At 61.3% G+C, this 55,513-nt stretch carries 53 protein-coding genes (1 of these 53 cut by a window edge); 30 read left to right on the top strand and 23 right to left on the bottom strand.

Going from position 1 to position 55,513, the window contains the following annotated elements:
* The 7 genes from rpsM to bfr all read left to right on the top strand — a co-directional run.
* On the top strand, nucleotides 1–320 hold the 3' portion of the coding sequence (gene rpsM / locus CAF90_RS27590) for a 30S ribosomal protein S13 (RefSeq protein WP_009045849.1). 37 nt of this gene lie to the left of the window's left edge; 320 of the gene's 357 nt are visible here — the last part of the coding sequence; the start codon falls outside the window, past its left edge; it ends in the stop codon at nucleotides 318–320.
* Between the two features lie 30 nt (nucleotides 321–350).
* The gene (gene rpsK / locus CAF90_RS27585) at nucleotides 351–740 is read left to right on the top strand and encodes a 30S ribosomal protein S11 (RefSeq protein WP_002555466.1); all 390 of its coding nucleotides are present in this window, start codon (nucleotides 351–353) and stop codon (nucleotides 738–740) included.
* 18 nt (nucleotides 741–758) lie between these two features.
* Nucleotides 759–1,379 (top strand): 30S ribosomal protein S4, encoded by a 621-nt coding sequence (rpsD, locus tag CAF90_RS27580; RefSeq protein ID WP_003176404.1) that lies wholly within the window; start codon nucleotides 759–761, stop codon nucleotides 1,377–1,379.
* Between the two features lie 22 nt (nucleotides 1,380–1,401).
* The gene (gene rpoA / locus CAF90_RS27575) at nucleotides 1,402–2,403 is read left to right on the top strand and encodes a DNA-directed RNA polymerase subunit alpha (RefSeq protein ID WP_003186012.1); all 1,002 of its coding nucleotides are present in this window, start codon (nucleotides 1,402–1,404) and stop codon (nucleotides 2,401–2,403) included.
* Nucleotides 2,404–2,445: 42 nt separating this feature from the next.
* Nucleotides 2,446–2,832, top strand: a complete 387-nt coding sequence (rplQ, locus tag CAF90_RS27570) for a 50S ribosomal protein L17 (protein ID WP_007955635.1) — start codon at nucleotides 2,446–2,448, stop codon at nucleotides 2,830–2,832.
* A gap of 238 nt (nucleotides 2,833–3,070) precedes the next feature.
* A complete protein-coding gene (locus CAF90_RS27565; RefSeq protein ID WP_085609138.1) occupies nucleotides 3,071–4,525 on the top strand; it encodes a catalase in 1,455 nt (484 codons plus the stop codon).
* A gap of 149 nt (nucleotides 4,526–4,674) precedes the next feature.
* Nucleotides 4,675–5,142 (top strand): bacterioferritin, encoded by a 468-nt coding sequence (gene bfr, locus CAF90_RS27560; RefSeq protein WP_007955633.1) that lies wholly within the window; start codon nucleotides 4,675–4,677, stop codon nucleotides 5,140–5,142.
* Between the two features lie 65 nt (nucleotides 5,143–5,207).
* Here bfr and uvrA read toward each other — a convergent pair whose 3' ends face one another.
* Complete coding sequence (uvrA, locus tag CAF90_RS27555; protein WP_085609137.1) at nucleotides 5,208–8,042, bottom strand: excinuclease ABC subunit UvrA; 2,835 nt, start codon at nucleotides 8,040–8,042, stop codon at nucleotides 5,208–5,210.
* 191 nt (nucleotides 8,043–8,233) lie between these two features.
* Here uvrA and CAF90_RS27550 point away from each other — a divergent pair, with 191 nt between their 5' ends.
* Entirely contained in the window at nucleotides 8,234–9,631 is a 1,398-nt protein-coding gene (locus tag CAF90_RS27550) for an MFS transporter (protein ID WP_085609136.1), read from the top strand.
* Between the two features lie 9 nt (nucleotides 9,632–9,640).
* A complete protein-coding gene (locus CAF90_RS27545; RefSeq protein ID WP_003228709.1) occupies nucleotides 9,641–10,159 on the top strand; it encodes a single-stranded DNA-binding protein in 519 nt (172 codons plus the stop codon).
* A 77-nt stretch (nucleotides 10,160–10,236) separates the two neighbouring features.
* Here CAF90_RS27545 and CAF90_RS27540 read toward each other — a convergent pair whose 3' ends face one another.
* From CAF90_RS27540 to CAF90_RS27510, 7 genes are all read right to left on the bottom strand, one after another.
* A complete protein-coding gene (locus CAF90_RS27540; protein WP_085609135.1) occupies nucleotides 10,237–11,394 on the bottom strand; it encodes a glutathionylspermidine synthase family protein in 1,158 nt (385 codons plus the stop codon).
* Between the two features lie 2 nt (nucleotides 11,395–11,396).
* Nucleotides 11,397–12,089 carry a DUF1190 domain-containing protein gene (locus CAF90_RS27535; RefSeq protein WP_085609134.1) on the bottom strand — a complete coding sequence of 231 codons (693 nt, stop codon included), beginning with the start codon at nucleotides 12,087–12,089 and terminating at the stop codon, nucleotides 11,397–11,399.
* Nucleotides 12,090–12,106: 17 nt separating this feature from the next.
* Complete coding sequence (locus tag CAF90_RS27530; RefSeq protein WP_007955627.1) at nucleotides 12,107–12,532, bottom strand: DUF350 domain-containing protein; 426 nt, start codon at nucleotides 12,530–12,532, stop codon at nucleotides 12,107–12,109.
* A 13-nt stretch (nucleotides 12,533–12,545) separates the two neighbouring features.
* A complete protein-coding gene (locus CAF90_RS27525; protein ID WP_085609133.1) occupies nucleotides 12,546–13,196 on the bottom strand; it encodes a DUF2491 family protein in 651 nt (216 codons plus the stop codon).
* Between the two features lie 123 nt (nucleotides 13,197–13,319).
* Entirely contained in the window at nucleotides 13,320–14,018 is a 699-nt protein-coding gene (locus CAF90_RS27520) for a PspA/IM30 family protein (protein ID WP_085609132.1), read from the bottom strand.
* 17 nt (nucleotides 14,019–14,035) lie between these two features.
* Nucleotides 14,036–14,704, bottom strand: coding sequence for a YjfI family protein (locus tag CAF90_RS27515; RefSeq protein WP_085609131.1), 669 nt, complete (start codon nucleotides 14,702–14,704; stop codon nucleotides 14,036–14,038).
* Nucleotides 14,705–14,857: 153 nt separating this feature from the next.
* The gene (locus CAF90_RS27510; RefSeq protein ID WP_085609130.1) at nucleotides 14,858–15,412 is read right to left on the bottom strand and encodes a cysteine hydrolase family protein; all 555 of its coding nucleotides are present in this window, start codon (nucleotides 15,410–15,412) and stop codon (nucleotides 14,858–14,860) included.
* Between the two features lie 101 nt (nucleotides 15,413–15,513).
* Between CAF90_RS27510 and CAF90_RS27505 the strand changes: the two genes are divergently transcribed.
* The 5 genes from CAF90_RS27505 to CAF90_RS27485 all read left to right on the top strand — a co-directional run bounded on the left by CAF90_RS27505 (nucleotide 15,514) and on the right by CAF90_RS27485 (nucleotide 23,646).
* Nucleotides 15,514–16,509, top strand: coding sequence for a GlxA family transcriptional regulator (locus tag CAF90_RS27505; protein ID WP_085609129.1), 996 nt, complete (start codon nucleotides 15,514–15,516; stop codon nucleotides 16,507–16,509).
* A 68-nt stretch (nucleotides 16,510–16,577) separates the two neighbouring features.
* Complete coding sequence (locus CAF90_RS27500; RefSeq protein WP_170929429.1) at nucleotides 16,578–19,970, top strand: NACHT domain-containing protein; 3,393 nt, start codon at nucleotides 16,578–16,580, stop codon at nucleotides 19,968–19,970.
* Between the two features lie 111 nt (nucleotides 19,971–20,081).
* Nucleotides 20,082–21,614, top strand: a complete 1,533-nt coding sequence (locus tag CAF90_RS27495; RefSeq protein ID WP_085609127.1) for a hypothetical protein — start codon at nucleotides 20,082–20,084, stop codon at nucleotides 21,612–21,614.
* A 174-nt stretch (nucleotides 21,615–21,788) separates the two neighbouring features.
* Complete coding sequence (locus tag CAF90_RS27490; RefSeq protein WP_085609126.1) at nucleotides 21,789–22,898, top strand: DUF3182 family protein; 1,110 nt, start codon at nucleotides 21,789–21,791, stop codon at nucleotides 22,896–22,898.
* Entirely contained in the window at nucleotides 22,888–23,646 is a 759-nt protein-coding gene (locus CAF90_RS27485; protein ID WP_007955615.1) for a S9 family peptidase, read from the top strand. Before CAF90_RS27490 ends, CAF90_RS27485 begins: the two co-directional genes overlap by 11 nt.
* Here the strand turns inward: CAF90_RS27485 and CAF90_RS27480 are convergent.
* The 5 genes from CAF90_RS27480 to CAF90_RS27460 form a co-directional block, all read right to left on the bottom strand.
* A complete protein-coding gene (locus CAF90_RS27480; RefSeq protein WP_085609125.1) occupies nucleotides 23,634–24,635 on the bottom strand; it encodes a lysylphosphatidylglycerol synthase domain-containing protein in 1,002 nt (333 codons plus the stop codon). The genes CAF90_RS27485 and CAF90_RS27480 overlap by 13 nt on opposite strands.
* Complete coding sequence (gene clsB / locus CAF90_RS27475; RefSeq protein WP_085609124.1) at nucleotides 24,632–25,918, bottom strand: cardiolipin synthase ClsB; 1,287 nt, start codon at nucleotides 25,916–25,918, stop codon at nucleotides 24,632–24,634. The genes CAF90_RS27480 and clsB overlap by 4 nt, the downstream gene beginning before the upstream one ends.
* Nucleotides 25,915–26,712 carry an endonuclease/exonuclease/phosphatase family protein gene (locus CAF90_RS27470; RefSeq protein ID WP_085609123.1) on the bottom strand — a complete coding sequence of 266 codons (798 nt, stop codon included), beginning with the start codon at nucleotides 26,710–26,712 and terminating at the stop codon, nucleotides 25,915–25,917. The genes clsB and CAF90_RS27470 overlap by 4 nt, the downstream gene beginning before the upstream one ends.
* On the bottom strand, nucleotides 26,709–27,635 hold the full coding sequence (locus CAF90_RS27465; protein ID WP_085609122.1) for a DUF72 domain-containing protein: 927 nt from the start codon (nucleotides 27,633–27,635) through the stop codon (nucleotides 26,709–26,711). The genes CAF90_RS27470 and CAF90_RS27465 overlap by 4 nt, the downstream gene beginning before the upstream one ends.
* A 103-nt stretch (nucleotides 27,636–27,738) precedes the next feature.
* Nucleotides 27,739–28,950 (bottom strand): MFS transporter, encoded by a 1,212-nt coding sequence (locus tag CAF90_RS27460; RefSeq protein ID WP_085609121.1) that lies wholly within the window; start codon nucleotides 28,948–28,950, stop codon nucleotides 27,739–27,741.
* Between the two features lie 337 nt (nucleotides 28,951–29,287).
* On the opposite strand from CAF90_RS27460, the gene CAF90_RS27455 reads away from it, so the two are divergent.
* Entirely contained in the window at nucleotides 29,288–31,393 is a 2,106-nt protein-coding gene (locus CAF90_RS27455; protein ID WP_085609120.1) for a mechanosensitive ion channel family protein, read from the top strand.
* A gap of 151 nt (nucleotides 31,394–31,544) precedes the next feature.
* On the opposite strand, the gene CAF90_RS27450 is transcribed toward CAF90_RS27455, so the two are convergent.
* Nucleotides 31,545–35,840, bottom strand: coding sequence for a DEAD/DEAH box helicase (locus CAF90_RS27450; RefSeq protein ID WP_085609119.1), 4,296 nt, complete (start codon nucleotides 35,838–35,840; stop codon nucleotides 31,545–31,547).
* A 178-nt stretch (nucleotides 35,841–36,018) separates the two neighbouring features.
* Between CAF90_RS27450 and CAF90_RS27445 the strand changes: the two genes are divergently transcribed.
* Together CAF90_RS27445 and CAF90_RS27440 are read left to right on the top strand one after the other, a co-directional pair.
* Nucleotides 36,019–36,903 carry a sugar nucleotide-binding protein gene (locus tag CAF90_RS27445; RefSeq protein ID WP_045121788.1) on the top strand — a complete coding sequence of 295 codons (885 nt, stop codon included), beginning with the start codon at nucleotides 36,019–36,021 and terminating at the stop codon, nucleotides 36,901–36,903.
* Nucleotides 36,896–37,825, top strand: coding sequence for an NAD-dependent epimerase/dehydratase family protein (locus tag CAF90_RS27440; protein WP_085609118.1), 930 nt, complete (start codon nucleotides 36,896–36,898; stop codon nucleotides 37,823–37,825). The genes CAF90_RS27445 and CAF90_RS27440 overlap by 8 nt, the downstream gene beginning before the upstream one ends.
* 189 nt (nucleotides 37,826–38,014) lie before the next feature.
* Here the strand turns inward: CAF90_RS27440 and CAF90_RS27435 are convergent, their stop codons facing one another.
* The 5 genes from CAF90_RS27435 to CAF90_RS27415 form a co-directional block, all read right to left on the bottom strand.
* Nucleotides 38,015–38,713, bottom strand: a complete 699-nt coding sequence (locus CAF90_RS27435) for an OmpW family protein (RefSeq protein WP_007955593.1) — start codon at nucleotides 38,711–38,713, stop codon at nucleotides 38,015–38,017.
* A 222-nt stretch (nucleotides 38,714–38,935) separates the two neighbouring features.
* A complete protein-coding gene (locus tag CAF90_RS27430) occupies nucleotides 38,936–39,454 on the bottom strand; it encodes a DUF3299 domain-containing protein (protein ID WP_064384123.1) in 519 nt (172 codons plus the stop codon).
* Between the two features lie 11 nt (nucleotides 39,455–39,465).
* Nucleotides 39,466–40,731 carry an ABC transporter permease gene (locus CAF90_RS27425; RefSeq protein WP_074691637.1) on the bottom strand — a complete coding sequence of 422 codons (1,266 nt, stop codon included), beginning with the start codon at nucleotides 40,729–40,731 and terminating at the stop codon, nucleotides 39,466–39,468.
* A gap of 1 nt (nucleotide 40,732) precedes the next feature.
* Nucleotides 40,733–41,443 (bottom strand): ABC transporter ATP-binding protein, encoded by a 711-nt coding sequence (locus CAF90_RS27420; RefSeq protein ID WP_007955587.1) that lies wholly within the window; start codon nucleotides 41,441–41,443, stop codon nucleotides 40,733–40,735.
* Between the two features lie 14 nt (nucleotides 41,444–41,457).
* Nucleotides 41,458–42,051, bottom strand: coding sequence for a DUF2796 domain-containing protein (locus CAF90_RS27415; protein ID WP_085609117.1), 594 nt, complete (start codon nucleotides 42,049–42,051; stop codon nucleotides 41,458–41,460).
* Between the two features lie 135 nt (nucleotides 42,052–42,186).
* Between CAF90_RS27415 and CAF90_RS27410 the strand changes: the two genes are divergently transcribed.
* Nucleotides 42,187–42,549 (top strand): hypothetical protein, encoded by a 363-nt coding sequence (locus CAF90_RS27410; protein ID WP_085609116.1) that lies wholly within the window; start codon nucleotides 42,187–42,189, stop codon nucleotides 42,547–42,549.
* A 4-nt stretch (nucleotides 42,550–42,553) separates the two neighbouring features.
* Here CAF90_RS27410 and trxA read toward each other — a convergent pair whose 3' ends face one another.
* Genes trxA through CAF90_RS27395 form a run of 3 tightly spaced genes read right to left on the bottom strand, consistent with a single transcriptional unit; the run spans nucleotide 42,554 to nucleotide 44,583 of the window.
* The gene (gene trxA, locus CAF90_RS27405) at nucleotides 42,554–43,426 is read right to left on the bottom strand and encodes a thioredoxin (protein ID WP_007955581.1); all 873 of its coding nucleotides are present in this window, start codon (nucleotides 43,424–43,426) and stop codon (nucleotides 42,554–42,556) included.
* 39 nt (nucleotides 43,427–43,465) lie between these two features.
* Nucleotides 43,466–44,122 (bottom strand): methyltransferase, encoded by a 657-nt coding sequence (locus CAF90_RS27400; protein WP_085609115.1) that lies wholly within the window; start codon nucleotides 44,120–44,122, stop codon nucleotides 43,466–43,468.
* The gene (locus tag CAF90_RS27395; RefSeq protein ID WP_085609144.1) at nucleotides 44,119–44,583 is read right to left on the bottom strand and encodes a YbaY family lipoprotein; all 465 of its coding nucleotides are present in this window, start codon (nucleotides 44,581–44,583) and stop codon (nucleotides 44,119–44,121) included. Before CAF90_RS27395 ends, CAF90_RS27400 begins: the two co-directional genes overlap by 4 nt.
* Before the next feature lie 128 nt (nucleotides 44,584–44,711).
* On the opposite strand from CAF90_RS27395, the gene nrdR reads away from it, so the two are divergent.
* From nrdR to CAF90_RS27335, 12 genes are all read left to right on the top strand, one after another.
* Entirely contained in the window at nucleotides 44,712–45,176 is a 465-nt protein-coding gene (gene nrdR / locus CAF90_RS27390) for a transcriptional regulator NrdR (protein ID WP_003228656.1), read from the top strand.
* Nucleotides 45,173–46,306 carry a bifunctional diaminohydroxyphosphoribosylaminopyrimidine deaminase/5-amino-6-(5-phosphoribosylamino)uracil reductase RibD gene (ribD, locus tag CAF90_RS27385; RefSeq protein ID WP_085609114.1) on the top strand — a complete coding sequence of 378 codons (1,134 nt, stop codon included), beginning with the start codon at nucleotides 45,173–45,175 and terminating at the stop codon, nucleotides 46,304–46,306. The genes nrdR and ribD overlap by 4 nt, the downstream gene beginning before the upstream one ends.
* Before the next feature lie 47 nt (nucleotides 46,307–46,353).
* Nucleotides 46,354–47,031 carry a riboflavin synthase gene (locus CAF90_RS27380; protein ID WP_085609113.1) on the top strand — a complete coding sequence of 226 codons (678 nt, stop codon included), beginning with the start codon at nucleotides 46,354–46,356 and terminating at the stop codon, nucleotides 47,029–47,031.
* A gap of 16 nt (nucleotides 47,032–47,047) precedes the next feature.
* Entirely contained in the window at nucleotides 47,048–48,139 is a 1,092-nt protein-coding gene (gene ribBA / locus CAF90_RS27375; protein ID WP_065259547.1) for a bifunctional 3,4-dihydroxy-2-butanone-4-phosphate synthase/GTP cyclohydrolase II, read from the top strand.
* Between the two features lie 91 nt (nucleotides 48,140–48,230).
* Nucleotides 48,231–48,707 (top strand): 6,7-dimethyl-8-ribityllumazine synthase, encoded by a 477-nt coding sequence (ribE, locus tag CAF90_RS27370; RefSeq protein ID WP_003228649.1) that lies wholly within the window; start codon nucleotides 48,231–48,233, stop codon nucleotides 48,705–48,707.
* Nucleotides 48,704–49,204 (top strand): transcription antitermination factor NusB, encoded by a 501-nt coding sequence (gene nusB, locus CAF90_RS27365; RefSeq protein WP_007955566.1) that lies wholly within the window; start codon nucleotides 48,704–48,706, stop codon nucleotides 49,202–49,204. The genes ribE and nusB overlap by 4 nt, the downstream gene beginning before the upstream one ends.
* 27 nt (nucleotides 49,205–49,231) lie before the next feature.
* On the top strand, nucleotides 49,232–50,197 hold the full coding sequence (gene thiL, locus CAF90_RS27360) for a thiamine-phosphate kinase (protein WP_085609112.1): 966 nt from the start codon (nucleotides 49,232–49,234) through the stop codon (nucleotides 50,195–50,197).
* Nucleotides 50,194–50,697, top strand: a complete 504-nt coding sequence (locus tag CAF90_RS27355; RefSeq protein WP_007910933.1) for a phosphatidylglycerophosphatase A — start codon at nucleotides 50,194–50,196, stop codon at nucleotides 50,695–50,697. Before thiL ends, CAF90_RS27355 begins: the two co-directional genes overlap by 4 nt.
* Nucleotides 50,698–50,725: 28 nt before the next feature.
* Complete coding sequence (locus tag CAF90_RS27350; RefSeq protein ID WP_085609111.1) at nucleotides 50,726–51,451, top strand: ABC transporter substrate-binding protein; 726 nt, start codon at nucleotides 50,726–50,728, stop codon at nucleotides 51,449–51,451.
* A 133-nt stretch (nucleotides 51,452–51,584) separates the two neighbouring features.
* The gene (ribA, locus tag CAF90_RS27345; protein WP_007955551.1) at nucleotides 51,585–52,202 is read left to right on the top strand and encodes a GTP cyclohydrolase II; all 618 of its coding nucleotides are present in this window, start codon (nucleotides 51,585–51,587) and stop codon (nucleotides 52,200–52,202) included.
* The gene (locus CAF90_RS27340) at nucleotides 52,199–52,618 is read left to right on the top strand and encodes an MFS transporter (protein ID WP_085609110.1); all 420 of its coding nucleotides are present in this window, start codon (nucleotides 52,199–52,201) and stop codon (nucleotides 52,616–52,618) included. The genes ribA and CAF90_RS27340 overlap by 4 nt, the downstream gene beginning before the upstream one ends.
* On the top strand, nucleotides 52,618–53,418 hold the full coding sequence (locus CAF90_RS27335; RefSeq protein WP_085609109.1) for a cobalamin-binding protein: 801 nt from the start codon (nucleotides 52,618–52,620) through the stop codon (nucleotides 53,416–53,418). The genes CAF90_RS27340 and CAF90_RS27335 overlap by 1 nt, the downstream gene beginning before the upstream one ends.
* Here CAF90_RS27335 and CAF90_RS27330 read toward each other — a convergent pair.
* Nucleotides 53,415–55,298, bottom strand: a complete 1,884-nt coding sequence (locus tag CAF90_RS27330) for a TonB-dependent receptor domain-containing protein (RefSeq protein ID WP_085609108.1) — start codon at nucleotides 55,296–55,298, stop codon at nucleotides 53,415–53,417. The two genes, CAF90_RS27335 and CAF90_RS27330, sit on opposite strands and share 4 nt — an antisense overlap.
* Between the last annotated feature and the right edge of the window lie 215 nt (nucleotides 55,299–55,513).

The following is a 55,513-nucleotide window of genomic DNA, read 5'->3' as shown; positions in this document are numbered from 1 at the left end:
AGCATACTGTTATCTCGCTGACCTACATCTATGGTGTTGGTCGCACTACTGCACAGAAGATCTGTGCAGAGACTGGGGTAAACCCAGCCGCAAAGATCAAGGATCTGAGCGACGAGCAGATTGAACAGCTGCGTGGCGAAGTGGCGAAGTTCACCACTGAAGGTGACCTGCGTCGCGAAATCAACATGAAAATCAAGCGCTTGATGGACCTCGGTTGCTATCGCGGTCTGCGTCATCGTCGTGGTCTGCCAGTACGCGGTCAGCGTACCAAGACCAACGCGCGTACCCGTAAAGGTCCGCGTAAGCCGATCCGCAAGTAATCGCCCCAGCGAATCGACAGGAATTTAATCATGGCAAAACCTGCTGCTCGTCCTCGTAAAAAAGTTAAAAAGACAGTGGTTGATGGCATCGCCCACATCCATGCTTCTTTTAACAACACCATCGTGACCATCACCGACCGTCAAGGTAACGCTCTTTCCTGGGCTACCTCCGGTGGTTCGGGTTTCCGCGGTTCCCGCAAGTCCACCCCGTTCGCTGCTCAAGTAGCTGCTGAGCGTGCTGGTCAAGCTGCGCTGGAATACGGCCTGAAAAACCTCGACGTGAACGTCAAGGGTCCAGGTCCAGGTCGTGAATCCGCAGTCCGCGCTTTGAACGGCTGTGGCTACAAGATCGCCAGCATCACCGACGTGACGCCAATCCCGCACAACGGGTGCCGTCCGCCGAAGAAGCGCCGCGTGTAATCCAGGAGATTGTAAAGAATGGCTCGTTACATTGGTCCAAAATGCAAACTCGCTCGTCGCGAAGGCACCGATCTCTTCCTGAAGAGCGGCGTGCGCGCGATCGAATCGAAGTGCAACATTGAAGCAGCACCTGGTATCCACGGCCAACGCCGCGGTCGCCAGTCCGACTACGGCACCCAACTGCGTGAAAAGCAGAAGGTCCGTCGTATCTACGGCGTTCTCGAGCGTCAGTTCAGCGGCTACTACAAAGAAGCTGCTGGCAAGAAAGGTGCAACCGGTGAAAACCTGCTGCAACTGCTCGAATGCCGTCTGGACAACGTTGTATACCGTATGGGCTTTGGTTCGACTCGTGCCGAATCCCGTCAGCTGGTATCGCACAAGTCGATCAGCGTTAACGGTCAGACCGTAAACGTTCCGTCCTACCAGGTTCGTGCTGGTGACGTGGTTGCTGTTCGCGAGAAAGCAAAAAACCAACTTCGCATTGTCCAAGCTCTCGATCTGTGTGCCCAACGTGGCCGCGTAGAATGGGTAGAAGTAGACACTGAGAAGAAGTCGGGCGTTTTCAAGAACGTTCCTGCTCGCAGTGATCTGTCCGCCGACATCAACGAAAGCCTGATTGTCGAGCTCTACTCCAAGTAAGGGCTAGAAAATAGGTGCATCCATGCAGATTTCGGTAAATGAGTTCCTGACACCCCGCCACATTGATGTGCAGGTTGTCAGTCCAACCCGCGCCAAGATCACTCTCGAGCCTCTCGAGCGTGGTTTTGGCCACACCCTGGGCAACGCGCTGCGCCGCATCCTGTTGTCCTCAATGCCCGGCTGCGCAGTAGTCGAGGCCGAGATTGACGGTGTGCTCCACGAGTACAGCGCCATCGAAGGTGTACAGGAAGACGTAATTGAAATCCTGTTGAACCTTAAAGGTCTGGCCATCAAGCTGCACGGTCGTGACGAAGTTACGCTGACCTTGTCGAAGAAGGGTTCGGGGGTGGTTACCGCTGCCGATATTCAGCTGGATCATGATGTCGAGATCGTTAATCCCGATCACGTAATCGCTAACCTGGCGTCTAACGGCGCCCTGAACATGAAGCTCACCGTAGCTCGTGGTCGTGGTTATGAACCAGCAGACTCGCGTCAGAGCGATGAAGACGAAAGCCGCAGCATCGGTCGCTTGCAGCTTGACTCTTCGTTCAGCCCGGTTCGCCGTATCGCATACGTGGTGGAAAACGCCCGTGTCGAACAGCGTACCAACCTGGACAAGCTGGTTATTGATCTGGAAACCAACGGTACTCTGGATCCTGAAGAGGCTATCCGCCGCGCTGCAACCATTCTGCAACAGCAGTTGGCTGCGTTCGTCGACCTCAAAGGTGACAGTGAGCCAGTGGTTGTCGAGCAGGAAGACGAGATCGATCCGATCCTGCTTCGCCCGGTTGACGATCTGGAACTGACTGTACGTTCGGCTAACTGCCTTAAGGCGGAAAACATCTACTACATCGGCGACCTGATTCAGCGTACCGAAGTAGAGCTGTTGAAGACTCCGAACCTGGGCAAGAAATCCTTGACTGAAATCAAGGACGTTCTGGCCTCCCGCGGTCTGTCCCTCGGCATGCGCCTCGACAACTGGCCGCCTGCAAGTCTTAAGAAGGACGACAAGGCGACTGCCTGATCGTCGTAATCACCGAACGTAGTGTTTGGTAAGGAATGAACCATGCGTCATCGTAAAAGTGGGCGTCACCTGAGCCGCACCAGCTCGCACCGCAAGGCCATGTTCCAGAACATGGCGGTGTCGCTGTTCGAGCACGAGCTGATCAAAACTACTCTGCCAAAAGCCAAAGAACTGCGCCGCGTTGCCGAGCCGCTGATCACTCTGGCCAAGACAGACAGCGTTGCTAACCGTCGTCTGGCTTTCGACCGTACTCGTTCGAAAGCTATCGTTGGTAAGCTCTTCAACGACCTGGGCAAGCGTTACGCTACCCGTGAGGGTGGCTACCTGCGCATCCTCAAGTGCGGTTTCCGCGCTGGCGACAACGCGCCTATGGCGTACGTCGAACTGGTTGATCGTGCTGTCGGCGGTGAAGCTGTATCCGCTGAGTAAGACATCAGTCTGAAACAAGGAACCGGGCCTAGTGCCCGGTTTTTTGTGCCTGTAAGAAATGCGCGGTTCGTACAAGCTTCTACCCTGTTTGGGTCTGCACTATGTGCGGGGATTTGGTGTTAGTTTTTCTCTATTGATGACCATAAGTTAATGAATTTGTGGCTGTCATATTGATGATCGATACTCCCCAACAAGCCGATTAGCCGGCAGTTCAAGACCGATAGAGGATGAAGATCGCATGAGCCAGAACAAGACGCTTACGACCGCCAGTGGCGCACCTGTCGCTGATAACCAGAACTCTCGCTCCGCCGGCCCTCGTGGTCCGTTGCTGCTCGATGATTTCCACCTGATCGAGAAGCTTGCTCACTTCAACCGGGAAAACATTCCCGAGCGTCGTGTACACGCCAAGGGTTCGGGCGCATATGGCACTTTCACGGTCACTCGCGACATTACGCAGTACACCAGCGCCAAGCTGTTCTCTGCTGTCGGCAAACAGACGCCGACCTTCCTGCGTTTTTCAACGGTCGGTGGTGAGCGTGGCTCGGCCGACACCGAGCGCGATCCGCGTGGCTTCGCCCTCAAGTTCTACACCGAAGAAGGCAACTGGGACATCGTCGGCAACAACACGCCGGTGTTCTTCATTCGCGATCCGCTGAAATTTCCTGACTTTATCCACACCCAGAAACGCCTGCCGCAGAGCAACCTGAAAAGTGCGCAGATGATGTGGGACTTCTGGTCGCATTCGCCTGAAGCGCTGCACCAGGTCACCATTCTGTTTTCTGATCGGGGTATCCCGGACGGCTATCGCCACATGCACGGTTTTGGCAGCCACACCTACAGCCTGATCAGCGCTCAAGGCGAGCGTCACTGGGTGAAGTGGCACTACAAGACCAAGCAAGGGATCAAGAACCTCGCGCCGGCAGACGCGGCACGTCTGGCGGGCACAGATCCCGATTACGCCCAGCGTGATCTGTTCGAAGCCATCGAGCGTGGTGACTTCCCGAAATGGAGCGTGTGCATCCAGATCATGACCGAGGCCCAGGCTGCTGCTCACTACGAGAACCCGTTCGACGTGACCAAAACCTGGTCGCAGAAGGAGTTCCCGCTGATTGAAGTGGGTGAGCTGGAACTGAACCGTAATCCGCTCAACTATTTTGCGGAAGTCGAGCAAGCTGCGTTCGGTCCAAGCAACATGGTGCCTGGCGTAGGTCTGTCACCGGATCGCATGCTGCAAGGTCGTGTCTTCGCATACGCCGATGCCCACCGCTACCGTGTAGGCACCAACAACCAACAGCTGCCAGTGAATGCTCCGCGCAGCCCGGTGAATACTTACCAGCGTGATGGTTCGATGGCTTTTGGCAGCAATGGTGGTGCAGCGCCTAACTACGAGCCGAACAGCTACGTAGAGTCGCCGAAACAAGCGCCACATTATGCCGAGCCTGCGCTGGCCCTGAGCGGCGCGGCTGATCGCTACGATCACCGCGAAGACACCGACTACTACAGCCACGCCGGTGCGCTGTTCCGCTTGATGAGCGACGAACAGAAAGCGTTGTTGGTCAGCAACATTGCCGGCGCGATGGCGGGTGTGTCGAGTGATGTCGTCGACCGTCAGTTGCAGCATTTCCACAAGGCCGACCCAGCGTACGGAGAAGCAATCGCAAAGCTGCTCAACGTACAGCTTAACGAAGTCTAAACGAGAAGCAGAACCGCCCTCATTAGGGCGGTTTTTGCGTTATTTAGGCTGCTTTTCTCAGAATATCTTCGCTTTTATTGCGTGAAGTGAGTGACCTTCCAGTCAGGTTGGTTCAAACTACAGACTTTCAAGCAGGGAGATGTAGGGCGATGCAAGGCCACCCAGACGTTATCGATTACCTCAACACGTTGCTGACCGGCGAACTGGCCGCGCGTGACCAATATTTCGTTCACTCGCGGATGTATGAGGACTGGGGATTCACCAAGCTCTACGAACGAATCAACCACGAGATGGAAGAAGAGGCCGGTCACGCCGATGCGCTGATGCGCCGGATTCTGATGCTCGAAGGCACTCCGCGCATGCGCCCGGATGACCTGGATGTTGGTACCACGGTTGAGACCATGCTCGAAGCGGATCTGCGCCTTGAGTACAAGGTTCGTGCTGCACTGTGCAAAGGCATCGAGCTGTGTGAAAAGAATGGCGACTATGTAAGCCGCGATATCCTCAAGCTTCAGTTGCATGACACCGAAGAAGATCACACCTACTGGCTTGAAAAGCAGCTGGGCCTGATCAAACTGATCGGTATCCAGAACTACCTGCAGTCCCACGCGTCCTGATTGCAGCCGATACAAAAAAGCCCCTGTCACTGACGAAGTGACAGGGGCTTTTTCATGCCCGGCGATCAGGCCCGATCGCGGATCAACAGCGGCTTGAGGTAATGCCCGGTGTGAGACTGTTTCATCTCGGCCACTTCCTCCGGCGTACCGGTGGCGATGATCTGGCCACCTTTCGAACCACCCTCGGGGCCGAGATCCACCAGCCAGTCGGCCGTCTTGATCACGTCGAGGTTGTGCTCGATCACCACCACGGTGTTGCCGTGGTCGCGCAGGCGATGCAGTACGTCGAGGAGTTGCTGAATATCCGCGAAGTGCAGACCGGTGGTCGGCTCGTCGAGGATGTACAGGGTCTTGCCGGTGTCGCGCTTGGACAGCTCGCGGGACAACTTGACCCGCTGTGCTTCACCACCAGACAGCGTCGTGGCCGACTGCCCGAGCTTGATGTACGACAGGCCCACGTCCATCAGCGTTTGCAGCTTGCGCGCCAGCGCCGGCACCGCGTCGAAGAACACCCGCGCTTCCTCGATGGTCATTTCGAGGGTTTCGTGGATGCTCTTGCCCTTGTATTTGATCTCCAGGGTTTCGCGGTTGTAGCGCTTGCTCTTGCACACATCGCACGGAACGTAGATGTCCGGCAGGAAGTGCATTTCCACCTTGATCAGACCGTCGCCCTGGCAGGCTTCGCAACGACCACCCTTGACGTTGAACGAGAAACGCCCCGGGCCGTAACCACGGGAGCGGGACTCGGGAACCCCGGCAAACAGTTCGCGGATCGGCGTGAACAGCCCGGTATAGGTCGCCGGGTTGGAGCGTGGCGTACGGCCGATCGGGCTCTGGTCGATATCGACGACCTTGTCCAGATGTTCCAGGCCTTTGATGCTGTCGTGGGCTGCGGCTTCCAGGGTGGTCGCGCCATTGAGTGCCGTTGCGCTCAGCGGGAACAGCGTGTTGTTGATCAGCGTCGATTTGCCGGAACCGGAAACACCCGTCACGCAAGTCAGCAGGCCGATCGGGATTTCCAGGTCGACGTTGCGCAGGTTGTTGCCCCGCGCACCCTTGAGCGACAGCACCTGCTTCTTGTTGCGCGGTGTGCGCTTGGCCGGCACTTCAATCTTCACCCGGCCCGACAGGTACTTACCGGTCAGCGAATCTGGATGCGCCATGACTTCGTCCGGCGTGCCTTCGGCGACGATCTGTCCGCCATGAACGCCGGCGCCCGGGCCGATATCCACTACATAGTCGGCCAGACGGATCGCGTCTTCGTCGTGCTCGACCACAATCACCGTGTTGCCGATGTCGCGCAGGTGTTTGAGGGTGCCGAGCAGGCGATCGTTGTCGCGCTGGTGCAGACCAATGGACGGTTCATCAAGGATATAGAGAACACCCACCAGGCCCGCGCCGATCTGGCTGGCCAGACGAATCCGCTGTGCCTCGCCGCCAGATAGCGTGTCGGCACTACGATCCAGCGACAGATAGTCGAGACCGACATTGACCAGGAATTGCAGGCGCTCGCGGATTTCCTTGAGAATCTTGTCGGCGATCTCGCCACGGCGCCCGGTCATCTTCAGCGCGCCGAAGTAATCGCAGGCGTCGCCGATCGGCAGGTTGGTCACCGCCGGCAGGGTTTTCTCGCCGACCCACACGTGCCGCGCTTCGCGACGCAGGCGGGTGCCACGGCAATCCGGGCACGACTGGGTGCTGAGGAACTTCGCCAGTTCTTCGCGCACGCTCGCCGATTCGGTTTCGCGGTAGCGGCGCTCGAGATTCGGCACGATGCCTTCGAACGGGTGCGAGCGTTTGACGATGTCGCCCCGGTCGTTGAGGTATTTGAAATCGACGTTCTGCGAGCCGCTGCCGTGCAGGATGTACTTCTGCTGATCAGCCGGCAATTCGTTGAACGGCTGCTCAAGACTGAAGCCGTAGTGCGCGGCCAGTGAGCCGAGCATCTGGAAGTAATAGACGTTGCGCCGGTCCCAGCCGCGTATCGCACCTTCGGCCAGGGTCAGTTCACCGTTGACCAGTCGCTTGATGTCGAAAAACTGCTTCACTCCCAGACCGTCGCAGGTCGGGCAGGCGCCGGCCGGGTTGTTGAAGGAAAACAGCTTGGGTTCCAGCTCGCTGATCGCGTGGCCGCAGATCGGGCAGGCGAAGCGCGCGGAGAAGATCATCTCTTCGCCCGGCTCGTCGTCCATCGGCGCCACCAGCGCGATGCCGTCCGCCAGCTTCAGCGCGGTCTCGAAGGATTCCGCCAGACGCTGCTGCAGGTCGGCGCGAACCTTGAAACGGTCGACCACGACTTCGATCGTGTGCTTCTTCTGTTTATCCAGTTTCGGCAGTTCGTCCAGCTCGCAGAGCCGGCCGTTGACCCGGGCCCGGACGAAGCCCTGGGCGCGCAGTTCTTCGAACACCGACAGGTGCTCGCCCTTGCGCTCGCGAATCACCGGCGCCAGCAGCATCAGCTTGCTGCCTTCCGGCTGGGCCAACACCAGGTCGACCATCTGGCTGACGGTCTGGGCTTCCAGCGGAATGTCGTGATCCGGGCAGCGCGGCGTACCGACGCGCGCATAGAGCAGACGCAGGTAGTCGTAGATTTCGGTGATGGTGCCGACCGTGGAGCGCGGGTTGTGCGAGGTCGACTTCTGTTCGATGGAGATCGCCGGCGACAGGCCTTCGATGGTGTCGACGTCGGGTTTTTCCATCATCGACAGGAACTGCCGGGCATAGGCCGACAGGGATTCGACATAGCGGCGCTGACCTTCGGCGTACAGCGTGTCGAAGGCCAGGGACGACTTGCCGGATCCGGACAGGCCGGTGATGACGATCAGTTTGTCCCGTGGCAGGGTCAGGTCGATGTTCTTCAGGTTGTGGGTGCGGGCCCCACGAATCAGGATCTTGTCCAAAATGGCCTCGCTCGGCGGGCGTCGAAAACACAGGAGTATACGGCCAAATACTGGATGGATGCACACTATCAAGTGAAGGGTTTTTTGCCTTACATGAAGAGAGTTTCATCTGTACGCGTCAAAGCGTCGCGATATACCCCGTCTCTCGATGGGACTGGTAGAATCGCCGCCGGTTCACACGAGGTTTTTCCATGCACGATCCCCACAGCGAACGCATGAGTGGCAGCGAGACCCGCGCGGCGAGCGGTCTGGCCCTGGTGTTCGCCTTCCGTATGCTTGGCATGTTCATGGTGTTGCCGGTACTGGCGACCTACGGCATGGATCTGGCGGGAGCGACCCCGGCCCTGATCGGGCTGGCGATCGGCGCTTACGGCCTGACCCAGGCGATTTTCCAGATTCCGTTCGGGATCATTTCCGACCGCATCGGCCGGCGTCCGGTGATTTACCTTGGGCTGATCGTCTTTGCCCTCGGCAGCGTGCTGGCGGCCCAGGCCGATTCGATCTGGGGCGTGATTGCCGGGCGGATCCTGCAGGGCGCCGGCGCTATTTCTGCGGCGGTCATGGCCTTGCTCTCCGACCTGACCCGCGAACAGCACCGCACCAAAGCCATGGCCATGATCGGCATGACCATCGGCCTGTCGTTTGCCGTGGCGATGGTGGTCGGCCCGCTGCTGACCCGTGCATTCGGCTTGTCCGGCCTGTTCCTCGCCACCGGTGGCATGGCGCTGATCGGTATCGTGATCGTGATGTTCATGGTGCCGAAATCCACCGGGCCGCTGAGCCACCGCGAGTCCGGCGTTGCACGTCAGGCGTTGATGCCGACGCTCAAGCACCCGGATCTGCTGCGGCTGGACCTGGGCATTTTTGTGTTACATGCGATGTTGATGTCGAGCTTCGTCGCTCTGCCCCTGGCGCTGGTCGAAAAGGCCGGTCTGCCCAAGGAACAGCACTGGTGGGTCTACCTCACCGCGCTGCTGATTTCTTTCTTCGCCATGATCCCGTTCATTATCTATGGCGAGAAGAAACGTAAAATGAAACGAGTTTTGCTCGGCGCCGTGATGACGCTGATGCTCACTGAGCTATTCTTCTGGCAGTTCGGTGACAGCCTGCGGGCTCTGGTGATCGGGACGGTGGTGTTCTTCACCGCGTTCAATCTGCTGGAAGCTTCGCTGCCGTCGCTGATCAGCAAGGTTTCACCGGCAGGTGGCAAGGGCACGGCCATGGGCGTGTACTCCACCAGTCAGTTCCTCGGTTCGGCACTCGGCGGTATTCTCGGCGGCTGGATGTTCCAGCATGGCGGTCTGTCGGTTGTGTTCCTCGGATGTGCCGGGCTGGCTGCACTTTGGCTGGCCTTTGCTGTTACCATGCGCGAACCTCCCTACGTGACGAGCCTGCGCCTGCCGCTGTCGCCCGAAGCGATCCGCGAAGCGGGTCTGGTCGAGCGTCTCAAGGCCCTCGTAGGGGTAACTGATGCAGTGATAGTCGCTGATGAAGCGGCGATCTACATCAAACTGGACACCGAATTAATGGATCGCACCACTCTCGAACGCCTGGTGAACAACCCGGCGCAGACTGCGTGCGAAGCCTAGGAGAACGTTATGGCCCGTGGGGTTAACAAAGTCATTCTGGTCGGTACTTGCGGCCAGGATCCCGAAGTACGCTACCTGCCCAACGGTAACGCCGTGACCAACCTGAGTCTGGCGACCAGCGAGCAGTGGACCGATAAGCAGACCGGTCAGAAGGTCGAGAAGACCGAGTGGCACCGCGTATCGATGTTCGGCAAGGTTGCCGAAATCGCCGGCGAATACCTGCGCAAGGGTTCGCAGGTTTACATCGAAGGCAAGCTGCAGACCCGTGAATGGGAAAAAGACGGTATCAAGCGTTACACCACCGAGATCGTGGTCGACATGCAAGGCACCATGCAACTGCTCGGCGGCCGTCCACAACAGGGCGACCAACAAGGCGGTGGCAACAACTATCAGCAGCAGGCGCCACGCCAACAGGCTCCGCGTCCGCAGCAGTCGGCACCTCAGCAGCGTTCGGCTCCGGCTCCGCAGCAGGCCGCACCGCAACCGGCTCCGGATTTCGACAGCTTCGATGACGATATTCCGTTCTGATTCGCTGCTGTATCCGCGCTAAATAAAAAAGGCCCGTCGCTTAACACGACGGGCCTTTTTCATGCGCGCAGGTTTTTTCAGTCAAGAATCAGATGCGGCAGAAACCGGCTCGAATCCTTGGTAATCAGACTATTGTCTTCCCGCACACCAATCCCCGCCGCCTGATCACCGATTACCCACGAACCGATCAACGTGTAGCTGTCGTCGAACTTCGGCAAAGGGGCAAACTCCTGCAGGATGAAGGGCGCATCGGTGTAGGGCCCATCCTCTTTGACGATCAGACCTTCGGCGGTCTGCAATTCGATGTTGGCGCCTTCCCGGGAGAAGTACGGTTTGCGTACCCAACCCTTGGGCACCGCGCTGCCCGGGTTCGGGTCGAGGTGCGCGGCGAGCAGATTCGGGTGGCCCTTGTGAAACTCCCATAGCAGGGGCAGGGCGCCCTTGTTGGAGAGAATGGATTTCCACGCCGGTTCGAAAAACTGGGTGTCGCACTCGGCAATCGCCGCGCCGAACGGCTCGTGGAAGATGAATTCCCAGGCGTGCAGTTTGAACAGGTGCGGGATCCAGCGGTCTTCGAGATCCACGAAACGACCGTCAGCGCTCAGGCCGATGTCTTCGATGTCGATGTGCCGCGATTCGATGCCGACCTTTTCTGCGATCAGCCGCAGGTAATCCGTGGTGCCCTTGTCTTCGACCGAGTCTTTCATCGAGGCGAAGTAAAACGGCCGCGTGAGTTTCAGTTGGGCGAAGGCTTCGTGCAGCCGGGTGTCGATGCTGTTGAACTGGTCGGCATGGCGCGGCAGCAGCCCGCGCTCGATGCACTGCTCCAGCCAGCCCCACTGGAACGCCGCCGCTTCATAAAGGCTGGTGGGCGTGTCGTAGTTGAGTTCGAGCAGTTTCGCCGGGCCGTTGCCGCTGTAGGAGAAATCCATACGCCCGTACAGATGCGGATGACCTTCCAGCCAGGACGTTCGGATCATGTCGTAGTACGGCGACGGGATGCTCAGGCGATCCAGCAGTTCTTCGCTGTGCACGACGCGGTCGACCAGGTCCATGCACATCTCATGCAGCTCGGTGGTCGGATCTTCCAGGTCGTTTTCGATCTGCGCGAGCGTGAACTGGTAGTAGGCGCGCTCGTCCCAGTACGGCTCGTCGTCGATGGTGTGAAACAGAAAACCGAGGCTTTCGGCGGTCTGTTTCCAGTCGTGGCGCTCGGCGCAGTGGATCTTCTTCATGGTCAGCTGCTCGAACGGCCCCAGCCGCCCCAACCGCTGCGTGCGCTGGACTGGCTGCCGAAACCGCCACGGGAGGTGGAGGAGGCGACGTTGACCGGTTTGCGGTAATCGCTGTCGTAGTCCCGCTGACTGCGGCTTGGTGCCGACTCGATCCGACGGTTCAGCGTCGAGGTGTCGTAGGTCTGGCGGGTATTGCGCTCGCGATAAACCGGCCGCGAGTCGCTCGCGCGGTTGTTGCTCATGGCATTGCCGATCAGCCATCCGGTGAGCCAGCCGTTGCCTGCACCGCTGGACGAGTGCGAAGTGCTGGTCTGATTGCTCTGTACGGCAGCCGCATCGCCGGCAGGCATCTGCGCATTGGCGATCGCATCGAGGTTCTGCGCCGGCTCACCGTCCTGCGGCACCTTGAAGCCACCGAGTTTCGGCACGAAACGGCCGGCGGAATTTTTCTGACACCAGTCAGCGGCAAAGTCCGCGTCGCAGGCAGCCTTGTCGTCGTAGGCCGGGGAGATCCGCCGGTGTTCGGCCAGGGCCGCGACGTACGCGTTCGAGCAGACATCCGGTGCCAGTTCGGCGTCGACGCATTGTTCGACGCTCTGGAAGTTGCGTTGCTGTTCCTGGGCGGCCACTTCACCGGAAATCGCCAGGGCCACCGAAGCGGCCAGCGACAGTTGAACGTACTTGCTTCGTTTCATCTCAGGCTTCCTGCCGATCAGTAGGACGGGGTCATGCACGCGGCGTTCAGCATGCCGACGCTGATCGCCACCGCCGCCACATAGATGCCCGCAGCGATTTCACCGTTGGCGATGCGCTGGGACGTGCCCTTGAGCACCAGCCCGGTGGCCAGGAAGGCCAACAATTGCACCACCGCTGCGATCACCGCCCAGAGGACGAAGTCGAGGACGTTGATCGAATGGGCGATCACGTTGCTCGCCGGAATCGCGAAACCGATGATTGCGCCGGACAGGGCAATGGCGGCGGCGACGTTGCCGGAACGGATCAGCTCGAATTCCTTGTGTGGCGTGACGCGGGTGTAGACGAACTGAAACAGCATGAACAGCAGCACGGCGCCGATCAGGTAGGCAACGAAACCGACCAGCGCGGCTTTGTTCAGGGAAATGGACAACGCTTCCAGCATGGAAAACTTCCTTTTAAATGGTGCTCAAATCGGTGGTGTACAGCGAGATGCCCAGCGACGTGCTCAGGCTGACAGTGCCTTCCTCGTCCTGTTCGACGGAGAACAGCAAGAGCTCGCGGCGATCGGTCAGGCCGGTCTCGCGGGCGTAGAGCATCGAGTGATGGTTGATGGTGTAGGACTCGTCCGGGTTGATCACCTGTTCGGTGAGCGGCACCAGTTCGGTCTGGCCGCGTTCGGTGCCCCATTCACGGGTGTATTCGACACCTTCGTGGCGATAGGTCGGCAGGCCGATCTGACTGTTCGGGCCGGCCAGGCGCTGCAGTTCGGCGTCACTGTTGACCGTCACGTAGCTGACGTAATTGAACAGCGTCACCGACTCGATCTGGTCGTCGCCCGTGACATGGATCTGTACCCAGAATTCTTCGTCGTTCAGGTAGTAGCGATGCAGTTTGTTCGACTGACCGAGGTCGATCCAGCCGGCGCTCCAGATGGCCTGGGCGTCGGGAACTCGCACCGAGGTGCTGCCGTCGAGCAACAGGCCGAGGGTCGTGTCGAAGCGGATCGCCTTGCCCTGCGCCAGTCCGAGCGGGCCGCCGGCAGACCCGGACGCCGGCGCGGCCGACTGCCAGTTGCTGGTGCCGAGCAAATCTTTGAACCATCCCATGGGTACATTCCTTGAAGCGGGTGGAGATATTCGTTGGCAAAACGCCGCTAGTGTACCGGCCTCGTGACAAACGAGCAGGCAAAAAAGAAGGGCACCCGGTGCCCTTCTTTTTTCTCGCCGCCGTTACTGGACGGACTTCTGCTTCAGACGCTCAAGGATAGCGTTGGCGCTGCCTTCGTTCGGCGTGATGCCGGCTTCGCGCAGCTTGCGATCCAGGTCGTTGCCGGTCGACGCATCGGCCAGCTCGTCGGCAGCACTCAGCTCGGCAGCGCGTTGCTGCTGCTTGGCTTGCAGACGGTTCAGAGTGCCGACAGCGGTTTCCAGCTTGCCGTTGGCGCCGCCGCTGGCGATCGAGGCGCTGACCTGAGCCTTCTGCACGCTTTCACGGGCCTTGGCCATGTCCACTTGCTGGCGCAGGCTCTTGATTCGCGCTTCGGCCTTGTTGATGTCCTTGCGCATGTTGTCGGCGTAGGTGCCGAACTCGTCGCTCTGCTTCTTCTCGACGCCCAGGTCGTTGGTCAGGGTCGAGATCGCTTCGGCCACTTCCAGCGCCAGGTCTTCACGGCCGGCGTTCAGGGCGGAAACGGCCTTGGCTTCCAGGTCCCTGATCTTGGCTTCGTACTCGCTCACGCGGTCGGCGGAGAGTTTGTGCTTGGCCATGATGGTGACCAGTTCGCGACGGGCGTTGGACAGCGCGCTGTCGGCGTCACGGATTTCCTGATCGAGGATGCGCAGGGCCTGTTGGTCGGCGATCGCTTCGCCGACTTCGTTGGCGCCGCCGCGCAGCGCGGTGAACAACTTGCTCCAGATGGACTGAGTCATTGGATATTCCCTGTTGATTACTTGAAGAAGTGTTCGAAGGCTTCGCTGGCGCGCTGCACGTTGTCGACCAGGGTTTTCACCTCGGTGACCACGTTGGTCAGGCTCGAGTCGGCACTCAGTGCACCGAACATGCTGTAGACGGTCTGGCCGTTGGGCATGGTCTCGATGCCGATCGACGACAGCGGGAACATTTCCCGGCTGCGCAGTACGGCGTCGTTGAACGCGCGCACGTCGGTGATCGAATCGATGTCCACCAGCACGGTGTCGACGATGATCTGCTGACCGGCGAGGGCGATGTGAATCGGCAGACCGCCGAATTCGTTCATTTCCAGCTTGAGGCTGGGTTCGGAGCTCTGGATCAGAGACAGCGTGATCTCTTGCGAAGCCACCTCGTCCAGCGCCTTGAAAGCGTTGTAGAGGCTATCGATGTTCCAGTTGTTGCCTGCGCTCATGTAATTCTCCGACATGAATGAGCCAGCCAGAATCGGTTGGCGTAGCTGTTGCTCCATTTGCTTGAGCAAGCTTCGGTTTTCCGGAAGCACCCAAGTTTCGTGTTTCACATAACCGGCGGCAGCCAGGCCCGCGCGCATCTGCTTCATATAGAAGCTCGACGGTTTTTTTGCGGACGGTGTCGAGCGCACTCCCTTTGGGCTCTCTGACTTAGTGGCAGGGGAGCGGCTTTTCATGGCGATGACTCCGTTATGAACATCTCACGCGTGAGCAACACTACAACCAATTCAAAGTGCCATCAATGGCTCACGCGTGAGATTTTTATGACACGCGAAAAAACGCCCGCAGCGAGGCGGGCGCAGATTTTTCTGGTTGTATCAGAGCAGGGCTTAGCGGCTGGCAGCGAGGAACTCGTCGGTGGACACCACGCTGGCGTAGGCAAACCCCAGCGCCGACATGAATGCCGCATGCACGTGGGCGGCCGGCACGGTCAGGCCGTTGAATTCCAGGTCACGGCTGGCGCAGGCATCGTGAATCACCGTGACGCTGTAGCCCAGATCTGCCGCCGCACGGGTGATGCCGTCGACGCACATGTGGCTCATGCTGCCGACCACCACCAGCTCCTTGATGCCCTGTTCGTCGAGGATCGATTGCAGCTCGGTTTCGCGGAACGAGTTGACGAAATGCTTGAGCACCACCGGCTCGTCGGCGCGGTTGAGCACTTTCGGATGCAGCTTGGCGCCCTCGGAGCCCGGAGTAAAAAACGGCGCTTCGGGCGAGGTGAATTCGTGGCGGATGTGCACCACCGAATCACCGGCCTCGCGGAACGCCGCGATCAGCCGGGCGGCGTTGTCGGCGGCGGCGTCGGCACCGGCCAGCGGCCACTTGCCTTGGGGGAAGTAGTCGTTCTGGATATCGACTACGATGAGCGCTTGCTTGGCCATGGGTGTGTCCTCGAAGTGAACGTTGGGTGTGGGCTCAGTATTGGCGCCGACCACGTTTTCGAGGATTGGCCGCACCGACAATACACAGGGGAAAACTGACAATGGACGCGAAACCGGCAGTCGTCGAACTGGGTGTGCTGATCTATCCCGGCGCGCAGCTGGCGGCGGTGCATGGGTTGACCGACCTGTTCGCGGTGGCCAACCGGGTCGCTGCCGAGCACCAGAGTGCGCAGTTGCCGCGCTTGCGGGTCAGCCATTGGCAGGTCGAGGGCGATCAATCGCCGGTGCGGGTCCACGACAGCGACCCTGGCGCCGAAGCGGGTCTGGTGGCGGTCGTGATTCCGCCGTCCATTGGCGGTTTTTCGGCAGCCCAGGTGCCCACCGGGCTGATTCACTGGCTGCGCGAGCAACACGCCCGCGGCGCCACCCTCGGCGGGGTGTGCGTCGGTTCTCTGCTGCTGGCCGAAAGCGGTCTGCTCGACGGTCGCAGCGCCACCACGCACTGGACGTCAGCCAAGGCGTTCGCGGAGCGATATCCACACATTAAACTCAAAGCCGACACACCGATTGTCGATGACGGCGACCTGATCACCACGGCCGGTTTGATGGCCTGGTCGGAGCTGGGGCTACGGCTGGTCGATCGTCTGCTCGGGCCGAGCATCGCCAGCGCGACCGCGCGATTCCTGGTGGTGGAACACAGCGACAGCGCCAGTGCCTGCGGCAGCAATTTCGCCCCGATCCTCAATCATGGCGACCGGGCGATTCTCAAGGTTCAGCACTGGCTGCAAGGCAACGGCGCGACCGATGTCTCGCTGACGGCGATGGCCGAACGCGCGGGCCTCGAAGAACGTACTTTCCTGCGCCGTTTCCGCGCGGCGACCGGCCTGAAACCCACCGAATACTGTCAGCACCTGCGGGTCGGCAAGGCCCGGGAAATGCTCGAGTTCACCAACGGCACCATCGACCATATTGCGTGGACGGTGGGCTATCAGGATCCGGGAGCGTTTCGCGCGACTTTCAAGAAAATCACCGGGCTGGCGCCGAGTGATTATCGGTCGCGGTTTGGTAGCATGTCGCCATCATCGGGGCGGTCTTAAGCTGAGTCGACCTCCAGACTTTGGCCCGCGGCAGATTTCGCTTTCAGGCAATGACTAAAAGGATGTTCATGAGCAATACAAAAGGCGGCACCAATGCTCGAGGTTCTGCAGGTGGAGCAGCAAGTACCGGCGGAGCAGTCTATGCAGGTTCTGTCGGGGCGTGGTGCGCGGTGCAGCTTTTGCTTGGAAAGAGTATCTCGCTGCCCTGGAAGTTGAGCACGGTACACAACATCAAGTCATTGGCTTGCGAGAGCTCGACGCACGTCGATGATCTGGTGCTGCAGTTACTTCCACACGGTACGGTTTACATTCAGATCAAGCATGGTCTGGTGCTCGGGGCAGAGTTCAACAAGGCGCTGGCCCAGTTGGTGCGACAGTTCTGGAGTAGCGGTTTCTCCTGCAAAACTGACAGGCTGGTGATTGCCACCGATATGACCGCTTCGAGTACGGTGCGCGTGGCGGTCAGGAGCCTGTTGCGAAGTTGTCATGACTTGGCAAAAGACACATCGCTTGACGTGTTACTGACCAGCGATGCCAAAAAGGCTGCATTTGACCGGCTCAAGGAGCGATTCGAGGTTGAATCTCTGAGCTTGAAAAAAAGTGCCCGTCAGGTTGAGAAAAAGTTTCGCGATTTCTTGAGCTGCGCTCATGTCACCATTCTGGAGACGATGGACGGGCAGGACGAAAATTATGCGATAGAGCGGCTGCATCAGGTTTTGCTCAAGCCTGAGCAGGCCCGACAGGCGTGGACGACGCTAAATGCGAGTTGCCTCAAAGTCGCGACACTCAGAAGCTCTGTGGATCTGGCAGGGTTGTGGGACATTTTGAGGCGAGAAGGGATCGAGGTTTCTTCACGTCGCTTGAGCCTTGAGGGCTTGCAGGTCCAGCTTCAAGATGTGGTCAAGGCCATGACGCAAGCACGGATCGGTCAGCTGCTGAGCAGTGGGAGGATTGATCCTGAACTCTATGTGACCCGACGGGTGCTGGACGGCTACCTGTTGAAGTTCATCGGTTCACCGAATTCCCTGATGGTACTCAGTGGCGGCTCGGGAAAAGGCAAGACCAGTTGGTGCGCCAATATTGCTGCCACCCCGCAGGGTCGCCCTGTCTTGTTGGTCGCAGCAGAAAGTCTCCATGACAATGATGCTGGCCTCGTTGTCAGTCTTTGTCGTTTGATCAGTGAACACATCGGCGTGGATGAAGGGTACTCACTGAGCTCTTCGGAGATTTCCTACTGGCTGCAGCACACTCCGCTGTTGGTGCTGATCGATGGCCTTGATCGGGCTCCGGCATTCTCTCGTCATTTGAATCAGTGGATGGACCTGACTCTGGCTCAAATGACGAAAACGCAGTTGAAACTGGTCCTGACCGGCCGGCCGGAGACGATAGGGCGACTCCACGCAAATCTGGAGTTCTCCTCACTTGTATTTACGCCGCACTATGGCGCTCCCCTTATTCAGCTCGACGATTTCACAGACGACGAAGCCGGGTTGGCAGCAGCGCGTCTGGGAGATCCATCATTGGCTCGTTATCGACATCCGAGCATGATGTGGTTCAGTGCTCAAATTCAGGCCGAAGCGGGATTTGCACTCAGGCCAGGACAGATCGTCGATCGATTCATCGAACACCGAAAACGTCAGGTGATTTCCGACCACGAAATTCTCAGTGAGCAATTGGCAGAGTTCATTGAATGTGTGTCCAAAGCCCTTGCCCGTTCTGAGCAGGGTTTGTTGGCCTTCAGTGGCTTGTCCGGCATGCCTGGATTCAATCTGGCGGCCTATGAAGCGCTCAGGCGTGGCAACTTCATTATCGAAGCCCAGGGGCAGCTTCGCGTTGAGCCTGACGAAGTGTCCGAACGACTTCACGGCCGGTGCCTGGATGTGGCGCAGACGATTAGTGATCTGCCTTGTCTCAACGCCTTTCCGCTGAAGATGGGGGCATTGCGTTCCGCATTGACCGATCTGGCAGTGAGTGATGCCGATCAGGCAGTCGTGCAGTTACAGCGGCTGATCCAGAGTGTGCAGGAGGGCCCGATGGACATTGCTCGCAGTCTTGCGTGCTCGGTGTTCGAAGCACTGCCTGACTGGACTTCACTGGAGCCATTGGCAGCCACGATGGGACGAAATTGCCAGGAGCGAAATATCTTTCTGATATTTGAACCGAACGAGTCGTTGCTGAAACTGCTGACCTCCGATCGATGGTCGGAGGAGCAGCGCATCAGGCTGCTCTGGGAACTGGCCAAAGGCGAGTCTGGTTACGACTGGCGGGAAAAACACTGGCTGGGACACCGATTGCAACCAGGTTTCAGCGTGACGCCCTGGCGTCAAGCCATGTTGCAGGTACTTGAGGAATCTCAAGGCAACAGCTGGACATTTCTGATTGAACGATTCGGTTTGACCCACGCCTTGCAGGACACCTCTGAATCCGTAATGGGTGATGTGGCAAGGGCGTTGTTTTACCTGTCGGCGAAAAAACGGATGTGGTCGGCCTTGCAAGCGCTGGCAGTGAACGACAGCGAATATACCCGTCAGATGCTGAGACTGTTGGCTCGCGATTTCCCGGATCAGGTGGCCGTCCTGATACAAACGATTCTCGAATCGCGCGTATTTGGTTTGTCGGCGCTCATTTCACTGGCGAGAGGCATGGAAACCGCTGAGGGCGAACCCGTCAGCGCCGTAATCCAAGCCATGCGATTGCTCATTGACCATGAACATAACGCGACACTGCGCGATATCTGCCTGCATGCTCTGGCCCGGGGAGGTGATCAGGAGGCCGCACGGGAACTGATCGAGTCGCCAGGTTTGCATAGCGCCAATGTCAGTGTGTGCCTTGCATTTTTCAAAGAAGATTTCGCATTGCTCGCCCAGCGAATCGTAACCCGCGTTCTTTTGGGCGAAGTCATGGTTGAAGCGCTGGGCGGCTTTGAGGTTTCGACAGCGCATGACAACTTTTTGGATGTCGCTCGATTCATCATCCTGCAGCCCTTGTTGATGCAGGTACTTGAGCAGATGCCACAGGATGCTGCGGTGGTCGCCAGGGTGGTTGAGAGTCTGGTGTATGAAGCCGCTTGCGCATCTTGTGCGTGGCCAGGACTGATTGAACTGGTAAATAAAATTCTGATGTCCGGCGACTCTCGGGCCCGTTCCACAATGGTGTACGCCAGCACCGGAGATGATCGGTGCGGGCCAAGCCAAGAGGGTCAGCAGTTACGGACGCAGATCATCGAAATGCTGATCGAATATGAAACCGATCCAAAGCTGCTGACGCTATTGATCGGTAAATTGTTTTCCAACCGGAGTGATTACGCACAAACGCCGACATGGCTCGCGAAATTGATCGGCAGATATCCTGACTTGCCATACGAGAAGACGGCAGCGACCTGGGGATTCGGCTCCAATGAGCAAAAGTTCAAGCGGTTACTTGGCGAAGCCAGAGCGATAGTGAACACCGCAGCGATTTGATCTGTATCCGGTTGATCCCTGGCCGGGTTGACTACTGAAAGCGCCTGACTACGCTGATAGTGGCCAATTGACCATGTTGTCAACTCCCCAGACGCGATCAAGGACGAAATCATGCCGGTCATGACCTTTGCCAAGGCTTTCAGATCGGCAGCGCTGTTTGCTGCAGGTGCTGCTCTCATGACCGGATGCGCTGTGCCGACTGGAACAGCGCATCTGTATCGTGAAAAGGGTGGAGCGAATTCGAGTAATGGCGAGTCGCGGGAACTGACCAGCATTTACGATACAACGGAGCATGATCCCGCGATAAGGAAGGCTGCCAATGGGTCGCTCGGACAGGATGACGTTTTTGCCATTTATCTGACTGACGGCTATTTCAAATACCTGCGTGATTTTGACGGGGTCAATGAGGTAGTGATCGTGGCCGAGTTCACAGAGGTGAATGCTGGCACCAAGGACGACACTGTGAGCAAAGTCCTTGGCCCCTATCTGGGCGTGGCTGACCAATCGGGGACGCCGTTTCTCAGTAAGCTTCTGTACGGTCCGAAAAAACTCGACTCTGACCATATCAACGTACGTCTGACCATTCTTGAATACGATCAGGGCGAGAATGAAAACTCGGCGGCGTTCCTGGATTTCATCACCTCTGCCAGCCAGACCCTGTCTCTTGAGAATCCGGTTACTGCCGCAGAAATAAAGTTCGCCAAAGAAGTCGCCAAGAGTCTGTTGAGTCTCAACAAGGACGATGTGGTGATGCAGATCGACTTCGATCTGGTGGGAGATACCGGGCAAATTGGTCAGCAAGGCAGCTATATCGCACTGTCACCCGGCAACTATGTATTGATCAATCAGGAGCGCTGTTCTCTGGGCAATTGCTTCGGTTATCTGACCCATGGGGGGACCACCGCCAATCCGGTAACCTGGCTGGGTGATGCGGCGCTGCTGATTCCGGTCGCCTTGCGTCGCGGACTGACGGACACCCCGGACGGCAAGGCCTTGAGCCCGATCGATCTGAGTAAAATCAGACATCTAAATCAAAAAGTGGTCGATACGTCAGCAGGGAGCAATGTATTCACCGACAAGACCTGGCTGAGCTTCACGGTGGTCAAGGGCGGTGATGCCACGCTTTGGGAAAAGCGCCGGCTGTTGGGAACGGCGGAGGAAGCCATCCAGAATCTGAGCAAGAAAGGTGCTCTGAGCGGACTCAGAACGTCGGATTATCAATTGGCCGAAGATGCGTTGAACGCTGCGAGGGCGAAGGATTTGCAAAGTCAGCAGGTCCTGTCGTTTGTCTCTCCGGTGAATGAAAGGGGCGAATTTGCTCCCAGTCTGACAGCCGCCGAATACTGCCTGAATCATCCGGCGACAGTTACTTCAATCAATGCACAGTTTTACCGCAAGAGAGCAGCCGGTGTTCCGCAAGTGCTGGGTGAGTCTGAGATCAAGAAAAATGATGGCAAGTCGACGCCGAACAACACGTGCTTCACCGTAGGTAGCGGAGCCAGAACGGCGGGTGACTATGAGATGGTTGCGGTATTTGGCTCGGGAACTTCCAACCGGATTCAGACCATTGGCTATTCCATCGAAGACCCAGCGGTCGTCAAAGCGGCGGCTGCAGCCAAAGCGGCGGCGAAAGCAGCGCCTTGAGCCATCGTGCAATATGCCGCCCAATAGAAGCCTGTCGTGCAAAACGCGACGGGCGTGATGCCATCACCTATCCCTTAATCTGCTGATGCCACGCGCTTTTTCTATCCGCTGCCGTTTGGCCTGATCTCTGCACCCTCTGAACTACATTCACCGAGCCGCTGGAAGGGGGGACGCATGACCCCGACACCTCGCAACAAAATAGTGGTCGCCAATTCCGTGCGCCCCGGCGCGCCGCAACACGAAGTGCAAACCAACAAGGCGCTGGCGCGATGGCTGGCGCAGATTCTCGGATTCAAGTTTGGCGGCAGCTACGACGCGCAAAAGCACCGCGGTCGCGACCTGTATCTGCTGCCGACCCAAACCATCGTCGGCGCCGCCAAGGCCCATGAACTGGGCATCAGGGGCCCCGAGGATCTATGGGGCGGTTTCGTCGAGCACGATTTCATCTGCACCAAAGCCATCAGCCACGGTTTGCGCAGCCATCAGGCCCATGCGCCGCAAGGCTGGTCGCCGCTGTTTTCCGAGCGGGTGCGCACCGTGGTGCTGGACGGGCTCAGCGTCTTTGCGCTGGAGGATGCACGGCCCGCCGCCGAACATCTGTTGTACAGCGGGCCGATCCGGATCAAGCCGATCCACGCCTGCGCCGGGCGCGGTCAGGAAGTAATCAAGAGCCTGGATGCGTTCGACGAAATCCTCGCCCGACCCGAGGCCGGAGAACTGTTCAGCGATGGCGTGGTGCTGGAGCAGGATTTGAGTCAGGTGGTCACCCACAGCGTTGGCCAGTCGTTCATCGGCGACCGGGTGCTGAGTTACTGCGGTGATCAATACTTGACCAAAGATGCCCACGGCGAGGAAGTGTACGGCGGCTCGAACCTGCTCGTGGTGCAGGGCGGTTATGAGGATCTGCTGACGCTGGATCTGCCCGACGACGTGCGTCTGGCGATCCAGCAGGCGCAGGTCTTCGACCGGGCGGCGGACGAAGCCTATCCGCGTTTTTATGCCTCGCGGCGCAATTACGACATCGCCCAGGGCCTGGACAGCGAAGGCCGGCCGCGCAGTGGCGTGCTCGAACAGTCCTGGCGCATGGGCGGCGCCAGCAGCGCGGAAGTGGCGGCGCTGCAAAGTTTCGTCAACGATCCCTCGATGCGCGCGATCCGCGTGTCGTCGGTGGAAACCTATATCGATCAGGCCCTGCCGGTGGATGCCATCGAGGTGTATCGCGGGCCGGCCGAGAACAGCGACTTTCTCCTCAAATATGTAACGGTCAAATCCTATGACGGCTAGAAGCGAAAGCATTCAAATCGACATTGATGATGAACAGATGAGCGGGACGTTCCTCAGTCCCAAATCGAAAGTCCCCGGCGTGTTGTTCGTGCACGGCTGGGGCGGCAGTCAGGAGCGGGATCTGGAACGGGCCAAAGGTATCGCCGGCCTGGGTTGTGTGTGCCTGACGTTCGACCTGCGCGGGCACACCGGCGGCACCGGCATTCCGCTGAGCCGGGTGACCCGCGAAGATAACCTGCGTGACTTGCTGGCGGCTTACGACCGGCTGCTCGCCCATCCGGCGCTGGACACCTCGGCTATCGCGGTAGTGGGCACCAGCTATGGCGGTTATCTCGCCTCGATCCTGACCTCGCTGCGCCCGGTGCGCTGGCTGGCGCTGCGGGTGCCGGCGCTGTATCGCGACGAGCAATGGCACACGCCCAAGCGCGATCTCGACAAGGCCGACCTGCGCGATTATCGCGGCACGCTGGTGCGCGCCGACAGCAACCGCGCCTTGCATGCCTGCTCGCAATTCACCGGGGACGTGCTGCTGGTGCAGTCGGAAACCGATGACTACGTGCCCCACGCGACGATCATGAGTTACCGCGCCGCGTGCCAGCAGACTCACTCGCTGACTCACCGCATCATCGATGGCGCCGACCATGCCCTGAGCGATCCAACCTCGCAGCAGGCCTACACCTCGATCCTCGTCGACTGGATCACCGAAATGGTGGTGGGCGAGCGGTTGAGCATCATTCAGTCGCGCTGATCAGATTTGGGTTTCTTCTCGATCCGCAACGCCTTGGCCTTGGCTTCTACCACCAGGTACATCAGCACGGTAATCAGCAGCGGCAGCAGGAAATAGATCGCTCGGTACGCCAGCAACCCCGCCACCAGACTGCCGCGCGAAGCCTCGTGTTGCAGCAGTGCCACGAACACTGCTTCCAGCACGCCGAGCCCGGCGGGAATGTGGGTGATAACCCCGGCAATCGCGCTGATCAACAGCACCCCGAGCACCAGCGGATAGTCGAGCTTGCTCGGCAGCAAGGTGAAAATCACCGCTGCCATCAGCGACCAGTTCAATGCCCCGAGCAGCAATTGCAGGACCGCCATGCGCAGCGACGGCAGGTTGATTTCTACCCCGCGAATCGACCACTCGCGCCGCCGGGAAAACTGGCAGGCGACCAGATAGCCGACACTGACCAACAGCAGCAACACGCCAATGCCCTGCAACGCACCGCTGCTGATTTTCCAGCCCGGTGGCATCCGCACCAGCCCGCTGGCGAACACCACGCCGGCGATGGTCATGTAGCCGAACCAGTTGGTCGCCAGGCTCAGGCCGAGGATCTTGGCGATGTTGCTTTTGCTCACCCCGAGCCTCGAATACAACCGATAACGCATGGCGATCCCGCCGACCCACGCGCTCAAATTGAGGTTGAACGCATAGCTGATGACGCCCACCGGCAGGATCTGTTTCCACGTCAGGTCCTGACGAATGTAGGTGCGGCCGATCAGGTCGAAACTGGCGTACACCAGAAAGCTCAGCAGGGTCAGGCTGGAGGCAATGATCAGCGTGCGCACCTTGAAGTCGGCGAGAGTTTGCAGCACCTCGGCCCATTCGATGCGGCTGGCGAACATCGTCAGCAGCACGATCAGCGCGAGGAAAAACAGCAGGGTCAGCGGGCGTTTCCAGCGGCTCCAGCGGGACTTGCCCGCCGGTGTCGGATGCACCGCCGCGTGGGCTTCGGAATGGCTCATGACGGATCGCTCCCGGCGGCATGGGTAAAGGGTTTGAGCCGTGGCTTGTGCGCTGGCAGCCAGCCGGCCATCGCCGGGAAATGCCGCAGGAAGTGAAACACCAGAAAGCCCACGGTCATGTGCCAGATCCGCCCGCGCGGCGACTTCGCGGCGTCCATCGCCTTGCAGTGGTTGTGGCTGAGGTCTTCGAGGCGCTCGAACAAGTGGCGATTGAAGGCGCGGTCGCGGATCAGCACGTTGGCTTCCAGGTTCAGCGACAGGCTCAGCGGGTCGAGATTGCTCGAGCCGACGGTGCTCCATTCCTCGTCCACCAGAGCCACTTTGCCGTGCAGCGGCCGCTCGCAATATTCGTGAATCTGCACCCCGGCCTTGAGCAGGTAGTCGTAGGTCATGCGCGCGGCGAGTTTGGCCACCAGCATGTCCGGCTGCCCCTGCAAAATCAGCCGCACTTCGACCCCACGCCGGGCCGCGTTGCGGATTTCGCGCAGCAGGCGATAGCCGGGAAAGAAGTAGGCGTTGGCGATCACCACCCGCCGTTGGGCGCGGCGCAGTACCTGCAAATAAACGTCTTCGATGTCGGTGTTGTGGCGATCATTGTCGCGGAATACCAGACGCACCTGACCGTCGTGATCATCGAAGGCCATTTCGGCGCGACGCTGCCGGCGCCTTTGCCACCAGAACCGTGCGCGTCCCGGTCGGCCGCTTTGCAGCAGGGCGAAATGATGGATGTCGGCCACGGCCGGGCCCTGAACTTCCACCGAATAATCCTGCTTCGCTTCGGGGCCGAAATCGGCCAGGTGATCGCCGGAAAAATTGATCCCGCCGATGAACGCAATCAACCCGTCGACCACCACGATCTTGCGGTGGAGGCGGCGGAACCAGTTGGTGCGAATGCCCAAGCGTTTCGGGGCCGGATCGAAGATTTGCAAATGCACGCCGGCATCGCTCAACGCGGTCAGATAACCGGTGCTCAGTTCGCCACAACCGAAGCCGTCGAGGCTGACGGTGGTGCGCACGCCACGCCGGGCGGCATCGATCAGGATTTCCTGCAATTCCATGCCGACCTTGTCTTCGAAGACGATGAAGGTCTCCAGCAGGATTTCGCTTTTCGCCGCGCGCATCGCTTCGAACACCCGGGGAAAATATTCCTCGCCGTTTTCCAGCAGCTCGAGCCGGTTGTTGCCCTGCCAGCGATACTCGACATCGACGGTGCCGGGCTCGCGCACCGGCGGGGTGATGCTGACTGGCTCCACGGCGGATTTCTCCAACGGTGCACTGCTCATAGTTCAATCTCCACCGACAGCGGCGCGTGGTCGGAAAGGTGTGACCAGGGACGGTTCGCCAGCACTTTGGGTTGACTGGCCTTGAGGTTGCGCACGTAGATTCGGTCCAGGCGCAGCAGCGGCAGGCGCGCGGGAAAACTGCGCGCCGGTTTGCCGTGATGCGCCGCAAACACTTCACGCAGGCCACAGGGTTCAAGCAAGGCATCGGCGCGCTGGCGCCAGTCGTTGAAATCGCCGGCGACGATCACCGGCGCGTCACTGGGCAACTCGGAAAGGCGTTCTCGCAGCAAGCCCAGTTGATCGTTGCGATGGCTTTCGCGCAGGCCCAGATGGACGCAAATCGCATGCACTTCACGGTCGTCTCCCGGCAGGCGCAGCACGCAGTGCAACAGGCCGCGGTTTTCGTGGCCGCTGATCGAAACGTCGAGGTTGTCATGGCGCACGATCTGGAATTTCGACAGCACCGCATTGCCGTGATCGCCGTCCGGATACACAGCATTGCGTCCGTAGGCGAACTGCGGCCAGAGGCTGTCGGCGAGAAATTCGTACTGGGGCATCGTCGGCCAGTTTTCGTAGCGTTTGGGATGGTGCTCGTGGGTGCCGTGGACTTCCTGCAGAAACACCACATCGGCGGACACGCTACGCACCGCTTCGCGCAATTCCGGCAGGATGAAACGCCGGTTCAGTGCGGTGAAGCCCTTGTGGGTATTGACCGTCAGCACGGTGAAACGGCGCACCGTGGTGATGACCGTGGTCTGCTCGTCGGTGAAGCCGACCGGCTCGGGAATGCTCATGCGAGTACCCCTTCGGCGGCCGGTTCACCGGGCATGGTCTCGAGGTTTTTATCCAGGTCGAAGCGCTGTAACAGGCTGCGGGCATCGAACGGCGCGCGGACCTTGATGTCGTTGTCGAAGTAGCAGAAAACCTCGCGGGATTTACGGGCACGAGGCTTCAGACGCGGAGCGATCAAATGGGCGTCGCCCGGTTGCTGGCCATGGTGCCAGGCGTCGATCCGTTCGGCCCAGCGTTGCAGCGCGGCACGGGTGTAGCCGCTGGCGTAGAGCTCTTCGGCACCGTGCAGGCGCAGGTAGACGAAATCGCTGGTCAGGTCTTCGCGGTACGGCCATTTCCCGGCGGTGTCGGCGATCACCAGCGCGGTGTTGTAGCGTTTGAGCAAGCGCACGAAGTCGGCGTCGATGAAACTGTCGTTGCGGATTTCCACGGCATGGCGCAGCGGTTTTTTGCCGTAAGCCTTCATGCTCGCGTGGCCGTGCAGGTGTGAGTCGTGTTGGCGGGCGAGCTCGGCGGCAGCCTGGGTGTCGTGGGGCAACTGATCGAGAAAGGCTTCGAAGCGCTCGGGGTCGAACGTGAAGTTGGGCGGGAACTGCCAGAGGACCGGGCCGAATTTTTCCTTCAGTTCCAGTACCCCGGAGGCGAAGAAATTGGCCAGGGGTTTTTCGATATCGCGCAGGCGGCGGATGTGGGTGATGAAGCGGGGCGCCTTGATGCTGAACACGAAGTCATCCGGCGTCTCGGCGTACCACTGGGCGTAGCGTTCCGGCCGTTGCAGGGCGTAGAACGATCCGTTGATTTCGATGCTGTTGACCGCCCGTGAGGCGAACTGCAATTCGCGTTTCTGCGCCAGCCCCTTGGGGTAAAAGTCCCCGCGCCACGGGGCGTAACGCCAGCCTGAAATACCGATATGAATCGTTGCCATGCCGCCCTCCCGTCGAAAGTCCCCGTACGGCCTCTGTCTGTGGATGACTGCGGGCGGTTCGGGAAAGTTTCGACGGGATTACGGACGGTCAGGCTGCGCCGGATCAGTGCCCGGTGACGATTCGGGCGGAGCCTTCGGCAGGTTCGGCGTACACCGGGCCCAGGCGATCGAGGCGACCGCTCCATGCCGTCAGGGCCAATGCCACCAGCACCACCAGGCCGCCGATCCACGCGGTATGGATCAGACCGATGTGCTCGACGATCAAACCGCCACCCCACGCACCGCCGGCAATCCCGAGGTTGAACGCGGCAATGTTCAGGCCTGATGCCACGTCCACGGCGTGCGGCGTGTGATGTTCAGCCTGACGCACCACATACACCTGCAAGCCCGGCACATTGCCGAAGGCGACTGCGCCCCAGACCAGCACGGTGGCCAGCGCCAGCCATGGGTTGCCGGCGGTGAAGGTGAGCACGAACAGCACGGCGGCGAGCAGGGCGAAGATGATTTTCAGCGCGCTGATCGGCCCGCGTTTGTCCGCCAGTTTGCCGCCCCAGATGTTGCCGGCGGCCACCGACACGCCGTACACCAGCAACACCAGGCTGACGGTGCCGGCGCTGAAGCCGGAGATGTCCTGAAGGATCGGCGCCAGGAACGTGAAGGCGATGAACGAGCCGCCGTAACCGATGGCGGTCATGGCGTACACCAGCAACAGGCGCGGTTGCTTGAGCACCTGCAATTGCTGCAACAGCGACGCCGGTTTGCTGTGGGCAATGTTGTTCGGCACGTACAGCAGGCTGCCGATGAACGCGATGACACCCAGCGCCGACACGGCGAGGAAGGTTTCACGCCAGCCGAAGTGCTGACCGATGAACGTGCCCAGTGGCACGCCGGTGACCAGCGCCACGGTCAGGCCGGTGAACATGATCGCAATCGCACTGGCGGCTTTTTCCTTGGGCACCAGGCTGGTGGCGATGGTCGAACCGATGGAGAAGAACACGCCATGGGCCAGACCCGTGACGATTCGCGCCAGTACCAGCGATTCATAACTCGGCGCCAGCCAGGCCAGCAGGTTGCCGAGGGTGAACAGCACCATCAGCGACAGCAGCAACAGTTTGCGCGGGACTTTGCCGGTGAGGGCGGTCAGCACTGGCGCACCGATGGCTACGCCGAGGGCATACAGACTGACCAGCAGACCGGCGGACGGCAGGCTGACGCCGAGATCGGCGCCGATGGTGGGAAGCAGGCCAACGATGACGAACTCGGTCGTCCCGATGGCGAAAGCGCTGAGGGTCAGCGCGAGCAGGGCAATGGGCATGACGGCACTCCGGTTGAGGATTGAATGGAGCGCAGTGTCGGGGTTTGGCGGGGGTGGAAAAATACGGGGATGGGCATTTGATATTTGCGTGCGACGCAAATATCAGCCCTAACGCTGATCGTAAGGTGATCGTTCCCACGCTCTGCGTGGGAATGCCTCCGTGGACGCTCTGCGTCCGCTCTTCGAGACGCGGAGCGTCTCTGGCTGCATTCCCACGCGGAGCGTGGGAACGATCAACGAGGGGAGTGGAGCTTGGGAACGATCAACCGCAAAAACCGAACTTGCCGGGCCAAAACCGATCAGTTCCTTACAGGTTCAACCAAGGGAGCTCTGCGTTTTGACCAGGTTCAGGATCGCGATTCTATTGGGGGCATTGCTGTTGTTCGGCGGCAATGCAGTACAAGCCGCCAGCCTGCCGGGCGTTCCGGCGGCCAGTGAAGAGCCGGCCGAGCCGGAACCGATCGTGCAGGGCGGACTGCTCGGCGCCATCAGTTCCAGCATCGACGACGTGCAGGACAAACTCGATCTCAACGAGCATCTGGTCGACGCCTGGCGCCTGCGCGCCGACCGGGCGGCGGATGAAGTCGACAGGCTGGTCAACCAACCCTCGAACCGCTCCGGCTGGAGCGTGGCGGGGGATTTCCTGATGCTCTCCGGCGTGTGGCTGGGCACGTTTGCCGTGTTGACGGTGCTCGGCAGCGTGCTGGGCAAACGTCTGCGGGAAGGGCGCTGGCTGCGCACCCGCCAACGCAGTCAGGACCTGCTCGGTTACCTGTTGCCCTACACGCTGCCCGCGCTGATCTGCCTGCCGTTGACCCTGTACGTCAGCCATTTTCTGTCGGCCTCGGTCGGTCGCGCGCTGGCGCTGTGTTTTGCCTACGCCACCAGCAGCGGGATATTTTCCACGTCGATGCTGTTGTGCGTGGTGGTGATGTTCAACGTCGGCCACAAGCGCCGTGCGGTGCAGATCATCCGCGACTACTGCCCGAAACCGCTGTTCCTGATCGGCTTTCTCGCCGCCCTCAGCGATGCCCTGACCAGCCCGCAGATCGCCCGGCAACTGGGCGGCAACATCACCAGCAGCATCGCGGTGTTCACCGGTCTGCTGGCCTCGATCATCTTCGGTCTGCTGGTGATTCGCCTGCGTCGGCCGGTGGCGCACCTGATCCGCAATCGCCCGCTGGTCCAGCGTCTGAAACAGCCGTCGTTGCAGGAGTCGCTGCGGATTTTTTCCGGGCTCTGGTACTGGCCGATCGTGCTGATGGTGCTGGTCTCGGCGGTCAATCTGATCGGCATCGGCGAGGACAATCAAAAGGCCCTGCGCTGTGCGCTGTTCACCACCGTGCTGCTGATCGGCACGGTGTTTCTCAGCACCGTGCTGCAACACCTGTTCAAGTCGCGCAAGGCCGAGGCAATCCAGCGCAGCAGTGCCTACAAGGAGCGTTTCCTCAGCCTGTTGCATGCGTTGCTGCGGATCGTCATCGCAATTGCATTCATCGATATCCTCGGGCGGATATGGGGCGTGTCGCTGCTCGACTTTGCGCAAAGCAGCACGGTCGGCCGGGCGATCAGCAATGCCCTGAGCAGCATCGGCCTGATCTTCCTCGTGACATGGCTGCTGTGGGTGGTGCTCGACACGGCGATTCAGGAAGCGCTGAAACCGCCGGTCAGCAAACGCTCGGCGCGCCAGCCCAGCACCCGGGTGAAAACCATCCTGCCGCTGTTGCGCAACGCGATCAAAATCATCCTCGTGGTGATCTGCGCGATCACCACCATGGCCAATCTCGGGATCAACGTCGCGCCGCTGCTGGCGGGTGCCGGGGTGGTCGGCCTGGCCATCGGTTTCGGCTCGCAGCAACTGGTGCAGGACGTGATTACCGGGCTGTTCATTATCATCGAAGACACCCTGTCGATCGGCGACTGGGTGGTGCTCGATTCCGGGCATGCCGGCACGGTCGAAGGCCTGACCATTCGCACCTTGCGCCTGCGCGACGGCAAGGGCTTTGTGCACTCGGTGCCGTTCGGTCAGATCAAGGCGGTGACCAACCAATCACGGCAGTTTGCGTTCGCGTTTTTCTCGGTGCAGTTCACCTACGACACCGATGTCGACAAGGCCATCGAGCTGATCCGCGAGGCGGGGGATTCGATTCGCGAAGATCCATTCCTCAAGTACAACCTGCAAGGGCCGCTGGATGTATTTGGCGTAGACAAGATGGACCTGAACGGCGTGGTGCTGACCGCGCAATTCCGCACGGTTTCCGGTGGGCAATATGCGGTGAGCCGCGCGTTCAACCAGCGTTTGAAAAAGCTTGTGGATAACAGCCCGTGGGTGCATTTCGCCCAGACTTATCCACAGCAGGTTTTGCTGCCCAAACGCCAGGAAGAAGAGGTGGCGCCGGTGCATTCGTCGGTAGTGTTGCCGGAGCAATCGCCGACTCAATAGGCGTTCTTGTAGTGCATGTGCCGGCCCTTTCGCGGGCAAGCCCGCTCCCACAGTAATTGGGCGGTGCCTGCTATTTCGGCATCACAAAGAACCCTGTGGGAGCGGGCTTGGTCCGGGCGGCGATCCGACGAAGAGGCCAGACCGGTTTACATCAATGCCGGATCAGTTTGCTGCGCACCTGCTCCATGGAAACCTGATCCAGTTCCACCCAGAATTGCTGCTTGCCCGCGACCTCGGCAGCGACCGGCAGGCCGTCGCGATACACCAGCCGATTGCTCGCCAGCGCCGGCACTTTCGCCCCCGGCAACAAGGTGCCGGCGAGGTTCAGCGGATCGACGCCGCACACCGCAATCAGGCTGCCGTCATGGGGGCGACGGCGGACTTCGCGCAACAGCGGAATCGCCTCGGGCAGGGCGAATTGCTCGCCGGCCAGACCGCTGACAAAGCGCCCGCCGCGAATCTCGCCCCGGGCTTCCAGCCGATGGAACGTACGCAGCAGTTCGCGCCAGCTCGGCAACCAATCGGCTTCGCGTTCCAGCAGGCGCCAGAACACCACGCCGTAGCGACGCAACAAGGTTATGGCGACGTGTTCAAGTGTTTCGGGCGACGCGGTTTGACGGTTTTCCACAACCGGCCCGCGACGCAATAACGCCCAGCGCCCGGCATCGTCCATGCCACCGACAAACGACCCGCGCCCGCGTCGACTACTTCGCTGCTGGCGCTTGCTCGCCGGAGTGATCAATGCCCGCAATCCGGCAAAGCTGTCGGCATTTACCAGACCGGCGCCGACCAGTTCCTGCAAGGCGATTTCCAGCTCGGTGCGCAGCAGGTGCGCTTCATGGATCAGCTCATCGAAAAACAGCGCGCCGTGCTGGCTCAGTGCGTCGAAAACCTTGCGGGTCTTGGGCGACAGTTCACTGACCGGCGTCTGCTCGGCCAGCGCACTCCACAAGCCGGCCTGACTGCGCGGCAGCAACACGATCGGTGTGCTGCGCAACGCCGTGCCGCTGATGTTTTGCCGGGCGCTGAGGCGCGTCCACACCAGTTTGCCGCTGCGGCACAAATCATCCAGCCAGCTCGGTGAATAGTCCTTGAGCCGCGCGGGAAGGAGATCGCTATCCCACGCCGAAGCAGCAGCCGGATAGCCTTCGAACTGACCGACAATCGCCGGCAACACAGTGCTGCCCTGACCACGGGTTGACGGGGACAAGTGCTGCCAGTCGAACAGAAACCGCATGAATTCCTGCAACGCCACCGGCTCGATTTCCCGGCGCAGACGCTTGACCGTGTAGCGGTGAATGCGCGCCAGCAGATGCCGTTCGCACCATTCCTCAACGGTCGACCCCGGCGTGAACTGGCCGCGCAGTACATAACCTTCACGCTCCAGATGAGCGAGGGCTTGATGAACAGCGGCCGGCATCAGGGCCAGCGGTTCGGCAATCGCCACCAGCGGTTGCGGACCGAATGCGCCGAGCCGCGCGCGGATCACTTCGATCAGTGCCTCATCGGCGGTCCATGCTTCGTCGAAACCGGGCAACGCGGCCAGTTCAGAATGCGCCTGTGGATAAAGCGCTTGCAGACAGGTCAGGCGTTCTCTTGCCAGCCACAGTGAGTGCTCGGGATCGATCTGCAATCGGCAGGCTCGCCCGGTTTCGGCCAAAGCATTCAGCCACTCGCGCCAATGCGGATTGGCCTCGACTTCGGCGTCACTGATGCAGGCCAGGCTCATCAGCGCTTCATGCATTTCATCGGCGCTGTTCGGCGTCGGCCAGGCTTCTTCGCGCACGGCGTTGATCGCGTCGGCGTCCAGCGCGCCGAGGTCGTCGGTGGATTGCGGATCACTCCAGCGGCGGTTGAGCACGGCCTGGGTGCGACGCTCTTCCAGCGGCGCGTCGTCGAGAAAGGTGTAAGGGCGGGCGCTGAGGATTTCCGCCGCCAACGGCGAGGGCGCCGGCAGGTCGCGGGCGATCAGGCGCACTTCGCCGCGCTCCATGCGCCGCAGCAGTTCGAGCCAGCCTTCGCTGTCCATCGCCTCGTGCAGGCAATCGTCGAGGGTCTGTTCCACCAGCGGATGCTCGGGGACTTCCCGTTCACCGGCGAGGTTTTCCAGGCAGGCGATCTGATCGGGAAACACGCTGGCGATCAGGTCTTCGCTTTTCATCCGCTGCAATTGCGGCGCGACCTTGCGCCCGCCCGTGTAACGCGGCAGGGCCAGCGCCACGCCGGCATTCCAGCGCCAGCGCACACCGAACAGCGGTGCATCCAGCACGGCTTGAATCAGAATGTGCTCGGCGCTGTTGCTGTGCAGATAACGCCAGACCTCGTCGAGTTCGAAACTGTGACTGGTGGACAGCGACAGCACGATCGCGTCTTCGCTGGCGGCGGCCTGCAATTCGAAGTTGAAGGTGCGGCAGAAACGCTTGCGCAGGGCCAGGCCCCAGGCGCGGTTGATACGACTGCCGAACGGTGAGTGAATGATCAGCTGGGTGCCGCCGGACTCGTCGAAAAACCGCTCCATCAGCAGCGTGTCGCGCGACGGCAAGGCGCCGAGGGCGAGGCGGGCGCGGGCCAGGTAATCCACCAGCTGTTCGGCGCTGGCCGGGTTCAGGCCGAGGGTGTCGGTCAGCCAGTCGATGGCCGGTTGCAAGTTGCCGGGGCTGGCGCTGAGCAATTGATCGAGCTGCGCATGCAGGCGCGCCACGGCCGCCGACAACTCATCGCTGCGTCCCGGTGCTTCGCCGAGCCAGAACGGGATGGTCGGCGGCTGGCCGTGGGCATCTTCGACCCGAACCTTGCCGGTTTCCACCCGCAGGATGCGATAGGAGGCGTTGCCGAGCTGGAACACATCACCGGCAATGCTTTCCACAGCGAAGTCTTCGTTGACGCTGCCGATGTTCAGGCCCTGAGGTTCGAGCAATACGCTGTAGTCGGCGTTGTCGGGGATGGTGCCGCCGCTGGTGACGGCGGTCAGCCGGGCGCCGCGTCGTCCGCGCAGGGTTCGGCTGACGGCGTCGCGGTGCAGGTAGGCGCTGCGGATGCCCTGGCGGCCGTTGTAACCCTCGGCGAGCATGCTCAGCAGCGCCTGATAATGTTTTTCGTCGAGGCGGGCGTAGGGTTCGGCCCGGCGGAACAGCGCGAGCAAATCGTCCTCGGCCCATTCCTGGCAACTGACCTCGGCGATGATCTGCTGCGCCAGCACATCCAGCGGCGCTTCGGGGATGTGCAGCGTATCGAGTTCACCCCGGCGCACGCAGTCGAGCAGGGCGGCGCATTCGATCAGGTCGTCGCGAGTGGTGGCGAACAGGCGCCCCTTGGGCGTGCCGCCGACCTGGTGCCCGGAGCGGCCGACCCGTTGCAGAAAACCGGCGATCGAACGTGGCGAGGCGATCTGGCAGACGAGGTCGACTTCGCCGATGTCGATCCCCAGTTCCAGCGACGCGGTGGCGATCAGCACTTGCAGCTCGCCACGCTTGAGTCGCTGCTCGGCGTCGAGGCGAAATTCCTTGGCCAGACTGCCGTGGTGCGCGGCCACGGCGTGTTTGCCGAGGCGTTCGCTCAGGTGCCGACTCAGGCGCTCGGCCAGACGTCGGGTGTTGACGAAAATCAGCGTGGTGCGGTGTTCCCGGGCCAACGTGGCGAGACGGTCGTAGACCAGTTCCCAGACATCATTGGCCATCACCGCCGACAACGGCACCGGCGGTACTTCAATGCCCAGATCCCTTGGGCGCGCGTGGCCGATGTCGATGATTTCGCACGGGCGCTCATGACCCACCAGAAAACGCGCCACCGCATCGATCGGTTTCTGCGTGGCCGAAAGACCGATGCGGGTCAGCGGTTCAGGACACAGCGCCTGCAAGCGTTCGAGGCTCAAGGCCAGGTGACTGCCGCGTTTGCCGGCGGCGATGGCATGGATTTCATCGACGATCACCGTGCGCGTGGTGCCGAGCATTTTTCGGCCGGACTCGGAGCCGAGCAGCACATAGAGCGATTCCGGGGTGGTCACCAGAATGTGCGGCGCGCTCTTGCGCATGGCGGCGCGGTCTTTTTGCGGGGTGTCGCCGGTGCGCACGGCGGTGGTGATTTCCAGCGCCGGCAGATCCATTTGGCGCAGCTGGTCGGTAATCCCGGCTAGCGGGTTCTGCAGATTGATGCGGATGTCGTTGGACAGCGCCTTGAGCGGCGAAACGTAGACCACCAGGGTTTCGTCCGGCAGACCGTCCGGGGTTTCCAGGCCACGGTGGACCAGATCGTCGAGCACGGCGAGGAATGCGGTGAGGGTTTTCCCAGATCCGGTGGGCGCAGCGATCAGCGTCGAGCGGCGCTGGCGGATCAACGGCCATGCGCGGGCCTGGGCGGCGGTCACCGTCGGGAATGTGCTGCTGAACCAGGCGCTGACGGCGGGGTGGAAGCCTGCCAGGGCCGCGTCCTTGGGGAGGGGCAGATTCATGACTTCAGTTATGCGGGTGGGCGGGCGAAGTTGCAAGTACCGCTCGGGATCTACACTTTACGGGTGACGGTTGCGCACTAAACCCGCAAAATGCAACGATTCCGGCAATTATCGACGACGCTGCCACGAGCATCGTCGCCAAAGCCATCGTTCCAATCAGACTGGGCCTGCTGACTCTATGCGAATGCGCCTTATGTTACTGGGCGGCGGAAATGCCCTTGGGCAGGCGCTGATTCGCCTCGGTGCAGAGGAAGACATCGGTTTCCTCGCCCCCCGCCCGCCCGAAGACGGCTGGGATGCCGCGAGCCTGACCCAATTGCTCGACGACACCCGTCCCGATGCATTGATCAACCTTGCCTACTATTTCGACTGGTTCCAGGCCGAGGCCGTCAGCGAAAGCCGTCTGGCCGGGCAGGAACGCGCCATCGAGCGACTGGCCGAACTGTGCCAGCACCACAACATCGTGCTGGTGCAGCCGTCCAGTTATCGGGTGTTCGACGGTTCCCGCGCCACCGCCTACAGCGAAAAGGACGAGCCAGTGCCGTTGGGCCTGCGCGGTCAGGCCCTGTGGCGGATCGAGCAGAGCGTGCGTGCCACTTGCCCGCAACACGTGCTGCTGCGCTTTGGCTGGCTGCTCGACGACAGCCCGGAAGGCACCCTCGGGCGCTTCCTGGCCCGTGCCGAACAGCCGGAAGAATTGCTGCTGGCCGATGACCGCCGTGGCAATCCGACCCCGGTCGACGATGCCGCGCGGGTAATCATCTCGGTGCTCAAACAACTCGATTGCGCCGCGCCGCTGTGGGGCACTTACCACTACGCCGGCCACGAGGCGACCACGCCGCTCGCGCTGGGCCAGGCGATTCTCACCGAAGCGCGCGGCCTGCACCCGCTGGCCATCGAAGCGCCGACCGCCCAGGCCCACGCCGCGCGGCCGGATGCCGCCGAAGAACCGCAACACGCGGTGCTCGCCTGCAAGAAAATTCTGCACACCTTCGGGATCAAGCCGCGCGCCTGGCGTGCCGCGCTCCCGGGCTTACTGGATAGGTTTTATCGCCATGGCTGACGGCCCTGTTTTAATCACCGGCGGCGCCGGTTTCATCGGCTCGCACCTGACTGACGCGTTGCTCGCCAACGGCCATTCGGTGCGGATCCTCGATGATCTGTCGACCGGCAAGCGCAGCAATCTGCCGCTGGACAATCCCAGGGTCGAGTTGATCGTCGGCGATGTGGCCGATGCCGCTCTGGTCGCGCAAGCGATGCAGGGTTGCAGCGCGGTCGCGCACTTGGCCGCCGTGGCGTCGGTGCAGGCGTCGGTGGACGATCCGGTAAAGACTCACCAGAGCAATTTCATCGGCACGCTGAACGTCTGCGAAGCCATGCGCGAGGCCGGCGTGAAACGTGTGCTGTATGCCTCCAGCGCAGCCGTCTACGGCAACAATGGCGAAGGCGAGTCGATTGACGAAGACACGCCCAAGGCGCCGTTGACGCCTTATGCGTCGGACAAACTGGCCGGCGAGCAGTACTTCGATTTCTATCGCCGCCAGCACGGTCTGGAACCGGCGATCTTCCGTTTCTTCAACATCTTCGGCCCGCGTCAGGATCCGTCCTCGCCGTACTCCGGTGTGATCAGCATCTTCAGCGAACGCGCGCAGAAAGGCCTGCCGATCACCGTGTTCGGCGATGGCGAGCAGACCCGGGATTTCATGTACGTCGAAGATCTGGTCGATGTGCTGGTGCAGGCGATCGAAAAGCCGCAAGTGGACGTCGGTGCGGTGAACGTCGGCTGGAATCAGGCGACCAATCTCAAGCAGATGCTGGCCGCGCTCGAAGCGGTGGTCGGCGAATTGCCGCCCGTCAGCTACGGCCCGGCGCGCTCCGGTGACATCCGCCACTCGCGGGCGAACAACAGTCGGTTGCTTGAGCGATTCAAGTGCCCGACGCCAACGCCGATGAACGTCGGCCTGGCCCGTTTGCTCGGCCGCTGAGCTTTTCGCAGACATGAAAAAGGCGCCTTTTGACAGGCGCCTTTTTCACGGCCGGAATTCGGTTTTTAAACCGGTTTCCTGTAGCGAGGGAGCTTGCTCCCCGGTCGATGGCGTAACATCGCCGTCAGTTCTGAGTCTGCCCGCCACCAAGCCTCATTCACCACCACGTGAACGTTCTTTGATTGCTGCTTAGAACTTGTAGCCCAGACCGACCATGTACACAAATGGATCGACATCAACATTCACTTTTGCGCGAGTGCCAGGAGCCACGGCGTTGTTCTCGACGGTGGCGCGGGTATCGATGTCGATGTAGCGCACCTGGGCGTTGAGCATGATGTTGTCGGTCAGCATGTAGTCGGCGCCGACCTGCCAGGCCAGGCCCCAGGAGTTTTTCGCCTTGAAGTTGCTGAAGCCGTTGGACTGGGCTTCGCTGCCGACGTGCTCGTCGTAGATCCAGGTGTAGTTGATGCCGCCGCCGATGTACGGCTGGAAGGCCGATTTCGCGTCCAGCGGGTAGTAGACGACGCTCAGGGTCGGCGGCAAGTGTTTCAGAGTGCCGAGCTTGCCGTTGGCGGCTGGCAGGGCAGTGCCCTTGAGCTTCACGTCATGTTCGAACGGGGACGCGGCCAACAGCTCGATACCGATGTTGTTGGTCAGCATGTAGGCGAAGTTCAGACCCAGTTGGGTGTCGCTGCTCATGGTCGCCTTGCCGCCCAGGTTGGTGCCGCTCAGCGGACCCTGATCGACCTTGACGCTGGAGCTGTCGGCCTTCGGGTTGACGGTGATCGCACCGGCACGAACGATGATGTCGCCGGCTTCGTGGGCGTGGGCGAGCGGGGCTGCGAGCGCGAGGGCAAACAGCGAGGCGCTGAGCAAGGACTTGTTCATGGAAGCTCCCAAAGGACGTTAAAAATGTTTGATGTCCTATGGTACGAATCCGTCTGATACGGTCTTTTGACTCAGCTCAATGAAACAGTGATGGCGGGTTTATTTGTGGAACCTTTGCCGGCCCCTTCGCGAGCAAGCTCGCTCCCACATTAGAGCTCGGTCAACTGTGGGAGCGAGCTTGCTCGCGAAGACAATGGGCCAAACAGTACAGAATTACCGGAGTTACTCCGGCAGTTCGTAGACGTAAATCTTGTCCGCTTCCATCTGATACCCGGCATCGGCCAGTTCGCTGGTGGACTGCTTGACCTGCAATGGCCCCTCGACCCAGTACGGCTGATACAGCTCGTCGAGCTTCACGCCGAGTTCGCTTTTCACGTGCACGATCTGGTTCGACGGCGGTGGCGGCACGTGGATGCAGGCGCCGAAGTACGGCACCAGCAGGAAGTCCGTGGTGCGACCTTCTTCGCTGACTTCCAGCGGCACGATGTAACCCGGCAGACGAATGTTCTGGCCATCGAGGCTTTGCACCACGGGGGCGTTGGGCATGTCCTGCTTGGCTGCCGGCGCCGATTCGGCGGACAGCGCATCGCTCATCTTCGACAGGTCGTGCAGCGGCGTCATGTTCGGCACTTCCGGCGCCGCGTCCGGCGGGATCATCTCCGACCAGGTCAGATCTTTCGGCGCCGCCGCCCACACGGGCAGGGCGACCAGCAACAGCAGCGCAAGCACGGCGCGGGGCATGGTGAACATCCTCATAAACGGATCGACAGGCCATCGGCCAATGATTGGCGATACGCGCGCCAGGCCGGTACGCTGCCCATCAGCAGCGCGGCAGCCAGAATGCCACCGAGCAGCGTCCATTCATACTCGCTTGGCCAGGCCAGCGGCAGATACAGCCCGTAATTGGCCTGCACATAACCCTGAGCAGCGGCGATGCCGAGGTACAGCAACGCCAGCCCGGCGATCACCCCGGTCAGCGCCAGAGCAAATGCTTCCAGCACCAGCAGGCTCGCGATGTGCCACGGCCGCGCGCCTACCGAACGCAGGATCGCCATCTCGCGGCGGCGTTCGTTGAGGCTGGTGAGAATCGCCGTGAGCATGCCGATCAACCCGGTCAGCACCACGAACAGCGAGACCACGAACAACGCTTTTTCAGCGGTGCTCATCAGGCTCCACAACTCCTGCAAGGCCACGCCCGGCAGGATCGCCAGCATCGGCTCGCCACGGAATTCGTTGATCTCCCGTTGCAGCGCGAAGGTGGAAATCTTGCTGTTGAGGCCAAGCATGAACGCGGTGATCGCTTGCGGCGTCAGGTCCATGTTGCGCGCCTGATCGGCGCTGATCCGTCCGTTGCCACGGGCCGGCACACCGTTGTGCCAGTCGATGTGGATCGCCTCCATGCCGCCGAGGCTGATGTGCAGCGTGCGGTCCACCGGGGTGCCGGTGCGCTTGAGAATCCCGACCACGGTGAACGGTTTGTCATCGTGCTTGACCAGACTGATCGCCGCCACGCCGTGGGCCAGCACCAGTTTGTCGCCGAGCTTGTAATGCAGCGCCTCGGCCACTTCGGCACCGAGCACCACTTCGAACGGATCGGTGGCGAAGGCGCGGCCGTCGGCCAGTTCGAGATGCTGCTGGCGACCGTACTGGTAATGCTCGAAATAGGCTTCGGTGGTGCCCATCACCCGGTAGCCGCGATGGGAGTCGCCGAGGGACATCGGAATCGCCCACTTCACCTTCGGGTTGCTGGCGAAGTGTTCGAAGCTGTCCCAGCGAATGTTGTTGGTGGCGTTGCCTATGCGGAATACCGAGTACAGCAACAGGTTCACCGAACCGGAACGGGCGCCGACGATCAGGTCGGTGCCGCTGATGGTGCTGGCGAAACTGGCCTTGGCTTCGGTGCGCACCCGCTCCACCGCCAGCAGCAGGCAGACAGAAAGCGCGATGGCGAAAGCGGTGAGCAGGGCAGTGAAACGCCGGTTGGCGAGGCTGGCCATGGCCAGACGGAACAGATACATCTCAGACCTCGGCAGACGTGGCGGCGCGATTGAGTTCGGCCAGGGACAGGTGACGGTCGAACAGCGGCGCCAGACTCTGGTCGTGGCTGACGAACAACAGGCTCGAGCCGGCTTCGCGGCACTCGGCGAACAGCAGGCGAATGAAGTTTTCCCGGGCGTCGTAATCCAGCGCCGAGGTCGGTTCGTCGGCGATCACCAGTTCCGGTTGCCCGATCAACGCGCGAGCAGCGGCGACCCGCTGTTGCTGACCGATCGACAGCGAATCGGCGCGGCGACTCAGGATGCTTTCGTCCTTCAGACCCAGGTGGGCGAGCAGGGTGGCGGCGGCCTGATCGACGCTGCCGTGGCGTTGCTTCGCACGTTCTGCACGCAGCTTCGAAAAGTGGCACGGCAGCTCGACGTTCTCGCGCACCGAGAGAAACGGCAGCAGGTTGAACTGCTGGAAAATGTAGCCGGTGTGATCGACGCGAAAGCGATCACGGGCGCCGGCACCCAGTTCGGTCAGTTCCTGGCCGAGCAGGCGAATGCTGCCGCGACCGGGTTTCTGCACCCCGCCGAGCAGGCCGAGCAGGGTGGTCTTGCCGCTGCCGCTGGGGCCCTTGAGGAACAGGGTTTCGCCGGCTTCCAGACGAAACGCCGGGATGTCCAGCAGCGGCGGGTGACCGGGCCAGTTGAAGCCCAGGTCGGACAGTTCGATGAGTGCTTGGGTCATGGCGCCGTTTCGTGTCAGAACTTCAGGGCGGCGGCCTTGGCCGTCACTTCCGTGCCTTGCTGGCCGCTCGGGCTGATCAGTTGTACCTGAATTTTCTGGGTGGCCGGGAAGGTATTGAACAGGTTCGCCAGATCCAGGGTTTTCAACGCACCCGGCGCCGCGCAGCTGAACTGGTAGTGGGCGTGGATTTCGCTGTGGTCGTGATGATGCTCGTGACCGTCCTTGCCGGCTTCCTCTTCGTCATGGTCGTCGGCATCCGGCTTGCCGCCGAACAGCGGGCTTTCCAGTTCCTGGCTGGTGACTTTGCAACCGGCGGCGGCCGGTAGGCTGAACAGCGCCAGCGGTTTCTCGAGTTGCGCGCGAGCGGCAGCGACCTTGGCCTTGTCGGCATCGCTGGTGGCGGCGTGTTCAAAACCCACGAGGTTCATCGCCGGGCTTTCCAGTTCCAGCTCCAGGGTCTGGCCGTCGAGTGCGGCGTTCAGGCGACCAACGCCATGTTCGTGGGCACCGAGGCTGCCGTGCTCATGGTCGTGATCATGCTCATCGGCGGCATGGGCGATGGCCAGCGGCAACAGGGCAAACGGCAAAGCGAGCAGCAGACGACGCATGGCGGTCTCCGGGAAGTAAAGTGAAGAGTTTGTTATGTAATCTTATAACGAAAGTGCGCAGAGTTTGCCCGCCCGCTTGGCGTTACACAAGTCCCATGGGAGCATGCGGGTCAGAAATGTGCGGGAGCGAAGCTTATGTTGCGGATACGCGGAACCGTCGGCGAGTTGCCGGTGGATTTGACCCTGGAACTGGATGAAAGCGACTGGGCGCGGCTCGGTGCGCAGTTTGGCGTGCAGGTGCAGACGGCCCAGCCGCAAGCAGCAGCGGCGGCGGCGCCGGTGGCGAAACCGGTGAATCAGGATGACGCGTTGTGGCAGGTCGCCAGGGATCTGTTGCGCAAGGCCGGACAGCTCAGCGGGCCGGAATTGCTGGATCAGCTCGAAGGGCTGACCGGCAGCGCGGCGGCGGGCAAGCGCCTGCTGGTGCGCCTGCGTCATTCATCCGATGTGAAAGTGCTGAGCGGCGGGGACACGCCGCTCTACAGCTGGGTCGAGTAGGCGCTTAGTACAGCGCCGCAAACACCTTGCGCCGGTAAGCGGTCACCAGCGGGTGATCGTTGCCCAGCAGTTCGAACACTTGCAGCAAGGTCTTGTGCGGCAGGCCTTCGCCGTAGCTGCGGTTGCGGATGAACAGCTTGAGCAGTGCGTCCAGCGCCGCTTCGTATTGCTGACGGGCCAGTTGCTGGATCGCCAGTTGATACACCGCTTCGTCGTCCTGCGGGTTTTGCGCCAGACGGCTCTTCAGGTCGGCGGCGTCCGGCAGGTCGCGGGCCAGACCAAGGAACTTGATCTGCGCCTTGGCACCGGCCAGTGCAGCCTTGTGCTCGTCGCTCTTGACCGCGTCGAGCACGGTTTGCGCTTCGCCCAGCTCACCGCGTTCGGTCAGGCAGCGAGCGTAGAGGATCAGCGCCTTGGCGTTGGTGTTGTCTTCGCCCAGCAGCGTAACCAGTGTCGCTTCAGCGTCGGCGTAACGGCCTTCGTCAAACAGTGCCTGAGCCTGTTCGAACGGATCGGCGGCGGACGGCGCCGGCATCTGTACATGCGGTTCGAGCAGGGCGCGCACGGCGGATTCCGGTTGCGCACCGGCAAAGCCGTCCACCGGTTGACCATCCTTGAACAGCACTACGGTCGGCAGGCTGCGGATGCCGAAGCGCGCGACGATGTCCTGCTCGATATCGCAATTGACCTTGGCCAGCAGCAACTCGCCCTGATAGCTCTCGGCGATGCCTTGCAGCATCGGCATCAGCGCCTTGCACGGCGCACACCATTCGGCCCAGAAATCCACCAGCACCGGTTTTTGAAAGGAAGCCTCGATCACTGACTGGTCGAAGTCGGCCGTCGTGGCGTCGAAGATGTACGGCGTTTGCTGACTCATGGGGTATCTCGTAAAAGCGTGAATGGGGCAACTATACGGTCAGGCGCGGGCCGCATGGTAGAGGCTGACATGGCGAAACTCTTCGGGCTCGGCCAGATCCGGCAGGGTCATGGCTTCAAGCATTTCGATGCGCCGGTACAGCGGATGACGGAAATCCCGGACCCGCGAATCCGCCACCAGCGCTTCGCGGCCACGGCTCAGGAAGGCGTCGAGCAGCGGCAGGTTTTCCCGGTCGTACAGAACGTCGGCCACCAGGATCAGATCGAAGCGATCCGCTTCGGCGAAGAAGTCCGTGGAATAGCTCATCTGCACATCATTGAGTTCGGCATTCGCCCGACAGGCGGCAATCGCCAGCGGGTCGAGGTCGCAGGCCACCACTTCCAGCGCTCCGGCTTTCACCGCCGCGATGCCAGCGATCCCGGAACCGGCGCCGAAATCCAGCACCCGCTTGCCTCGAACCCACTCGGGAAACTCCGCCAGATAGCGCGCCACCGCCAGACCGCTGGCCCAGCAGAAACTCCAGTACGGCGGTTCATGCAGGATTCGTTGGGTTTCTTCCTGGCTGAATTCGCGCGCCATGTTGTCGCCGTCGATCAGCCACAGCCGCAAATCGGTGTCCGGCAACGCACAGGCTTTCAGTCGAGCGTCGCCGAGCAATTCGCCCAGCGACTGTTGCAGGTCTGACGGTGCATTCATGGGGCTTTGACAAATTGCAGCTGGCCCAGCGCCTGGGTGGTCGGCTGAGTGATGGTCTGCGATGGCAGGTGCAGGATCAACTGGCCGGACTGGCTGGCGCGGCCGCGCAGTTCAACCCGCGCGCCCACCGGGAAGGATTCGGGGTTGAAGCGCAGGTGAAACGGCAGAATCTGGTTGTTGCCGATCAGGCTGGAACTGGCGAGCAATTGTTGCGGGCGGTCTTTTGCGTCGATCACCAGCAGTGCCAGTTCGACTTCGGCACCGGCCGGCACGCCTTGCAGGGTGCCGCTCAGTTCGCGCTGATAGGCCGGCAGCGGGCCGAGGTCGGCGGCTTCGCGGGCTTTTTTCTGCGCCTGTTGCGGCGCCGGGCCCGGCGTGGGCGGCTGAGGCTTGGGCGCATCGCTGCCACAGGCCACCAGCAGGCTGAAAACACTGAGCAAAACGAGCGGTCGTAGGGACATTGGCGGCTCCAGCAAAATGAAATCCATGGATCAAACGATCATGGCAGTCTGTATACCGCAAAGCCTATGGCTTGTCTTGCCACCGGGATGCGCTACCATGGCCCTCCCTTTTTTTGTTGCCAGCCACCATGCACTGTCCCTTCTGCGGTGCCAACGACACCAAGGTCATCGACTCGCGTCTGGTCGCCGAGGGCGAACAGGTGCGCCGCCGGCGTGAATGCCTGGCCTGCGGCGAGCGTTTCACGACGTTCGAGACGGCCGAACTGGTGTTGCCGCGCCTGATCAAAACCGACGGCAGCCGCCAACCGTTCGACGAAGAAAAACTCCGCGCCGGCATGCAACGCGCCCTGGAGAAACGTCCGGTGAGCGTCGAGCGCCTCGAATCCTCGCTGGTCCATATCAAACACAAGCTGCGCGCCACCGGCGAGCGCGAGGTCAAGTCTCTCGTGGTCGGCGAACTCGTGATGGCCGAGCTGCAAAAGCTCGATGAAGTCGCCTACATCCGTTTCGCTTCCGTGTACCGCCGCTTCCAGGACCTCAACGAATTCCGCGAAGAGATCGACCGCCTCGCCCGCGAACCGGTGAAAGAATGACCACCGCCGCCGAGCAGGCCATTCTCGACGCCCACTTCATGGCTCGGGCCCTGGAGCTGGCGCGCAAGGGGCATTACACGACGCACCCCAATCCACGGGTCGGCTGCGTGATCGTGCGCGACGGGCAGATTGTCGGCGAAGGCTGGCATGAACGCGCCGGCGAACCCCACGCCGAAGTCCACGCCCTGCGCGCCGCCGGTGAACTGGTCCGGGGCGCCACGGCTTACGTGACCCTCGAACCTTGCAGCCACCACGGCCGCACACCGCCGTGCGCCGATGCGCTGGTGAATGCCGGTGTCGGTCGGGTGGTCGCGGCGATGCGTGATCCGAATCCACAAGTCGCCGGACGCGGTCTGCAGCGCTTGAGCGATGCCGGCATCGCCACCGAAAGCGGCGTGCTGGAAGCTGAGGCGCGCAAGCTCAATCAAGGTTTTCTGAAGCGCATGGAACACGGCTTGCCGTTCGTGCGGGTCAAGTTGGCCATGAGCCTCGACGGCCGCACGGCGATGGAAAGCGGCGAGAGCCAATGGATCACCGGCCCTGCCGCGCGTTCGGCGGTGCAGCGTCTGCGCGCCCAGGCCAGCGTCGTGCTGACCGGCGCCGATACAGTGCTGGCCGATGGCGCACGCCTGACCGTTCGCGGCGATGAGCTGGGACTGGATGCCGAACAAACCGCGCTGGCCCTGAGCCGTCCGCCGCTGCGGGTGCTGATCGACGGACGTCTGCGAGTGCCGCTGGATGCGCCGTTCTTCAAGGCCGGCCCGGCGCTCGTCGCCACCTGCGTGGCCATCGAAGAACAGTACGCCCACGGTCCGGAATGCCTGATCGTGCCGGGCGATGACGGTCAGGTCGATCTGCACCAGTTGCTGATCGAACTGGCCAACCGTGGCGTCAACGAAGTGCTGGTCGAGGCCGGTCCGCGACTGGCCGGCGCGTTTGCCCAGCTCGGTCTGGTCGACGAGTTCGTGATCTTCATTGCCGGCAAGTTCCTCGGCTCCACGGCGCGTCCGCTTCTGGACTGGCCGCTGGCCTATATGAAGGATGCGCCGGAGCTGAAAATCACTGAAATTCGCGCGGTTGGCGATGACTGGCGAGTCACTGCAATCCCTGTCCCATCGGCGAGCGTATAATTCCCGGCCATCGCGTTAGCGCTGGCTTCGTTCTCAAGGAGAACCCCATGTTTACCGGCATCATCGAATCCATCGGCAGTATCCGCGCACTGACCCCAAAGGGCGGTGATGTGCGGGTGCATGTCGAAACCGGCAAGCTCGACCTGAGCGACGTCAAACTCGGCGACAGCATTGCAGTCAACGGCGTGTGCCTGACCGCGGTTGAACTGCCGGGCAACGGCTTCGCCGCCGACGTCAGTCGCGAAACCCTCGACTGCACCGCCATGAATGACCTGAAAAGCGGCAGCCCGGTCAACCTGGAAAAAGCCCTGACCCCGACCACCCGTCTCGGTGGCCATCTGGTCAGCGGTCACGTCGACGGTGTCGGCGAAGTGGTTTCGCGCAGCGACAATGCCCGCGCCGTGGAATTTCGCATCCGCGCGCCGAAGGAGCTGGCCAAGTACATCGCCCATAAAGGCTCGATCACCGTCGACGGCACCAGCCTGACCGTGAACGCGGTCGATGGCGCCGAATTCCTGCTGACGATCATTCCGCACACCCTGAGCGAAACCATCATGGCGTCCTACAAGCCAGGTCGCCGGGTGAACCTGGAAGTCGACCTGCTGGCGCGTTATCTGGAGCGTCTGCTTCTGGGCGACAGGGCCGCTGAGCCTGACTCTTCACAAAAGCCTGGCGGTGGCATCACTGAAAGCTTTCTGGCCGCCAACGGCTACCTCAAATCCTGACTGAAGGGGGTGCCTTGTGGCGCTCAATAGCATCGAAGAACTGGTTGAAGACATCCGCCAAGGCAAGATGGTCATCCTCATGGATGACGAAGACCGCGAGAACGAAGGCGACCTGATCATGGCCGCCGAATGCTGCAAGGCCGAGCACATCAACTTCATGGCCAAGCACGCCCGTGGCCTGATCTGCATGCCGATGAGCCGCGAGCGCTGCGAAACCCTGAAGCTGCCGCTGATGGCGCCACGCAACGGTTCCGGTTTCGGCACCAAGTTCACCGTCTCGATCGAAGCCGCCGAAGGCGTGACCACCGGCATCTCCGCCGCTGACCGCGCACGCACCGTGCAAGCGGCCGCTGCGAAGGACGCGAAAGCCGAAGACATCGTCAGCCCGGGCCACATTTTCCCGCTGATGGCCCAGGCCGGTGGCACCCTGGCCCGCGCCGGTCACACCGAAGCTGCCTGCGACCTGGCGCGCATGGCCGGTTTCGAGCCGAGTGGCGTGATCTGCGAAGTGATGAACGATGACGGCACCATGTCCCGTCGCGCCGAGCTGGAAGCTTTCGCGGCTGAACACAACATCAAGATCGGCACCATCGCCGACCTGATTCACTACCGGATGATCCACGAACGTACCGTTCAGCGGATTGCCGAGCAGCCGCTGGACAGCGAACTGGGCCAATTCAACCTGGTGACCTATCGTGATTCCGTGGAAGGCGACGTGCACATGGCACTGACCCTGGGCACCGTTTGCGCCGAAGAACCGACTCTGGTTCGCGTGCACAACATGGACCCGCTGCGCGACCTGCTGATGGTCAAGCAACCGGGCCGCTGGAGCCTGCGCGCCGCCATGGCTGCGGTCGCCGAGGCCGGCAGCGGTGTGGTGCTGTTGCTCGGTCACCCGCTGGATGGCGACGTGTTGCTGGCGCACATCCGCGAAACCGGCGATCAGGCGGCGGTGAAAAAACCGACCACCTACAGCATTGTCGGTGCCGGTTCGCAGATCCTGCGTGACCTCGGCGTGCGCAAAATGCGCTTGATGTCTGCGCCGATGAAGTTCAATGCGATATCCGGTTTCGATCTGGAAGTTGTAGAATACGTGCCCTCCGAATAATGACCGGTTGTTTCCGGCTCCGAATTCGCGGCAAATAAATCACTGAGGGACGCGAAACAGACGCGTCCCGGCTCTTTAAGAGATCTGACGAATGACCCTGAAGACCATCGAAGGTACCTTCATCGCCCCTAAAGGCCGCTACGCTTTGGTAGTGGGCCGCTTCAACAGCTTCGTGGTTGAAAGCCTGGTCAGCGGTGCAGTTGATGCCCTGGTTCGCCACGGCGTGAGCGAAAGCGACATCACCATCATCCGCGCACCTGGCGCCTTCGAAATCCCGCTGGTTGCGCAGAAAGTCGCCCAGAAAGGCGAGTTCGCAGCAATCATCGCCCTGGGCGCGGTCATTCGTGGCGGTACTCCGCACTTCGAATACGTGGCTGGCGAGTGCACCAAGGGCCTGGCCCAGGTGTCCATGGAGTTCGGCGTACCGGTCGCTTTCGGCGTCCTGACCGTTGATTCCATCGAGCAAGCCATCGAACGTTCCGGCACCAAGGCCGGCAACAAAGGTGCTGAAGCTGCCCTGTCCGCTCTGGAAATGGTCAGCCTGCTGGCGCAGTTGGAGGCCAAGTGATTAGCGACGAAAGCGATCGTTTCAACCCGCGCGATCCGAAACCTGCGGATGCCGGCAAGCCATCGAAAAGCGCCAAGCGCCGCGAAGCCCGTCAGCTCGCGACCCAGGCCCTGTATCAGTGGCACATGGCTCGGCAGTCGTTGAACGAGATCGAAGCGCAGTTCCGGGTCGATAACGATTTCACCGATGTCGACGGTGCTTACTTCCGCGAAATCCTGCACGGGGTTCCGCAGTTCAAGACCGAAATCGACAACGCGCTCACGCCTTGCCTGGACCTGGCGATCGAAGAGCTGGACCCGGTTGAACTGGCGGTTCTGCGCCTGTCGACCTGGGAACTGCTCAAGCGCGTCGACGTGCCGTACCGCGTTGTGATCAACGAAGGTATCGAACTGGCCAAAGTGTTCGGTTCGACCGACGGCCACAAGTTCGTCAACGGCGTGCTCGACAAGCTGGCTCCGCGCCTGCGTGAAGCTGAAGTGAAGGCGTTCAAGCGCTGATCCGCGCTTGAATACTTTTTCTCGGCCATGGGCGAGTTTGAGCTGATCCGCAATTTCTTCGCCGCCGCGCCTTGTGCGCAGGGCGGTGAAGGCGTTGCACTGGGGATCGGCGATGACTGCGCCTTGCTGGCGGTTCCTTCCGGGGAACAGCTGGCGGTTTCCACCGATACGCTGGTGGCCGGCGTGCATTTCGCCGATCCTTGCGATCCGTTTCTGCTCGGTCAGCGCTCGCTGGCCGTGGCGGTCAGCGACCTCGCTGCCATGGGCGCCACGCCCGTCGCCTTTACCCTTGCCCTGACTCTGCCGACGGTGACTGCCGATTGGCTGCAAGCCTATGCCCGCGGTTTGAACCGCATGGCGCAGGGCTGCGGCGTGGCACTGGTCGGCGGCGATACGACGCGCGGGCCGTTGAGCCTGACCGTCACCGTGTTCGGCCGCGTCCCGGCCGGCAAAGCGTTGACCCGCAGCGGCGCACAACCGGGCGATCTGCTGTGTGTCGGCGGCGAACTGGGCAATGCCGCCGGCGCTTTGCCGCTGGTGCTGGGCCAGCGTGACGCCGAACCCCATATCGCCCAGCCGCTGCTCGATCATTACTGGTCGCCGCAACCGCAACTCGCCCTCGGTCAGGCCCTGCGTGGCAAGGCCACCTCGGCGCTGGACATCTCCGATGGCCTGCTCGCCGATTGCGGTCACATCGCACTGGGTTCGAAGGTTCGCCTCGAAGTCGAGCGCGAGCGTGTTCCGCTGTCGGAGGCGCTGGTGGCGTTTCTCGGTCAGCGCGGCGCCGAGCGTGCGGCGTTGAGCGGTGGCGATGATTACGTGCTGGCCTTCACCCTGCCGTCCGTCGAGTTGCCGGCGCTGCTCGCCGATGGCTGGCCGACCCATGTGATCGGCCGCGTTACGCAAGGGCAGGGCGTGGTGCTGCTGGATCGCGACGGGCACGACATCACCCCGCAAATCCGGGGTTATCAACATTTTCAGGAGTCACCGTGACAGATCACCCGAAACAGGTTCCGGCCGAATTCGTTCCGCCGTCGGTCTGGCGCAATCCCTGGCATTTCCTCGCGTTCGGCTTCGGCTCGGGCACCTTGCCCAAGGCGCCGGGCACCTGGGGCTCGTTAGTTGCGCTACCCTTTATCCCGTTGTGGCAGATGCTGCCCGACTGGGGTTACTGGCTGATGCTCGGGATCACCATGCTGTTCGGCTTCTGGCTGTGCGGCAAAGTGGCCGACGATCTGCGGGTGCACGACCACGAAGGCATCGTCTGGGACGAAATGGTCGGGATGTGGATCACCCTGTGGCTGGTGCCGGAAGGCTGGTACTGGTTGCTCGCCGGGTTCCTGGTATTCCGCTTCTTCGACATTCTCAAGCCGTGGCCGATCCGCTGGATCGACCGGCATGTTCACGGTGGCGTCGGCATCATGCTCGACGATGTGTTGGCCGGCGTATTTGCCTGGCTGGCGATGCAGGGACTGGTGTGGATTTTCGCCTGATTTCCAGGCGTGGATGAGGGGCACAGGGATGACTCGACGCTGGTTGGCGATAGTGGTTTTGACCTTGCTTGGCGCCATGGCCCAGGCACAGGACGCACCGCCGTCGGTCATTCACCTGGCCAGCGAAGACTGGGAAGACTACACCGCCGCCGATGGCCATGGCCTGGGCTGGGACGTGTTGCGCAAAGTCTTCGAGCCGGCCGGCGTGACCCTGGATATTCGCACCGTGCCCTACACCCGCTCGGTCGGGCTGGTGCAGTTGAAGGAAGCCGACGCACTGGTCGGTTCCTATCGCGGTGAAGCCGAGCAGGTGCTGTACCCGAAATGGAATTTCGATTCCGACCACATCTACGCGCTCGGCCTGGCCAGCAATCCATCGCCGACCCAGGCGACGCTGGGCAAATACCGACTGGCCTGGGTGCGCGGCTATCGCTACGAAACCTACCTGCCGAACGTCAAACGCTTCAACCAGATCGAACGCCGCACCGGCATCCTGTCGATGCTCAAACAGGGGCGGGCGGATTACTACATCGATGCGCTGACGGAAATCGAAGCGGTGGTGAGAAACGCCGCCGACCCGTCGCAGTACCGTTATTCACATCTGGCGGAATTGCCGCTGTACCTCGGTTTCGCCGACACCCCGCAAGCCCGCGCACTGATGTCGATCTACGACCAGCGCATGGAGCAGTTGGTGAAAAGCGGCGAGTTGAAGCCGATCTTCGAGCGCTGGAAACAACCCTATCCCTTCGAATGAACGCGATAAGGGCGAGCCTGTTATCAAACTTTTTGATCGTTATGGCCGATAATTCAGCCTAAGCGCCTGCGGGAACCTGCTGTTACAATGCCGCCCAGCGAATCTTCAGACTTTTCAGATCAGGAGCACACCGGTGCCTGTCGTTTTTGTCGCCGCTTCCAAGCTGCCAACGCCTTTTGCGCAATTCACCATGCACGGTTTTCTCGATGAAGCCACCGGCCGCGAGCACGTCGTGCTGAGCCTGGGTGAGATTGCCGATGGTGCCCCGGTACTCGGCCGTCTGCACTCCGAATGCCTGACCGGCGATGCCTTGTTCAGCCAGCGTTGCGACTGCGGTTCGCAACTTGAGGGCGCCCTCAAAGCCATCGCTCGCGAAGGTCGTGGCGTGTTGCTGTACCTACGTCAGGAAGGACGCGGCATCGGTCTTTTGAACAAGATCCGTGCCTACGAATTGCAGGACGGCGGCGCCGACACCGTTGAAGCCAACGAGCGTCTGGGCTTTGCCGCCGACCAGCGTGACTACGCCATGTGCCTGCCGATGCTCGAGCATCTGGGCGTCAAATCCCTGCGTCTGATGACCAACAACCCGCGCAAGGTCAAAGCCTTGACCGACATGGGTATCGTCGTCGCCGAGCGCGTGCCGCTGCACACCGGCCATAACCCGCACAACAAACTCTATCTGGCGACCAAGGCCAGCAAGCTCGACCACATGATGGGCAACGAGCATCAGGGCGAGGTAGACCGGGCGTGACCCGCGGGCAAGTGCGGCGCCGTCTGTCGATCGCCTGGTGGAAATACCTGGCGCTGGCGCTGGTGCCGCTGTTCGTGATCAACGCTGTGTTCGGCCAGGGCGAGGCAATTTTGCCGGTGCTGGCGATGCCTTTCTTTATCGCCGGCGTGGCTTCGATGTTTGTCAGCCTGAAGTTTTTCGGGCGCTACAAACATGCGCTGATCGCCACGCAAAAAGCCCTCGATACCCCTGAAGAGCCCGCTGCCTGGATCGCCCTGGCGGCCTGCCTTCGCAGTGCATTCGTGGTCGCGGCGCTGCCGGCATGGATTGGCGCGCTGGCGGTGTTCGTCGGCCTTGAAACGGTGCCGCTGATGTTGCTGGCGCTGTCCACGGCGGTGCTGTTCTACCTCTACCGTATCCCGCGTCAACTCGCTTGATGCGGCGTCTCTGGCTGGCGGTTCTGCTGCTGGCCGTCAGCGGTGAAACGCTGGCCGCCCTGCGGGTGGTCAGTCTCGCGCCATCCCTGTCTGAAATCGTGGTTGAACTGGATTCGGCGGATCTGCTGGTCGGCGTGCTGGATGCCGGTGAGCGGCCATCCGCGATCAAGGACGTGCCTTCGGTGGGCCGTTACGGCCAGCTCGACATGGAACGGTTGCTGAGCCTCAAACCTGACTTGTTGCTGTTGTGGCCCGGCAGCGTCGGCCCGGCCCAGCGTGATCAGCTCAAGCGTTTGAACATCCCGACGTTTGTTGCCGAGCCCCACAGTCTCGAACAGTTGACCGCGCAGATTGAAACCATCGCGACACAGCTTGGTCGTCCTGAGCGTGGGGTCGCGCGGGCCAGCGAGTTGCGGCAAAAACTCGATAAGCTGCGCCAGCGCTACCGGCGGGAAGTGCCGCTGCGGGTGTTTTATCAGGTCTGGGACAAGCCGCTGTACACCGTCGGCGGCGGGCAGATCATCAGCGATGCGCTTGAAGTGTGCGGCGCGCGCAATGTGTTTGCCGACCTGAGCCTGCCGGCGCCGCAGGTGAGCATCGAAGCGGTTTTACAGCGTGATCCCGAGGTAATTCTGGCCAGCGATCAGCCGCAACTGGATGCGTGGCGCGCGTGGCCGCAGGTGGCAGCGGTCAAACACGGGCAATTGCTGCTGGTCACCGATAAAGGCCTGGAGCGCCCCAGCGGGCAGATGATCGAGGCGACCGCCAAGCTCTGCCAGCTGATTGCGCCAGATCGTTAGAGCTGCGGCGTCCAGGTCACGCCGAACATGAACGCCCGACCTTCCTCGCGATAGCCATACTGACTGCCGTCATGGCTGTACAGCGCCCGGCTGTAACCCTTGTCCAGCAGGTTATCGACCTTGAAATCCAGTTTGATTTCACGGTTCAGCGCCCAGCTGCTGCGCAGTCCGAGCAGCGCATAACCACCCAATGGTTGTTGATTGTTCAGATCGTCGTAACTGCTGCTGACGGCCTGCCAGCTGGCGCCGAGGCCAAGGCGATCGAACTGTCGATCCAGATCCCAACTCAAGGTGCGCCGGGCACGCCGCGCCAAAGTGTGGCCGGTGTCGCGGTCGCGAGGATCGATGATCGCCACGCCGAGGTTGCTCTGCCAGCCGAACATCTCCTGTTTCAACGCTGCTTCGAAGCCGTTGATTCGCGCCGAGGCGACGTTTTCCGGGCGTGAGTTGCTGCCGAAGATGATCGCGTCTTCCAGATCGGTCCGGTACAGCGAGGCTTCGAGGCGAGTGCTGTCGCTCAACTGGCTGCGCCATTGCAGCTCGTAGCTTTTCGAGGTTTCCGGTTTCAGGTCGGGGTTGCTGAAGTCCGGGTAATACAGATCGTTGAAGGTCGGCGCGCGGAAGCCTTCGCTGTAGCTGAGCAGCAGATCGTTGTCCGGGTTGACCGGCAATGTCAGCGTGCCGCTCCAGCTGTTCTGGCCGCCGAACTGCTGGTTGTCATCGCGACGCAGACCCAGTTCGGTGGAGAAACTGTCGGCCTGGAAGCGATGCTGGATGAAGGCTGCGCGGTTCGAGCGGCTGTCTTCGTCGAACGCGGTGCTGCTGTTGATGCGGTCTTCGTACCAGTCGCCGCCGAGGATCAGGCTGTTGCGCGCATCGAGGGTCAGGTCGTTCTGCCAGGTCACCGAATCACGGTAGGTGTTGAACACTGAGCGTTCGTCGCTGAGCTTGTCGAAGGACTTCTCGCGGTTTTCGCTATGGCCGAGTTCCAGCCGCGACTTCCAGCGCTCGTTGATCCGCGCGTCGATGTAACTGCTGAAACTGCTGACGGTGAAATCGCTGTAGGGCTGCTGCTGGAGGGAGTCGAAAGTCACCGGGTCAAAGCGCCCGAACGGGTTGTCGAACTCGCTTTTTCCACGGTTATCGAGCAGGTTGGCGCCGACTTCGATGTCATCGGTCAGCGCATGGCTGAGGCTCAGGCTGATGGATTTATTGCGGTAGGCGTCATGATCGCTGTCGCTGGGATACGACTCGTGGGTGCGGTCGAGGCCGGCGGTTTCATCGAGGCTGGCGCCGAGGTTGAAACGGGTTTTCTCGTCACCTCCGGAGAGGCCGGCACTGCGTTCCCAGGTCTGGTTGCTGCCCAATCCCACATGCATCCGGGGCTGCAAGCCTTGTTCGCCGCCGCGCCGGGTGAAGATCTGGATCACCCCGCCAATCGCATCGCTACCGTAAATCACCGAGCGCGAACCGCGCAGCACTTCCACGCGCTCGATCTGCTCGATGTTCAGGTGTTGCAGGTTGCTGTCACCGGAGGTGGAGTTGCCGATGCGCTGGCCGTCGACCAGCACCAGGCTCTGCGCCGATTGCGTGCCGCGAATGTAGATTCCCGGCAGGCTGCCGCGTCCGCCGGTTTGTGCGACTTGTACGCCTGGTACCCGTTGCAGCAGATCGGTGACGCTGCGCGGTTGCAGACGCTCGATGTCTTCGCGGGTGAACACGGTGTTGGCGGCGCTGCTGTCGTTGCGCGCTTCGACCTGGCGGTTGGCGCTGATCAGCACGTCCGGCAGCTTCAGGGCCTGGTCGCGTTCGAAGGTGTCGGCGAGGGCGTTGGCGGTTGGCAGCAGCAGGAGGGGCAGGGCGAGGCGCGAGAGGTTCATCGGAGTCCGTTGGTATTTCTGGTGTGCACAAATCAAATGTGGGAGCGGGCTTGCTCGCGAAGGCGGAGTGTCAGTCAACTCATCATCGACTGATCCGACGCTTTCGCGAGCAAGCCCGCTTGTATGTTTAGACTTGAAGGGGTGGGCGGGACTAAAAGCTCGATTCCGACTCTAGCCAGTACGGACCGTGGGAGACTTCTCGTCCCGCCCTTTCT

It is taken from the genome of Pseudomonas sp. B37(2017) (assembly GCF_002112885.1).
GTDB classification, from domain to species: Bacteria; Pseudomonadota; Gammaproteobacteria; order Pseudomonadales; family Pseudomonadaceae; genus Aquipseudomonas; species Aquipseudomonas paraglycinae.
Note: the sequence above shows the minus strand (reverse complement) of the source record. Positions and strands in the feature narration are given on the sequence as shown.

What these genes read in the sequence shown, in the direction of transcription:
- CAF90_RS27550 (WP_085609136.1), top strand. Translation starts at nt 8,234, where the DNA reads ATGCACGATCCCCACAGCGAACGCATGAGTGGCAGCGAGACCCGCGCG.
- CAF90_RS27470 (WP_085609123.1), bottom strand. Translation starts at nt 26,712, where the DNA reads ATGAGCATTCCCGAGCCGGTCGGCTTCACCGACGAGCAGACCACGGTC.
- CAF90_RS27410 (WP_085609116.1), top strand. Translation starts at nt 42,187, where the DNA reads ATGTTGCGGATACGCGGAACCGTCGGCGAGTTGCCGGTGGATTTGACC.
- CAF90_RS27510 (WP_085609130.1), bottom strand. Translation starts at nt 15,412, where the DNA reads ATGGCCAAGCAAGCGCTCATCGTAGTCGATATCCAGAACGACTACTTC.
- CAF90_RS27450 (WP_085609119.1), bottom strand. Translation starts at nt 35,840, where the DNA reads ATGAATCTGCCCCTCCCCAAGGACGCGGCCCTGGCAGGCTTCCACCCC.
- bfr (WP_007955633.1), top strand. Translation starts at nt 4,675, where the DNA reads ATGCAAGGCCACCCAGACGTTATCGATTACCTCAACACGTTGCTGACC.
- ribD (WP_085609114.1), top strand. Translation starts at nt 45,173, where the DNA reads ATGACCACCGCCGCCGAGCAGGCCATTCTCGACGCCCACTTCATGGCT.
- CAF90_RS27425 (WP_074691637.1), bottom strand. Translation starts at nt 40,731, where the DNA reads ATGTATCTGTTCCGTCTGGCCATGGCCAGCCTCGCCAACCGGCGTTTC.
- CAF90_RS27430 (WP_064384123.1), bottom strand. Translation starts at nt 39,454, where the DNA reads ATGCCCCGCGCCGTGCTTGCGCTGCTGTTGCTGGTCGCCCTGCCCGTG.
- CAF90_RS27415 (WP_085609117.1), bottom strand. Translation starts at nt 42,051, where the DNA reads ATGCGTCGTCTGCTGCTCGCTTTGCCGTTTGCCCTGTTGCCGCTGGCC.
- thiL (WP_085609112.1), top strand. Translation starts at nt 49,232, where the DNA reads ATGGGCGAGTTTGAGCTGATCCGCAATTTCTTCGCCGCCGCGCCTTGT.
- rpsK (WP_002555466.1), top strand. Translation starts at nt 351, where the DNA reads ATGGCAAAACCTGCTGCTCGTCCTCGTAAAAAAGTTAAAAAGACAGTG.
- CAF90_RS27480 (WP_085609125.1), bottom strand. Translation starts at nt 24,635, where the DNA reads ATGAGCCATTCCGAAGCCCACGCGGCGGTGCATCCGACACCGGCGGGC.
- CAF90_RS27520 (WP_085609132.1), bottom strand. Translation starts at nt 14,018, where the DNA reads ATGACTCAGTCCATCTGGAGCAAGTTGTTCACCGCGCTGCGCGGCGGC.
- CAF90_RS27400 (WP_085609115.1), bottom strand. Translation starts at nt 44,122, where the DNA reads ATGAATGCACCGTCAGACCTGCAACAGTCGCTGGGCGAATTGCTCGGC.
- CAF90_RS27465 (WP_085609122.1), bottom strand. Translation starts at nt 27,635, where the DNA reads ATGGCAACGATTCATATCGGTATTTCAGGCTGGCGTTACGCCCCGTGG.
- CAF90_RS27505 (WP_085609129.1), top strand. Translation starts at nt 15,514, where the DNA reads ATGGACGCGAAACCGGCAGTCGTCGAACTGGGTGTGCTGATCTATCCC.
- CAF90_RS27395 (WP_085609144.1), bottom strand. Translation starts at nt 44,583, where the DNA reads ATGTCCCTACGACCGCTCGTTTTGCTCAGTGTTTTCAGCCTGCTGGTG.
- CAF90_RS27500 (WP_170929429.1), top strand. Translation starts at nt 16,578, where the DNA reads ATGAGCAATACAAAAGGCGGCACCAATGCTCGAGGTTCTGCAGGTGGA.
- CAF90_RS27330 (WP_085609108.1), bottom strand. Translation starts at nt 55,298, where the DNA reads ATGAACCTCTCGCGCCTCGCCCTGCCCCTCCTGCTGCTGCCAACCGCC.
- CAF90_RS27335 (WP_085609109.1), top strand. Translation starts at nt 52,618, where the DNA reads ATGCGGCGTCTCTGGCTGGCGGTTCTGCTGCTGGCCGTCAGCGGTGAA.
- CAF90_RS27490 (WP_085609126.1), top strand. Translation starts at nt 21,789, where the DNA reads ATGACCCCGACACCTCGCAACAAAATAGTGGTCGCCAATTCCGTGCGC.
- CAF90_RS27485 (WP_007955615.1), top strand. Translation starts at nt 22,888, where the DNA reads ATGACGGCTAGAAGCGAAAGCATTCAAATCGACATTGATGATGAACAG.
- CAF90_RS27420 (WP_007955587.1), bottom strand. Translation starts at nt 41,443, where the DNA reads ATGACCCAAGCACTCATCGAACTGTCCGACCTGGGCTTCAACTGGCCC.
- CAF90_RS27435 (WP_007955593.1), bottom strand. Translation starts at nt 38,713, where the DNA reads ATGAACAAGTCCTTGCTCAGCGCCTCGCTGTTTGCCCTCGCGCTCGCA.
- rpoA (WP_003186012.1), top strand. Translation starts at nt 1,402, where the DNA reads ATGCAGATTTCGGTAAATGAGTTCCTGACACCCCGCCACATTGATGTG.
- CAF90_RS27565 (WP_085609138.1), top strand. Translation starts at nt 3,071, where the DNA reads ATGAGCCAGAACAAGACGCTTACGACCGCCAGTGGCGCACCTGTCGCT.
- CAF90_RS27445 (WP_045121788.1), top strand. Translation starts at nt 36,019, where the DNA reads ATGCGAATGCGCCTTATGTTACTGGGCGGCGGAAATGCCCTTGGGCAG.
- ribE (WP_003228649.1), top strand. Translation starts at nt 48,231, where the DNA reads ATGACCCTGAAGACCATCGAAGGTACCTTCATCGCCCCTAAAGGCCGC.
- rpsD (WP_003176404.1), top strand. Translation starts at nt 759, where the DNA reads ATGGCTCGTTACATTGGTCCAAAATGCAAACTCGCTCGTCGCGAAGGC.
- nrdR (WP_003228656.1), top strand. Translation starts at nt 44,712, where the DNA reads ATGCACTGTCCCTTCTGCGGTGCCAACGACACCAAGGTCATCGACTCG.
- CAF90_RS27545 (WP_003228709.1), top strand. Translation starts at nt 9,641, where the DNA reads ATGGCCCGTGGGGTTAACAAAGTCATTCTGGTCGGTACTTGCGGCCAG.
- CAF90_RS27535 (WP_085609134.1), bottom strand. Translation starts at nt 12,089, where the DNA reads ATGAAACGAAGCAAGTACGTTCAACTGTCGCTGGCCGCTTCGGTGGCC.
- CAF90_RS27530 (WP_007955627.1), bottom strand. Translation starts at nt 12,532, where the DNA reads ATGCTGGAAGCGTTGTCCATTTCCCTGAACAAAGCCGCGCTGGTCGGT.
- CAF90_RS27525 (WP_085609133.1), bottom strand. Translation starts at nt 13,196, where the DNA reads ATGGGATGGTTCAAAGATTTGCTCGGCACCAGCAACTGGCAGTCGGCC.
- trxA (WP_007955581.1), bottom strand. Translation starts at nt 43,426, where the DNA reads ATGAGTCAGCAAACGCCGTACATCTTCGACGCCACGACGGCCGACTTC.
- CAF90_RS27515 (WP_085609131.1), bottom strand. Translation starts at nt 14,704, where the DNA reads ATGAAAAGCCGCTCCCCTGCCACTAAGTCAGAGAGCCCAAAGGGAGTG.
- clsB (WP_085609124.1), bottom strand. Translation starts at nt 25,918, where the DNA reads ATGAGCAGTGCACCGTTGGAGAAATCCGCCGTGGAGCCAGTCAGCATC.
- CAF90_RS27380 (WP_085609113.1), top strand. Translation starts at nt 46,354, where the DNA reads ATGTTTACCGGCATCATCGAATCCATCGGCAGTATCCGCGCACTGACC.
- rplQ (WP_007955635.1), top strand. Translation starts at nt 2,446, where the DNA reads ATGCGTCATCGTAAAAGTGGGCGTCACCTGAGCCGCACCAGCTCGCAC.
- CAF90_RS27460 (WP_085609121.1), bottom strand. Translation starts at nt 28,950, where the DNA reads ATGCCCATTGCCCTGCTCGCGCTGACCCTCAGCGCTTTCGCCATCGGG.
- CAF90_RS27540 (WP_085609135.1), bottom strand. Translation starts at nt 11,394, where the DNA reads ATGAAGAAGATCCACTGCGCCGAGCGCCACGACTGGAAACAGACCGCC.
- CAF90_RS27350 (WP_085609111.1), top strand. Translation starts at nt 50,726, where the DNA reads ATGACTCGACGCTGGTTGGCGATAGTGGTTTTGACCTTGCTTGGCGCC.
- CAF90_RS27440 (WP_085609118.1), top strand. Translation starts at nt 36,896, where the DNA reads ATGGCTGACGGCCCTGTTTTAATCACCGGCGGCGCCGGTTTCATCGGC.
- CAF90_RS27495 (WP_085609127.1), top strand. Translation starts at nt 20,082, where the DNA reads ATGCCGGTCATGACCTTTGCCAAGGCTTTCAGATCGGCAGCGCTGTTT.